At 58.2% G+C, this 57,671-nt stretch carries 47 protein-coding genes (1 of these 47 running past the window's edge); 23 read left to right on the top strand and 24 right to left on the bottom strand.

Going from position 1 to position 57,671, the window contains the following annotated elements; genetic code table 11:
* The 3 genes in view from ACP8MI_RS01505 to ACP8MI_RS01495 are tightly spaced (at most 35 nt apart) and all read left to right on the top strand, a layout consistent with a single transcriptional unit that may run on beyond the window.
* A protein-coding gene (locus tag ACP8MI_RS01505) for an N-acetylglutamate synthase, CG3035 family (RefSeq protein ID WP_049150381.1) crosses the window boundary here: on the top strand, nt 1-768 show its 3' portion. Its footprint begins 366 nt before the window's first position; 768 of the gene's 1,134 nt are visible here — the last part of the coding sequence; its start codon lies beyond the left edge, outside the window; it ends in the stop codon at nt 766-768.
* Nucleotides 769-803: 35 nt separating this feature from the next.
* Nucleotides 804-1,628 carry an exodeoxyribonuclease III gene (locus ACP8MI_RS01500; protein ID WP_018120762.1) on the top strand — a complete coding sequence of 275 codons (825 nt, stop codon included), beginning with the start codon at nt 804-806 and terminating at the stop codon, nt 1,626-1,628.
* 3 nt (nt 1,629-1,631) lie between these two features.
* Nucleotides 1,632-3,203 carry a phospholipase D-like domain-containing protein gene (locus ACP8MI_RS01495; protein WP_049150383.1) on the top strand — a complete coding sequence of 524 codons (1,572 nt, stop codon included), beginning with the start codon at nt 1,632-1,634 and terminating at the stop codon, nt 3,201-3,203.
* A 24-nt stretch (nt 3,204-3,227) separates the two neighbouring features.
* Here the strand turns inward: ACP8MI_RS01495 and ACP8MI_RS01490 are convergent, their stop codons facing one another.
* Nucleotides 3,228-3,809 carry an NUDIX domain-containing protein gene (locus ACP8MI_RS01490; RefSeq protein WP_144736563.1) on the bottom strand — a complete coding sequence of 194 codons (582 nt, stop codon included), beginning with the start codon at nt 3,807-3,809 and terminating at the stop codon, nt 3,228-3,230.
* Between the two features lie 50 nt (nt 3,810-3,859).
* Between ACP8MI_RS01490 and ACP8MI_RS01485 the strand changes: the two genes are divergently transcribed.
* The 3 genes from ACP8MI_RS01485 to ACP8MI_RS01475 are packed head-to-tail and all read left to right on the top strand — an operon-like array spanning nt 3,860 to nt 9,050.
* Nucleotides 3,860-5,482: a GlnX family signal transduction membrane protein gene (locus ACP8MI_RS01485; RefSeq protein WP_049150385.1), complete on the top strand. Its 1,623-nt coding sequence runs from the start codon at nt 3,860-3,862 to the stop codon at nt 5,480-5,482.
* Nucleotides 5,479-6,540 carry a glutamate ABC transporter substrate-binding protein gene (locus tag ACP8MI_RS01480; RefSeq protein ID WP_049150387.1) on the top strand — a complete coding sequence of 354 codons (1,062 nt, stop codon included), beginning with the start codon at nt 5,479-5,481 and terminating at the stop codon, nt 6,538-6,540. The genes ACP8MI_RS01485 and ACP8MI_RS01480 overlap by 4 nt, the downstream gene beginning before the upstream one ends.
* The gene (locus tag ACP8MI_RS01475; protein WP_053084971.1) at nt 6,537-9,050 is read left to right on the top strand and encodes a serine/threonine protein kinase; all 2,514 of its coding nucleotides are present in this window, start codon (nt 6,537-6,539) and stop codon (nt 9,048-9,050) included. The genes ACP8MI_RS01480 and ACP8MI_RS01475 overlap by 4 nt, the downstream gene beginning before the upstream one ends.
* Here the strand turns inward: ACP8MI_RS01475 and purT are convergent.
* Together purT and ACP8MI_RS01465 are read right to left on the bottom strand one after the other, a co-directional pair.
* On the bottom strand, nt 9,047-10,564 hold the full coding sequence (gene purT, locus ACP8MI_RS01470) for a formate-dependent phosphoribosylglycinamide formyltransferase (RefSeq protein WP_065420355.1): 1,518 nt from the start codon (nt 10,562-10,564) through the stop codon (nt 9,047-9,049). The genes ACP8MI_RS01475 and purT overlap by 4 nt on opposite strands.
* Nucleotides 10,565-10,570: 6 nt before the next feature.
* Entirely contained in the window at nt 10,571-11,863 is a 1,293-nt protein-coding gene (locus tag ACP8MI_RS01465; RefSeq protein WP_018120755.1) for an adenylosuccinate synthase, read from the bottom strand.
* A gap of 107 nt (nt 11,864-11,970) precedes the next feature.
* Between ACP8MI_RS01465 and ACP8MI_RS01460 the strand changes: the two genes are divergently transcribed.
* A complete protein-coding gene (locus ACP8MI_RS01460) occupies nt 11,971-12,900 on the top strand; it encodes a diacylglycerol kinase family protein (RefSeq protein ID WP_018120754.1) in 930 nt (309 codons plus the stop codon).
* Between the two features lie 30 nt (nt 12,901-12,930).
* Here ACP8MI_RS01460 and ACP8MI_RS01455 read toward each other — a convergent pair whose 3' ends face one another.
* From ACP8MI_RS01455 to ACP8MI_RS01425, 7 genes are all read right to left on the bottom strand, one after another.
* Complete coding sequence (locus ACP8MI_RS01455; protein WP_018120753.1) at nt 12,931-14,160, bottom strand: FUSC family protein; 1,230 nt, start codon at nt 14,158-14,160, stop codon at nt 12,931-12,933.
* Between the two features lie 38 nt (nt 14,161-14,198).
* Nucleotides 14,199-15,233, bottom strand: coding sequence for a class II fructose-bisphosphate aldolase (gene fbaA / locus ACP8MI_RS01450; protein WP_018120752.1), 1,035 nt, complete (start codon nt 15,231-15,233; stop codon nt 14,199-14,201).
* Nucleotides 15,234-15,291: 58 nt separating this feature from the next.
* On the bottom strand, nt 15,292-16,497 hold the full coding sequence (locus ACP8MI_RS01445) for a glycoside hydrolase family 76 protein (protein WP_049168134.1): 1,206 nt from the start codon (nt 16,495-16,497) through the stop codon (nt 15,292-15,294).
* Between the two features lie 138 nt (nt 16,498-16,635).
* The gene (locus ACP8MI_RS01440; protein WP_147578738.1) at nt 16,636-17,325 is read right to left on the bottom strand and encodes a TrmH family RNA methyltransferase; all 690 of its coding nucleotides are present in this window, start codon (nt 17,323-17,325) and stop codon (nt 16,636-16,638) included.
* A complete protein-coding gene (gene pyrE / locus ACP8MI_RS01435) occupies nt 17,325-17,867 on the bottom strand; it encodes an orotate phosphoribosyltransferase (RefSeq protein ID WP_049150391.1) in 543 nt (180 codons plus the stop codon). The genes ACP8MI_RS01440 and pyrE overlap by 1 nt, the downstream gene beginning before the upstream one ends.
* On the bottom strand, nt 17,860-19,422 hold the full coding sequence (locus ACP8MI_RS01430) for a type III secretion system chaperone family protein (RefSeq protein ID WP_239211228.1): 1,563 nt from the start codon (nt 19,420-19,422) through the stop codon (nt 17,860-17,862). The genes pyrE and ACP8MI_RS01430 overlap by 8 nt, the downstream gene beginning before the upstream one ends.
* A gap of 9 nt (nt 19,423-19,431) precedes the next feature.
* Nucleotides 19,432-20,262, bottom strand: a complete 831-nt coding sequence (locus ACP8MI_RS01425) for a sulfurtransferase (protein ID WP_049168133.1) — start codon at nt 20,260-20,262, stop codon at nt 19,432-19,434.
* Between ACP8MI_RS01425 and ACP8MI_RS01420 the strand changes: the two genes are divergently transcribed.
* A complete protein-coding gene (locus ACP8MI_RS01420; RefSeq protein WP_126844516.1) occupies nt 20,261-20,485 on the top strand; it encodes a hypothetical protein in 225 nt (74 codons plus the stop codon). The genes ACP8MI_RS01425 and ACP8MI_RS01420 overlap by 2 nt on opposite strands.
* On the opposite strand, the gene ACP8MI_RS01415 is transcribed toward ACP8MI_RS01420, so the two are convergent.
* The 3 genes from ACP8MI_RS01415 to ACP8MI_RS01405 all read right to left on the bottom strand — a co-directional run bounded on the left by ACP8MI_RS01415 (nt 20,470) and on the right by ACP8MI_RS01405 (nt 25,478).
* On the bottom strand, nt 20,470-21,258 hold the full coding sequence (locus tag ACP8MI_RS01415) for a putative hydro-lyase (RefSeq protein ID WP_049168132.1): 789 nt from the start codon (nt 21,256-21,258) through the stop codon (nt 20,470-20,472). The two genes, ACP8MI_RS01420 and ACP8MI_RS01415, sit on opposite strands and share 16 nt — an antisense overlap.
* 79 nt (nt 21,259-21,337) lie before the next feature.
* Nucleotides 21,338-23,896 (bottom strand): ATP-dependent chaperone ClpB, encoded by a 2,559-nt coding sequence (gene clpB / locus ACP8MI_RS01410; RefSeq protein WP_239211237.1) that lies wholly within the window; start codon nt 23,894-23,896, stop codon nt 21,338-21,340.
* Between the two features lie 184 nt (nt 23,897-24,080).
* Complete coding sequence (locus ACP8MI_RS01405) at nt 24,081-25,478, bottom strand: sodium/glutamate symporter (RefSeq protein ID WP_239211240.1); 1,398 nt, start codon at nt 25,476-25,478, stop codon at nt 24,081-24,083.
* Nucleotides 25,479-25,738: 260 nt separating this feature from the next.
* On the opposite strand from ACP8MI_RS01405, the gene ACP8MI_RS01400 reads away from it, so the two are divergent.
* The 3 genes from ACP8MI_RS01400 (at nt 25,739) to ACP8MI_RS01390 (ending at nt 29,781) form a co-directional block, all read left to right on the top strand.
* Complete coding sequence (locus tag ACP8MI_RS01400; RefSeq protein WP_239211256.1) at nt 25,739-26,965, top strand: hypothetical protein; 1,227 nt, start codon at nt 25,739-25,741, stop codon at nt 26,963-26,965.
* A gap of 186 nt (nt 26,966-27,151) precedes the next feature.
* On the top strand, nt 27,152-29,068 hold the full coding sequence (locus ACP8MI_RS01395; protein ID WP_284812766.1) for a hypothetical protein: 1,917 nt from the start codon (nt 27,152-27,154) through the stop codon (nt 29,066-29,068).
* A gap of 68 nt (nt 29,069-29,136) precedes the next feature.
* Nucleotides 29,137-29,781: an ABC transporter ATP-binding protein gene (locus ACP8MI_RS01390; protein WP_049150405.1), complete on the top strand. Its 645-nt coding sequence runs from the start codon at nt 29,137-29,139 to the stop codon at nt 29,779-29,781.
* Here ACP8MI_RS01390 and ACP8MI_RS01385 read toward each other — a convergent pair.
* The gene (locus tag ACP8MI_RS01385; RefSeq protein WP_239211261.1) at nt 29,776-30,603 is read right to left on the bottom strand and encodes a nitrilase-related carbon-nitrogen hydrolase; all 828 of its coding nucleotides are present in this window, start codon (nt 30,601-30,603) and stop codon (nt 29,776-29,778) included. The two genes, ACP8MI_RS01390 and ACP8MI_RS01385, sit on opposite strands and share 6 nt — an antisense overlap.
* A 112-nt stretch (nt 30,604-30,715) precedes the next feature.
* Between ACP8MI_RS01385 and ACP8MI_RS01380 the strand changes: the two genes are divergently transcribed.
* Both ACP8MI_RS01380 and ACP8MI_RS01375 read left to right on the top strand, forming a co-directional pair.
* On the top strand, nt 30,716-31,036 hold the full coding sequence (locus ACP8MI_RS01380) for a hypothetical protein (RefSeq protein ID WP_239211264.1): 321 nt from the start codon (nt 30,716-30,718) through the stop codon (nt 31,034-31,036).
* Between the two features lie 2 nt (nt 31,037-31,038).
* Nucleotides 31,039-32,289, top strand: a complete 1,251-nt coding sequence (locus ACP8MI_RS01375; RefSeq protein ID WP_284589426.1) for an alpha/beta hydrolase — start codon at nt 31,039-31,041, stop codon at nt 32,287-32,289.
* Nucleotides 32,290-32,295: 6 nt separating this feature from the next.
* Here the strand turns inward: ACP8MI_RS01375 and exaC are convergent, their stop codons facing one another.
* From exaC to dnaK, 5 genes are all read right to left on the bottom strand, one after another.
* Entirely contained in the window at nt 32,296-33,810 is a 1,515-nt protein-coding gene (exaC, locus tag ACP8MI_RS01370; protein ID WP_239211275.1) for an acetaldehyde dehydrogenase ExaC, read from the bottom strand.
* A gap of 254 nt (nt 33,811-34,064) precedes the next feature.
* The gene (locus ACP8MI_RS01365) at nt 34,065-34,520 is read right to left on the bottom strand and encodes a heat shock protein transcriptional repressor HspR (protein ID WP_239211278.1); all 456 of its coding nucleotides are present in this window, start codon (nt 34,518-34,520) and stop codon (nt 34,065-34,067) included.
* Between the two features lie 30 nt (nt 34,521-34,550).
* Nucleotides 34,551-35,744 (bottom strand): molecular chaperone DnaJ, encoded by a 1,194-nt coding sequence (dnaJ, locus tag ACP8MI_RS01360; RefSeq protein ID WP_239211280.1) that lies wholly within the window; start codon nt 35,742-35,744, stop codon nt 34,551-34,553.
* Nucleotides 35,745-35,769: 25 nt separating this feature from the next.
* Complete coding sequence (grpE, locus tag ACP8MI_RS01355; protein ID WP_239211283.1) at nt 35,770-36,558, bottom strand: nucleotide exchange factor GrpE; 789 nt, start codon at nt 36,556-36,558, stop codon at nt 35,770-35,772.
* Nucleotides 36,559-38,421 carry a molecular chaperone DnaK gene (dnaK, locus tag ACP8MI_RS01350; RefSeq protein WP_239211288.1) on the bottom strand — a complete coding sequence of 621 codons (1,863 nt, stop codon included), beginning with the start codon at nt 38,419-38,421 and terminating at the stop codon, nt 36,559-36,561.
* Between the two features lie 446 nt (nt 38,422-38,867).
* Between dnaK and ACP8MI_RS01345 the strand changes: the two genes are divergently transcribed.
* Complete coding sequence (locus ACP8MI_RS01345; RefSeq protein WP_239211292.1) at nt 38,868-42,323, top strand: proline dehydrogenase family protein; 3,456 nt, start codon at nt 38,868-38,870, stop codon at nt 42,321-42,323.
* Nucleotides 42,324-42,406: 83 nt separating this feature from the next.
* On the opposite strand, the gene ACP8MI_RS01340 is transcribed toward ACP8MI_RS01345, so the two are convergent.
* Nucleotides 42,407-43,749 (bottom strand): IS3 family transposase gene (locus ACP8MI_RS01340; protein ID WP_420361703.1). Its coding sequence is split into 2 segments (ribosomal slippage): nt 42,407-43,308 and nt 43,308-43,749, totalling 1,344 coding nucleotides; the frame shifts between segments, so codons are not numbered across the junction.
* A 106-nt stretch (nt 43,750-43,855) separates the two neighbouring features.
* Here ACP8MI_RS01340 and ACP8MI_RS01335 point away from each other — a divergent pair.
* The 8 genes from ACP8MI_RS01335 to ACP8MI_RS01300 all read left to right on the top strand — a co-directional run bounded on the left by ACP8MI_RS01335 (nt 43,856) and on the right by ACP8MI_RS01300 (nt 51,713).
* Nucleotides 43,856-45,232, top strand: coding sequence for an AI-2E family transporter (locus ACP8MI_RS01335; RefSeq protein ID WP_239211348.1), 1,377 nt, complete (start codon nt 43,856-43,858; stop codon nt 45,230-45,232).
* Between the two features lie 25 nt (nt 45,233-45,257).
* Entirely contained in the window at nt 45,258-46,355 is a 1,098-nt protein-coding gene (locus tag ACP8MI_RS01330; RefSeq protein WP_239211351.1) for a nucleoside hydrolase, read from the top strand.
* 24 nt (nt 46,356-46,379) lie between these two features.
* Nucleotides 46,380-46,871: an NINE protein gene (locus ACP8MI_RS01325; RefSeq protein ID WP_239211352.1), complete on the top strand. Its 492-nt coding sequence runs from the start codon at nt 46,380-46,382 to the stop codon at nt 46,869-46,871.
* 130 nt (nt 46,872-47,001) lie between these two features.
* Nucleotides 47,002-47,796, top strand: coding sequence for an ECF transporter S component (locus ACP8MI_RS01320; protein WP_239211355.1), 795 nt, complete (start codon nt 47,002-47,004; stop codon nt 47,794-47,796).
* On the top strand, nt 47,777-48,517 hold the full coding sequence (locus ACP8MI_RS01315; protein ID WP_239211359.1) for an energy-coupling factor transporter transmembrane component T family protein: 741 nt from the start codon (nt 47,777-47,779) through the stop codon (nt 48,515-48,517). The genes ACP8MI_RS01320 and ACP8MI_RS01315 overlap by 20 nt, the downstream gene beginning before the upstream one ends.
* Complete coding sequence (locus ACP8MI_RS01310) at nt 48,508-49,761, top strand: ATP-binding cassette domain-containing protein (protein ID WP_284589424.1); 1,254 nt, start codon at nt 48,508-48,510, stop codon at nt 49,759-49,761. Before ACP8MI_RS01315 ends, ACP8MI_RS01310 begins: the two co-directional genes overlap by 10 nt.
* 35 nt (nt 49,762-49,796) lie before the next feature.
* Nucleotides 49,797-50,456, top strand: coding sequence for a DUF1707 SHOCT-like domain-containing protein (locus ACP8MI_RS01305; RefSeq protein WP_239211366.1), 660 nt, complete (start codon nt 49,797-49,799; stop codon nt 50,454-50,456).
* A gap of 21 nt (nt 50,457-50,477) precedes the next feature.
* The gene (locus ACP8MI_RS01300) at nt 50,478-51,713 is read left to right on the top strand and encodes a pyridoxal phosphate-dependent aminotransferase (RefSeq protein WP_239211368.1); all 1,236 of its coding nucleotides are present in this window, start codon (nt 50,478-50,480) and stop codon (nt 51,711-51,713) included.
* Here ACP8MI_RS01300 and ACP8MI_RS01295 read toward each other — a convergent pair.
* From ACP8MI_RS01295 to ACP8MI_RS01285, 3 genes are all read right to left on the bottom strand, one after another.
* Entirely contained in the window at nt 51,697-52,248 is a 552-nt protein-coding gene (locus ACP8MI_RS01295) for a hypothetical protein (RefSeq protein WP_201809445.1), read from the bottom strand. The genes ACP8MI_RS01300 and ACP8MI_RS01295 overlap by 17 nt on opposite strands.
* Before the next feature lie 106 nt (nt 52,249-52,354).
* Entirely contained in the window at nt 52,355-52,975 is a 621-nt protein-coding gene (locus tag ACP8MI_RS01290; protein ID WP_239211369.1) for a hypothetical protein, read from the bottom strand.
* A 99-nt stretch (nt 52,976-53,074) separates the two neighbouring features.
* A complete protein-coding gene (locus tag ACP8MI_RS01285; protein ID WP_239211370.1) occupies nt 53,075-54,463 on the bottom strand; it encodes an MFS transporter in 1,389 nt (462 codons plus the stop codon).
* A 70-nt stretch (nt 54,464-54,533) separates the two neighbouring features.
* Here ACP8MI_RS01285 and ACP8MI_RS01280 point away from each other — a divergent pair, with 70 nt between their 5' ends.
* Nucleotides 54,534-56,153, top strand: a complete 1,620-nt coding sequence (locus tag ACP8MI_RS01280) for an ABC-ATPase domain-containing protein (protein ID WP_239211371.1) — start codon at nt 54,534-54,536, stop codon at nt 56,151-56,153.
* A 51-nt stretch (nt 56,154-56,204) separates the two neighbouring features.
* Here the strand turns inward: ACP8MI_RS01280 and ACP8MI_RS01275 are convergent, their stop codons facing one another.
* Nucleotides 56,205-57,377 carry an ATP-binding protein gene (locus tag ACP8MI_RS01275; protein ID WP_026167905.1) on the bottom strand — a complete coding sequence of 391 codons (1,173 nt, stop codon included), beginning with the start codon at nt 57,375-57,377 and terminating at the stop codon, nt 56,205-56,207.
* Between the last annotated feature and the right edge of the window lie 294 nt (nt 57,378-57,671).

Below are 57,671 nucleotides of genomic sequence, written 5' to 3'. Positions count from 1 at the left end.
GATGGCATCACGGAGCGTTCCAACTCCGCGGTGCCGTTGGGGCGTTCGGCGGGTTTTGTGCCGGTGCCGATTGCCGAGATTTTTGCTTTTTATCGCGAGCACAACCTGCCGCCGCGGCTGCTGATCCCCGAGCGTATTGGCGCTCCCGCCGAGCGCCTGTTGCGCAGTGCCCCGGAAGGCCAGTGGGATCTTGGCCCGGAGATTCTGGTCATGACCCGTTCGCTTGCCGACGCCGAGGTGGACGCATACCAAGCACCCGCCGCGCCTGCGCCGCGAGCACAACCTGCACCGAGCACGCCAGCACCTGCACCAGGCACACCAGGCGTCGACACGCTCATCTTCCGCGTCGACGACACCCCGGACCAGGAATGGTTTGACCTGTATACATTCCGCGGCACCGCGCTGCCGCAACACGCGCTGCAATTGCTCGCTGGGCGGATCGATGGCGAGATGGGCTTTGCCCGCCTGTTGGAACCAGAAACCGGCCGGACAGTCGCAATCACCCGCGCCACACTGACAGAATCCGAAAGCGGCGAAAAATGGCTCGGTTATTCCGCGGTCCAGGTCGCCGAAGATTGGCGCCGCCGCGGGCTGGCTACCCGCCTGGGCGCGGACATGCTGGCGTGGGGCGCAAGCCGCGGGGCGGATTCGGCGTATCTGCAGGTCATTTCCACCAATACCCCGGCGATTTCTCTGTACCACAAGCTGGGTTTCATCGAGCATCACCGCCACCGCTGCGCCACCTGGCTTGGGGCTAGCCCACAGTAAGCGTCGGCACGCCTGCGCGCGTAAAATAAAGCGCCATGCGGATCGCTAACTGGAATGTGAACTCAATTCGCACGCGCACCGAGCGTGTCCTGGATTTTTTGCAGCGCCACAACATTGACGTGTTGGCGGTGCAGGAAACCAAGTGTGCGGATGACAAGTTCCCGTACCAGGCTTTCGAAGATGCCGGTTACCACGTCGCCCACTGCGGTTTTCACCAGTGGAATGGCGTGGCTCTGATTTCCCGGCACGAACTCCACGATATCCGCCGCGAGTTCCCTGGCCAGCCGGGATTTCACAAAGATCCCGACGAACCGCAAAACATTGAGGCCCGCGCGATCGGCGCCCGTATCGGCGATACTGACACCGAGGTCTGGTCCCTGTACGTGCCCAATGGCCGCGAGATCACCGACCGCCACTACGAATACAAGCTGTTTTGGCTCTACGCGCTGCGCGATTATGTCCGCGACCAGCTTGCCATTGCTGCCGACAAGAAAATCCTGCTCACCGGTGATTTCAACATTGCCCCGCGTAACGAGGACGTGTGGGACCTGCGCGTTTTCGATGGCGCCACCCACGTGACCGAGCCGGAGCGCGCCGCTTTCCAGATGTTGGAGGAAGCCGGCACCCGGGAAATCACCCGCGAGCTCACCGAATCCCGCTATACCTACTGGGATTACACCTCCATGCGCTTTGCCAAGGGCGAAGGTATGCGCATCGACTTCCAGCTGGCGTCACCGCAACTGGCGAAACAGGCCCGTGCTGGGTTCGTGGACGTCGACGAGCGCCACGGCAAAGGTGCTTCTGATCACGCACCGGTGGTGGTGGATTTCCAGGCGAGTGATTTCGACGAGGTTCGCTAAATCGTGGAACCGGCGCTGTCTATCGATGTGACGTGGTGGCAGGCCGCGTTTTTTATCCTGGATTACACCATCAAGATCCTGGCGGTCGGCTTCGTGCCGGAGGGGCGTCGTCCGTCGTCGTCCACGGCCTGGCTGTTAGCGATTCTGCTGATCCCGTTTTTGGGCCTGCCGCTGTTTTTCCTGATGGGCTCGCCGTTTATCAACCGGCGTCGCCACGAGGTGTATAAAAACGCCAATGCGCAGCTCAACGACGCCCAGAAGCAGTTGCCGGATATGCCGCCGCATCTGGGCCAGTCCCGCGAAGTCGCGTCCGTGATCGCCTTGAATCGCCGCCTGACGGGGTTTCCGGCCGTCATTGGCGATCAACGTGGCCTGCTCGCCGATTATGACCAGGCCATCAAGCGCATGGCGGAAGTCATCGACACCGCCACCGACTACGTGCACGTGCAGGTTTATATCCAGTCCTGGGATGAGACCACCGACGTGTTTTATCAGGCGCTTGCCGACGCCGTCGCCCGCGGGGTGAAGGTGCGGCTGTTGTTTGATCAAATCGGTAGTGTGAAATACCCGGGCTACCACAAGCTGGGTAAACGCTTGGACGCGATTGGCGTCGACTGGCATTTGATGCTGCCGCTGCAGCCATGGAAATGGCGTTTTCGTCGCCCCGACCTGCGTAATCACCGCAAGATCATCGTCGTCGATGGCAAGGTCGGTTTTATGGGTTCGCTGAACCTGATTGATCGCAGCTACCGGATCCGAAAAAACGTGCGCGCTGGGCGCCAATGGATTGATTACATGGTGGAGCTGGCCGGGCCGATCGTCACCTCGATGGAATCGGTATTTGCGATTGACTGGTATTTGGAATCCGATGAGGTGCTCGACCTGGAAAAGCAGCCCAACGGCACACAGTCTGCACCATCCGCGCAGTCTTCTGCTCTCACACAGTCTGCACCATCCCAGTCGGCTGCCCTTCCCCAGCCGGAAAGCATCCATGATGCCAACGTCGTGCAGATGATCCCGTCGGGGCCGGGCTATAGTTCCGAGCCGAACCTGCGCATGTTCAACCAAGTGGTCCACCACGCAAAAAACCGGCTGGTGCTGTGCTCGCCGTATTTCATCCCTGACGAATCCCTGCTGGAGGCCGTGACCAGCGCGGCATTTCGTGGCGTACGCGTCGAACTCTATGTATCGGAACGCGCGGATCAGTTCATGGTGCACCACGCACAATCGTCGTACTACCAGACGCTGCTGGAAGCCGGGGTGCATATTTACCAATTCCCTGCGCCATACGTGCTGCACTCGAAATTCGCGTTGGCGGATCCGCAGGATAATCACTGCGAGGGCATCCACGCGGTAGGCATGCTCGGCTCGTCGAATATGGATATGCGTTCTTTTGGTTTGAACTACGAGTCGACGCTATTTGTGGTTTCAGGTTCGCTCATTGATGATCTCAACGAACTTGCCGCCACCTACCGTTCCGTGAGCCGCCCGCTCACGCTGGAAGAATGGGAAAAACGCGGGTTCTTCCGCCGCTACATCGATAACGTCATGCGGCTGACCTCTGCGCTGCAATAACGCCCCCAGTCCAGGGTCTAGAGTCTAGCCCAGTTTTGCCAGCGCGTTGCGCAACGTCGGTAAGGACTCCGCAAACGGGGCCAGCAAATCCAGTTGTTCCAGCTCGTCGATCGGTACCCAGCGCAGATCATCGGATTCCGCGTTCGGGAAAGTCTGCAGCTCGCTGCCGTCGGCGGTTGTCGCCAGCACCGTCGTATAGGTCCACTCCCCGGCCAGCTCCGGACGCTCGGGATCACCCGGCAATGGGCCCGCGGTCACGATTTCCTGCAGCACCGTGACATCGGCTTCTTCGATACCGCATTCTTCGAAGGTTTCCCGCACCGCGGCCTGGCTGGCACTTTCGTGGCCATCCCGTGCGCCACCGGGAATGCCCCAGGTGCCTCCTTGGGAGGTCCACGGGGCACGCAGCTGCATCAACACCGTGGAATCGCCAGACAACAAAAACAGCCCGGCAGCACCGAAGCGTCCCCACAACTTACTGCCGTTCGGCCCGGCTGCCCAGCCGTCACCACTGCCTCGGTGAGTACTCGGCCGGTGAGTAGGTGCTTGGGTGCGTGCCCGTTCTGTGCCTACCCGATCTGCGCTTGCCCGGTGTGTATCTGACATGCCGCCTATTTTAGTAGCCCAGCGCACATAGTGTGCGTTAGTCTAGGGTAATGAACGGTCACAGGCCTGCGACGAGCCTCGATCGCCCCGTCGATGTAGATGACTCAGAAGATGAGGTCTCGGCACATTTCGCCCGCCCCTCTGCTGGTCCGTCGCTGCGCGTCGAAGCCGTCCCGGCGCATGCCCAAGATCACTGGCTCGACGAAGCCGAAACCACTGACGCTCCCGGGATGTCATTCATACGGCGCTTTTTCCGCTCCTCATTTTCGGGTTCCACGCAGATCATCACCCGCGTTTTCGGTTTTTTTGGCACCACCCCGGGCAAGATGGTCGTCGGCATGATTGTGCTCACCGCCGCGCTGCTGGCCGCGGGGTTGTCGATGGCCAATTCCGTGTCTAACCGGCAATCCGAGCTCAACCATTTGTTGACCTCCACCGAACCCATGAGCAATTCGGCGCACAAGCTGTACATGTCGCTCTCGCTGGCAGATACCATCGCCACCACCGGCTTTGTGCAAGCTGGCGTGGAACCAGAAAACACCCGCGAACAGTATTTGCGCGCGATTGATTCCGCCGCGGCCGAAGCCACCTCGGCCGTGCTGGATTCTGACGACGACGAAGAATACCTTCGCCAACTGGCCGTGCAGATCCAACGCCAACTACCGGTCTACACCGGGTTGGTGGAAGCCGCGCGCACCAATAACCGTGCTGGCAATGCCGTCGGCGCTGCGTATATGTCGAATGCCTCGGCGATGATGCGCGATGAGATCCTCCCCGCAGCAGCTTCGTTGTTCCGACTGTCCAGCAACAATGTTTCTGAGCAGCAGGATCAGCTCACCCGTCCGCAGTGGGTGCCGTTATCCGGGCTGGTCGCCGCCTTGCTGTTTTTGGGGCTCGCACAGTATTGGCTGTGGCGTATCAGTCGGCGACGTTTTAACCGCGGTTTCGCCGCCGCGACTGTAATGATGGTGGTGGCGCTGCTGTGGGTGTCCGGCACGAATGTGTACACCTGGCATTTGGGCAACCGCGGTTTTACTGAAGCTTCCACCCCATGGGATTCCCTAACCCAGGCCCGCATTGATGCCCAGCGCACCCGCACCGAGGAAATTTTGGCATTGGTGCAGCGCCGCACGAATTACAACCCGTCGTTGGAGTTTTCTTCCACCAACAAGCATATTTCTGCCGCATTGGATGATTACAGCAATTCTTCTGCGTTGCGGACCGCCGCCGAAACATCCGCTGACGAGGAAGTCGTCGACGGCGTCTCCAGCGACGACGCCGCGGACTCATCCACCATCGACGAGGCCCGCACCGCTTTGCAAGAATGGGATGAGGCCAAAGCGCACCTGCTGCGCGCGCTCGATTCCGGTAATTATGAACAGGCCTTGGCCTTGGCGACGGATTCCACGATGGGTGCTCAGGGGTCTGGCGCTGACAGCACTGGCACAGCAGGCTCCGGCACCAACCAAACAATGAGTTCGGCTGCCGCCTTCGAAAAACTCGATGCCGCCTTGGCTACGTTGATCGCAAACGCGCGTGATTCCATGCGCTCGTATTTAAGCGAAAGTTTGGCCGCGCTGAACTTGGTCGCTGCCGCCGTCAGCCTGTTGTCCTTGCTGTCGGTACTGGCAATCTGGCTCGGTATTCGGCCAAGGATGGTGGAATACCTATGATCGCGCCCAAACGCCGCACGGCTCTTGTTGCCAGCATCACCACGCTCGCAGTGGGCCTTTCCGCCTGCACCACCCCGGATTTCAATACCCGAAAAAACTCGCTGGATCTCCCCCGCGATACCAGCAGCCTCGTCCCGCTGCCCGCCGGGGCCCGTCTCGAGGAAGCCGGCACCCGCCGCGGCGTCGAACTCAAAGAACAACCTCTACGCGGCTCATTGGAACCCGATCACCGCACCGCCGCCGAGCGCATCCCCAAAATCGTGGAACGCGGCTACCTCATCGTCGGCATTCAACAATCGCAAAACCTGTTGTCTTTCCGCGACCCCACCACCGGCCAGCTCTCCGGTTTCGAAGTCGACTTAGCCCACGAGATCGCCGAAGATATTTTTGGTGACCGCAACGCCGTCGATTTCCGCTTTGTCGAATCACAAAACCGCGTGTACACGCTACAGACCGGCAAGATTGATTTCTTATTGTCCACACTGACTATCACCCCGGAGCGCCAACAAGAGGTGGAATTTTCCACGCCGTACTTGTCGACGAATACCCGGCTGCTGGTCAACCGGAATTCGAATGTCGGCCGGTTAGAGGATTTGGCAGACCGCACCATCTGTGTGACGGATAATTCCACCGGCATCAACCTCGCACGGCTGCATGCCCCGGAGGCTGATATTTTAAAGGTCGTGACCTGGGCGGATTGCCTGTACGCGATGCAGCATAACCAGGCTGACGCGATACTTGTCGACGATGTGATTCTTTCCGGACTAGAAATCCAGGATCCATACACCGAGATCGTCGGCCCGGCCGCGGATTCCGATATTTACGGCGTCGGCATGCCTAAGCCACCGCGCAGCTCGGATGCGCAGGCCATCGCGGAGGCAGAAGGCCTGGTGCGCCAGGTTAATTCCACGCTGGAGCGCATCCGTGACGACGGCACGTGGTGGGAGCTATTCCGTCATTGGTTCGGCGGACGCTTGTCGACGCCTGGCCCGCCGCCAGTGAACTACCGGCCAGAAAATGCTGGCGACCACGCTGATGCAGGGACGGTGACACAGTGACTGAGCACATTGATCGATCGAACAAGACTTCAGACAAAACCAAGGCCGAGCAAACCCAGGACACTCAAGCTACCGAAGCCACCGCAGTTCCGGAAGCTGAACCAGCGACGTCCGCGGTGCCGTTCGACCCTTTCGCAGACGACGATGATGACTATGCCTTCGCTGACGGCGCCAGCACCGGCACCGGCGCTGCGCACTACCCCGGCCCGCGCGAGGACGGCGATACCTCATCGGTGGAGGTTAGTCTTGACCAAGACAATATCGCTTCCTTGTTGCAGGACCTGCAGAAAATCCGCGACGAAAAAGCCCAGCAGGCCCAACAATCCCAGCAGAAAAAACCGCTGGAAGATACTTCCACGCGCGCGCGTCGGCAAGCATTATCCACTTTCCGCAAACGCCGTCGCACCCAGCGCACCGCCCGCGCGGTAGCCGACCGGATGGTGCGTCTGCCTTTCGTCGTACCGACAGACCCGCAAGAAGCACTCATTGACCCGCACGAGGCCATCGAGAAGAAAAAGATCCCGGCGCCGCAATTGGAGCCCGGCGATATCGTCGCCCAGCAATACGAGATCCTGGGGGTCATCGCCCACGGCGGCATGGGCTGGATTTACCTAGCCAACGATCATTTTGTTTCCGGGCGCATCGTGGTGCTCAAGGGCATGCAATCGCAAAAATCCGCCGAGGAAACCGCCGCAGCAGAAGCCGAGCGCGAATTCTTGGCTGATATTACCCACCCGGGCATCGTGAAGATTTTCAATTTCATTGACGACGAGCGCGTACCCGGTGGGTTCATCGTCATGGAATACGTCGGTGGCCCCTCACTGCGGCATCGGCGGAATTCGCAGCCCAATCACGTCGTCGCCATCGATATCGCGATCGCCTATATCCTGGAAATCCTACCTGCGCTCGAATATCTCCACGCCCGCGGGGTGGTCTATAACGACTTGAAGCCGGATAACATCATCATCAGCGAAGACCAGGTGAAAATCATCGACCTGGGCGCGGTCTCCGGTATTGGTGCTTACGGCTATATCTACGGCACCAAGGGTTTCCAGGCCCCGGAGGTGGCCACGAAAGGCCCGTCCATCGCCAGCGATATCTATTCCATCGGCCGCACCTTGGCGGCACTCACCCTCAATCTTCCTTCGGAAGACGGCATTTATTTGCCCGGCCTGCCCGGCCCGTCGGAAGAACCTACCTTGCGGCGTTACCTGTCGTTTTATCGCCTGCTGCAGCGCGCTACACACGAAGACCCGGAGCAGCGGTTTTCTTCCATCGAAGAACTACGCACCCAGTTGTACGGGGTGTTGCGTGAAGTCATCGCCATTCGTGACCGCATCCAGCACCCGGCACAGCACTCGCTGTTTTCGCCGCAACGAACCACGTTTGGCACCAAGCACGTGGTCTTCCGCACAGATCAGTTAATCGACGGCATTGAGCGTTCCGTGCATATCACCGCCGCGGAGGTCGTTTCTGCCCTGCCGGTGCCGCTGATTGATCGCAGCGACCCAGGTGCTTCGATGCTGTCGGGCTCATCATATACCGAGCCGCAAGAAGCCCTGGAAACGCTACGTCAGGCGATGCACACTAACGAATACGTTGGTTCCCGGGAAATCCCTTTGGGCGTGGTACGCGCGATGCTGGATTTGGGCCTGACCACCCAAGCGCGCGAATGGTTGCGTTCGTTGGAAGAAAACATGGCCAAAGACTGGCGTTTTCGCTGGTATTCCGGGGTCACGGCGACGTTGTTGGATGATTACCGGGATGCACAGGATCATTTTTCGTCGGTGATGTTCTTGCTGCCCGGCGAGGCGGCACCGAAGCTGGCTTTGGCTGCGGTCGACGAATTGCTGCTGGAGGAACAAGGCCGCAACCATTTGAATTTGATTCCACCGGAATTGTCGCGGGCGACCACAGGCATCCCGGATTCATTGTCGAATATCCCGAATGAGTTTTTCTTGCAGCGCCCAGAAATTTGGGAGCACCGCACCGAAGATCCCGTTGCGCTGCGTTTTCATGCGCTCCGGCTGTATTCCATCGTCTGGGAGACCAACCCGGCGACGGTGTCCTCGGCGTTCGGTTTAGCACGTCAGCTTATGGCTGAGAATCAGGTGGAGCTGGCGGTGCGGGTGCTGGACCGGGTGTCGCCGGCGTCGCGGCATCACCGAATGGCAATCATGACGACGATCTTGCAGCTGCTAGCTAGCCCGTTGAATGAGCCGTATATTCGCCGTGCCGCACGGCGTTTGGAATCAATTCCGACGAATGAGCCGCGCTATTTGCAGATCAAAACTGCGGTGCTGACCTCCGCGTTGAATTTTTTGCGTGCCGAGGATCTGGAGCAATCGGCCTCGCCGCACGAGCTTTTCGATCACACGTTTAGCCAACACGGCTTGCGCTCTGGTTTGTACGACACGCTGCGGGCCCAGGCGCGGGTGGCGCCGTTCCCGCGGCACCGCTACGCACTGGTGGACCTAGCAAATATGATCCGCCCAGTGACGTGGTTTTAGGCTCGTGATTCGCTGGTGCCATCAGCATCGGCAGGATGATCGTTACCCCGCTGCTGGGCCTGCTCATCGCGGGCAGGGCTATTCGTATTCGACGCGTCTGCCCCATCTGCGACGGTATTGCCGGAGGTGTCAGCACTCTCAGCGCCCTCAGCGCCCTCAGTGCTTTCTGCATTCTCAACACCATCAGCACCCTTGGTGCCGTCTGCGTTCGCAGCGCCACCTGCACTCTGAGCGCCATCAGCACTCGCAGCATCATCAGCCCCAGCCGCTAAACCAGCCCCGGCATCATCAGGTTCGATGGTGATCTGCATGCCAGCTTCGCGCGCTGCCAGGTGCGCGGCATCGGTGTTATCCGCAGTGGACAACACCACGCCCATGCGTCGACCCGGATAGCTCCCGGCTTTGCCGAACAACACCACGGACGTCTCCGGGTGTGCAAAGGCCTCTTCTAGCCCGCCGTAGGATAAGTTCTCCGCATCCACTTCCGAACGCAACATGCGCGCAGCCCCCGGGGACGTCAGCGTCACATCAATGGGTAGGCCCAGAATCGCGCGTGCGTGCAGATCAAACTGCGAATAGCGCTGCGTGGCCATGGTAACCATGCCGGTATCAGTTGGCCGCGGCGACACCGAGGAGAAATAGACATCGTCGCCAGCAATGAACAATTCGACGCCGTACACGCCGCGCCCGCCCAGCTCATTCGAGATACGTGCGGCAACCGAGCGCGCATTCTCCAGCGCAACCTGGCTCAGCTGTAGCGGCTGCCAGGAATCAATCAGCCCGCCGTCGCGGTGATCATGCCCGATCGGCTCGGCGAACCACGTGGCCATCTGCCCGGTCGCCGGATCAATCGAGCGCACCGCCAGCAGGGTGACTTCAAAATCAAAATCGACGAAGCGTTCCACGATCACGCGGCCGTCGAAATGCGCCTCCGAGGAGGCGGTTTCCCAGGCCTCGTTGATGTCATCACCGTAGCGCACGACCATGTGCCCGCGTCCGTTGGACGTCACCGCCGGTTTCACGATGGACGGGTAGCCCATCTCATCCAAAATGGTTTTCAGTTCTTCCGGGCTGGAGGCGAAATCATAGGCGGTCGTCGGCAAGCCTAATTGTTCTGAGGCGGTACGACGGATGGCTTCGCGCTCCATGGTCAACTCGCAGGCGCGCGCCCCGGGCACCACGACAGCGGAGCTGGCTTCTTCGATCTCGCGCAGCGCTTCCACCGCGACGATCTCCACTTCCGGGATCACATAATGCGGGTCAATGCGCTTGGCCAGATCCAATACGGCCTCCGCATCCGTAACATCTGCCACGTAGGAGTACTGCGCGACCTGGTGGCCCGGCGCGCCATTGCGCTTGTCGACGGCGTGGATTTCCAAGCCCAGGCGCTGGAAGCTGATCGCTAACTCGCGGCCAATTTCGCCGGCCCCGAGCAGCAGCACGCGGGTGGCGTTTGGGGTCAGCGGTGTGCCAATCGTGGCACCAGCTGGCGCATCAGGCGTGTTTTCAGTCATGACAGCCTATTTTCCCGCCAGCACGTCGTGGCGCACGATGGTTTGCTCACGTGACGGGCCGACGCCGATATACGACATGCGCGTTCCAGAGAGTTCTTCCAGGCGCAGCACATAATCTTGCGCGCGTTGCGGTAGCTCTTCAAAGGTGGAGCAACCGGTGATGTCTTCGTCCCACGCCGGCATCTTTTCGTAGATCGGTGTGGCGTGGTGTACTTCGGACTGCGAGACCGGCATTTCATCGTGGCGGACGCCATCAACATCGTAGGCCACACAGATGGGGATCTCCCCGATACCGGTGAGTACGTCAAGTTTGGTGAGGAAGTAATCGGTGAAACCATTAACGCGGCTGGCATAGCGCGCGATGACGGAATCATACCAACCGCAGCGGCGGCGTCGGCCAGTGTTCACGCCAACCTCACCGCCGGTTTCCTGCAGGTAGTTGCCCCATTCGTCGAAAAGTTCCGTCGGGAATGGGCCCGCGCCGACGCGGGTGGTGTACGCCTTGATGATGCCCAGGGAAGTAGCAATGCGGGTCGGGCCAATACCGGAGCCGACGCACGCGCCACCTGCCGAAGGATTCGACGAGGTCACAAACGGATAGGTGCCGTGGTCGACGTCCAGCATGGTAGCCTGGCCGCCTTCCATCAGGATGTGCTTACCGGCTGTGAGCGCCTCATTGAGTTCGCGCTCGGCATCAATGACCATCGGGCGCAGGCGCTCCGCGTAAGACAGGAAGTAGTCGACAACCTCGTCGGCTTCGATAGCTTTGCGGTTGTACATCTTCACCAGCATCTGGTTTTTCACATCCAGTGCCGATTCCACTTTTTGCCGCAGGATGGACTCATCAAAAATATCCTGCACGCGGATGCCGACGCGGGCGACTTTGTCCTGGTACGTCGGGCCGATACCGCGGCCGGTGGTGCCGATCGCGCGCTTGCCCAAAAAGCGTTCTTGCACCCGGTCGAGTGTCTGGTGGTACGGAGCAACCAGGTGTGCGTTGGCGGAAATCTTCAGCCGCGAGGCATTCGCACCACGGGCTTCCAGGCCGTCAATCTCTGCAAACAGTGCTTCCAGGTTGATGACGACGCCATTGCCCAGCACCGGGGTGGCGTTTTCCGACAAGATACCCGCCGGGAGCAGTTTGAGCTCGTATTTCTCACCGCCAACGACGACGGTGTGGCCGGCGTTGTTGCCGCCGTTGGGCTTGACGACGTAATCCACCTGGCCGCCCAAAATGTCTGTGGCTTTACCTTTGCCTTCGTCGCCCCATTGGGCGCCGACGATGACGATCGCTGCCATACCTACCTCATCACTTCCCTGCGGTCAGTAGTTTGATCAGCCTCATAGCCTACTAGGTATTGCCCCACCTGCGATAATTTTTTGTGTCGTCAGATACGATTCTTGGCATGCGTGTGCTGATTCTGCGCTGCGGGCAGGCCGCAGCCGAGCTAGTTTTGCCCGCCACCTTGCATCGTTCTGCCGGTGTGGAAATTTTTTCACTGCCTGCTGTGCCCGCTCGGGGCGATCTGAAATTTTTATCCGATCACACCACGGAATTGCTGCCGGTTGATCCGACTCCTTCGCTGGAAGAAATCCAAGCGCAGCCGCGCGTCGAGCACCAGGCTGCCCCGCAACTGGCGCCGCAACAGCCGGTGATGCCGCTGCGGATCATCGTGCTTGGTTCGGATGCTGCCTTGTCGGCGGTACTCACCCGGTTGATGCGGGCGGATGCCTTGTGGCCACAGATCGGGTTCGTCCCGGTCACAGATGCTGCACGCGATGACGAAAGTACCGCCGCGCGAAATTGGTCCCTTCCCACTGATCCAGCCGCCGCACTCAAGCTGGCGCTGACCGGCGAGGTCAAACCCGTCCCGCTGATCCGCAACGACGCCGGGCAGGCCGTAGCTGGTTCAGCCACCATCACCCAATGGGATGGCGGGGCCATGACCGGCGAAATCATTGTCGACGACGCCACCTTAGTACAGCAGGATGCGCGGGGACTTGCCGACGGCAGTAGCGCTGGCAGCGGCGGTGCCACGGCTTTTGGTGCGCGCTTGGTTCCGATGCTGAGCGCACCGGGCATCGCTGCGGCAGCGCACACCGCGCAAGAAAAACCGCGCGGCCTTTTTGCTCGTTGGCGCAAGAACAAAGGCACCACCCAAGACGCCGACGCCAACGTCGGCAAGCTGGATCCCAGCACGCTGGTCACCGGACGCGCGGTGCAAGCCGGCGGCCCAGAAATGGCGGTGCACGTCGACGGGGTACGTAGCCCACGCCCGCAAAAGCGTGTGACTTTTTACCGGCACCTGCGGGATCTACAAATCATCCGGCCATGAGTTCCGGGCACGCTGCACGCGCTGCACACCCTACTCCTTGTGTGAGCCCTCGGATTCGTCGTAACGATCCGCCGCGTTGTGCGCATTGTCCTGGATATCCTCAATCTCCCAGACTTCCGGCGGATAAGCCGGCGTCGACGAGGTCGGTGCCAGCACCGCGGCGGCAGACTCCCGAGACATACCAGAGACCATCAGCAGGTCCACGGTCAAAAAACGCACCTGCGACAGGATGGCGTATTCCGAAAGCACGGGATCATCACTAATCACAGAAAGATCCGTCCGCGCACCAATAATGCGCAAACGGTTGACGATGCCCGGGATCTCGTGGGCTTGGCTCACGCGCGCGCTGGTTTCATAAATTTGCGACAGCTCCAGCGCGATCTCTGCCAACTCATCGATGATATTGATCAACCTCGGGGTGATTTTGTCCCCGTCGACGCTCAAGACCATGCAGCGCCGGGCCAACACACGCACGTTACGGGTGGCATTGTCGACGGGTGTGAGGATGCGCTCGATGGAACGTAAGTGTTTGCGTGAGCCCCACCGAAACGGTGACACCCCCGCGATTTCACGGCCAGAAGCCGTGGCTTCTAGCATGTGGTCAATATTTGATTGCGTGCCGCGGACCTGCTGGAGCGCGTCTTCGATACGTTCCGAATCCCCTGCTTCCGCGCCTTCTGCCACATCGTGCAGCACCGAAGAGGCAACAGAAAGCACCTTGGCGATTTCATGCCGGGCATCCCGCAGCGCTGAGTTGGGGATCAACGCGATGGAAATGATTCCGATCACCGAGCCGATAGCTGCGTCGATGATGCGTTCAGTGCCGCCGCCTTGCGGCATGATCGTGGCGATCAGGATCGCACCGATGGCCACCTGGTTGCTGACCAGCAGAGATTTCGATAAAAACGCCGCCACCGTCAATGAGATCGCCACCCCGGCGGCAATCTGCCAGTCACCGGTGCCCAGGGTATGCACCAATAACTGGCCCACGCCCACGCCCACGACACCAGCGACCGACATCTCCACGGCTTTGTTCAGGCGATTGCCACCGGAAATACCGAGTACCACCACCACGGAAATCGGCGCAAAAAATGGGACCGCGTGCCCGAAAAACGTCTGCGCAACCCAAAACGCCAAACCTGCGCCGAACGCCGCTTGCACAATGAAGATGAAACGTTTGCGCACGCGTTGCAGGCGCGAAGTCAGCGAATAGTCTAAATGCCGCAGCCGTTCGCGGGTGGAGATCCTGTTAGTTGCCATAGGCGCCGTGACTACCTGAGAAATGCGAAAAGCGCAGCTTAACGCGCGGTGGTCTGCCCCGCAGAGCGCAGCACCTGGCAAGATTCAATGACGCGATCAGCCATGGAGCGCTCTGCCTTCTTCAGGTAGGAGCGTGGATCGTATACCTTCTTGTTGCCCACTTCGCCATCAATCTTGAACACGCCGTCGTAATTGCTGAACATGTGGCGCGCGACCGGGTTGGTGAAGGCATATTGCGTATCGGTGTCAATATTCATCTTGATCACGCCATAACGCAGGGATTCTTCGATCTTGGAAGCCTCCGAGCCGGAACCGCCATGGAAGACATAATCGAAGGGCTGGGAGCCGTCGGCAAGCCCCAGCTTCTTCGTGGCGACCTTCTGGCCTTCGTCCAATACCTCTGGGCGCAGCTTCACGTTGCCGGGCTTGTAGACGCCGTGCACGTTGCCGAAGGTGGCGGCCAACAGGTAACGGCCGTTTTCACCAGTGCCTAGCGCGTCGACGGTCTTTTCAAAATCCTCCGGGGTGGTGTACAGGTTAGCGCCCGCCTTGGCTTCCACGCCGTCTTCTTCACCGCCGACGACGCCGATTTCCACCTCGAGAATGATATTCGCTGCGCGCGACTGTGCCAGCAGCTCCTGGGCGATCTCCAGGTTCTCATCAATCGGGATGGCGGATCCGTCCCACATGTGGGACTGGAACAGCGGCAGCTGACCAGCGTCGACGCGCTCGCGGGAAATCTGCAACAGCGGGCGCACGAATTCATCCAGCCGCTCTTTCTGGCAGTGGTCCGTGTGCAGCGCGATATTCACGCCGTAGTGCGAGGCGGCCTCATGAGCGAACGCAGCCAAGGCCTTCGCGCCAGCAACTTTGTTCTTCACTGCCTGGCCGGAACCGAATTCCGCACCACCGAGAGAAAACTGGATGATGCCGTCGGACTCGGCCTCTGCAAACCCCTGTAGTGCAGCGTTGATGGTCTCGGAAGAAGTGCAGTTGATCGCGGGAAAAGCGAATTGCTCCTTCTTCGCGCGGTCGAGCATCTCGTTATAAACCTCAGGGGTAGCGATAGGCATAAAACATCCTCCAACGTTGGATCTGCAGTCTCGAAGACCAATTATGCCTGAGTCAACGCTAACCTGCAGCCGTATCGCCTTCCGCCAGGGCAACCCGGGCCATCGCTTCTAACGCCATCCAGCCAGATAACTGCACCGATAAATCTCGTTCTGCGATGCGCACAACGCCGACTTTCTCGCGAATCGACATGGGCCCCAACCCAAAGTTGTGCGGCAACAGCGCATCACTGGTCCAGTCCGTGGCAAAAACCGGCAGCCCGTCGACTTCCAAACGGTGGGTCCACACCGATTCCGCCGAGGCCCGCACCAGCCGCGTCGCAAGCTTGCGGGTAGCCCGGTTCGCCGGGGAATCATCGGGTAAACGCACCGCGACGTCGGCAAGATAGCGCAGCAAAATACCTTTGAACAGACCGCCATCGCCATCACCGGTGTCCCAGTCGATCACGCCCGCCGGGGTAGCCATATGCTGGGAAATCGCGTGCACCAAACTACGGATCCGGCTGATATAGGGCATGGCTTCATCGGCACGCTCGGCCTCATGCACCGACTGAATATCTTCCAAGCTGTGGATGCCGTGTTCCGCGCGCAGCTTGAGGGCAATTTCCAGGCTGGCTCCGAGCATCACGCCCTGGCAATACGGGTGAATATCGCGCACGATTTCCGGGCCATGCATCCGCATGCGCATCCCATCCATGATCAGCCCGTCATCATTCTGCAGGTTGTCAAAGACCCAATCGACGATGTGGATGGCTTCTTTCCAATACCCTGTGCGCGCCAGCATGATCGCCACCGGGCCATTGGTGGGCACGTTATAAAACGTCGAACGGCTATCGCGCCAGGGTGCTACCCCAAGCGTTGTATCCAACCCGGCGCGCAGATTGGTACGTAGAGCATTCAACTGCGGCGGGGTGCCCAACTTGTCCGCTTTTTCCACGCGCCCGAAGGCCAGTGCCAACCAGGCCTTATCGTCGTAATATTTGTTGCGCTCCAGACCGCGCAACTGCCGCAGCTTGATCCCGCGCATGGTATTCGCGATGCGTTTGCTGCGGGTTTTCGTCGGCTGGCGCAGCGCGGCATCAACCTGACAGTCCAGGTAGTGCGCCTGCCACCAGTAATGCCAATGGATAAATAGGCGTTCTTTGAATAACGCGGGCCAGCTCACCCGGGCAAGGTTGGTGCCCGGCACAGACCAGACTGGGCCGGCATGCCGGTCGTTAATGGCGGTCTCTGCGAGATCCGCCCGGTGGGACCATTTTTCTTGCACTATTATCCCATCACTAACTGGGCTTATTCACGGGGCTATTACTAGGCGCTGCTACCGAAAATTCGATCATCTGTAGCATACATCACGAATATATAGTGATGCGCTAGTGATTTCACTGCCCCGCTGACACCGACACGCCTACCAGGCCTGATCCAGATCCGCGTGCTGCCGCACCCACGCGTGCATCGCAATCCCAGCAGCCACCCCGGCGTTGATGGAACGCGTCGAACCAAACTGCGCAATCGAACACGTCATCACCGACGCCTGGCTGGTTTCCGCACTCACCCCAGGGCCTTCCTGGCCGAAAACCAGCAAACAGCGCCGCGGCAACTCGGCAGTTTCCAACGGCACGCACCCAGGCGTGTTATCGATGGCCACGACGGTTAGACCATTTTCTGCTGCCCAGGCCATGAGCGTGGCGACGTCACTGTGGTGCTGCAGATGCTGGTAGCGGTCGGTGACCATCGCCCCACGGCGGTTCCAGCGCCGCCTGCCGACGATATGCACCGTGTCCACGGCAAAAGCATTCGCCGTGCGCACCACCGTGCCGATATTCGCATCGTTTTCGAAATTCTCGATCGCGATATGCAGCTCATGCCGGCGAGTATCGATATCTTCGATGATCGCCTCGCGCTTCCAATACCGGTAAGCATCGACGACGTTGCGCCGGTCACCTTCGGCAAGCAGCTCCGGATCTAAGCGGGGATCATCCGGCACCGGGCCTTCCCACGGCCCGACGCCATGCCGACCTTCTGCCCATTCCGTCGGGCCTTTGTGCTCCGGCGAACTAGCGCGCTCTGGGGTGCTCGTTGCTTCGTTCTCGGCCATTACAGACCCAGGTCATCCAAGCCCAACAGGCTGCGATATTCCAGGCCTTCGGCGCGGATGGCATCGGCGGCACCGGTAGCGCGGTCCACGACGGTGGCTACGCCAACGACTTCCGCGCCAGCTTCACGCAGTGCAGCAACAGCAGTCAACGGGGAATTACCCGTGGTGGTGGTATCTTCCACAACCAGCACTTTCTGTCCCTCGACATTGACGCCTTCGATGCGGCGCTGCATACCGTGTTTTTTCGCTTCTTTCCGCACCACGAATGAATCGATCGGGCGGCCGTCGGCATGCATGATCGAGGTGGCCACCGGGTCCGCGCCCAAGGTCAGGCCACCGGCGGCAACGTAGTCCCAGTCCGCGGTTTTTTCACGCAACAACGAGCCAATCAGGCCGGAGGCCTCATGGTGCAGCGTCGCGCGGCGCAGGTCCACGTAGTAATCGGCCTCTTTGCCGGATGACAAGGTTACGCGCCCGTGGACAACGGCAAGCTCACGAACGAGTTCGGCCAGGCGGGACAGGTCTTGGGTTTTCTCAGTCATGGCTACCACTGTAGTCATCACCAAAAATCGACGGCCCGGCAGACAGGTCGCGTTTCACGTGCGGGTGTTTCCGATGGCCACTCTCATCTGGCTTGTCGACGCCGTCGGCAATGGCATCTACTTCGTCGACACCCAACGCGTATGGTTCCAGGTAGCCGCGGGCATCGGCTTTGCTGCGAGTTGGCAGTTCCACAGGTTCGCTGGGGCGTTGCACCGGCGGATGATCCTGCGGGTCCGGGACGACACGCAGCGGCTGATTATTCTCGAAGACCGGGGGCTGTTTCGGACCCATCATCCGGGTGGGATCCGCCCCGTCGAATTTTAAAATTTGCTTTGCCATCGATCGTGGGGGTAACACGCGGGCGGCGTCGGCAAGCAGCCCTAGTGGCGCCAGCATCTCATCCCAGTCCGCGGCGTGGGAGCCTTTATCGGTTTGCGCCAGTACCCAATCGGATTCGATCCACACCGCGGTGACGATCTCCGGCAGGTTGTCGCAGGCGGTGACCACGCGGGCGTCGATCATGCGGCTAGCGACGGCGGCATCGGTGGCATAGGCCGTGAAATCTCCGATGTGTCCGACCTCCAGCAGGTCATCAAAACCCGCTTCGTCGGTGGTGCGGTCAGTGCGCTGGTCACGGTCCGCACGACGGAAATCCACGACAATTTCAGTCGCCGCCCCGGTGCGCATGGCCATGACGTTCACGCCGCCGAGATCCATCAACACCATCTCGTGGCCATAGGCCGAACCTTGCACGATATCTTTCGGCGCCGCCCCGCCAGCAGCGGCACCGCGGGTCCACTCATCAACGAGGTAATCGTCGTGCTTGGCAAAGCTGAACCCGTTCTTTTCTGCCCACTGCCGACGCTCTCGGCGCAGTGCGCCCGGGATGATGGAATCGCGGCGTGGGCCGGCTGGCTTGGCGACGGGGGTTGGGTGTTGTTCTAGTTCTGGCTCTAGCTCGGGCGCGGGCTCAGGCTGTTGTTCTGGTTCTGGTTCTTGCCGTGGCTCAGGTTGTTGTTCTACATCTGTTTCTTGCTCAGGGAGCGCGGAATCGTCGGTTAAAGCATCGGCAGCGTCGACAGCATCGTCGGCTTCCTCGGTATCCCCGACGCTTTCGTCGGTTTCGACGGTTTCGTCGTGGTAATCGTCGGCAAGCACGTCATCGGCGATCGGTTCGCCGTCCAGTGCATCATCGGCGGCCGATTCGCCGTCCAGCACATCATCATGTTGTGGATCATGTTGTGGCAGCTGTTCCGCGGTCGCGAGTTCTTCATCATCTAGGACTCGCCCCCGGATCGGCACGTCGCCATAGCTGGCTTGGGCGGACCATTCAGCGTGTTCTTCCGTAGTGCCTGGCTCGTCGGAAATGGGCTCGTCAGAAAAATTATCGTCGGCAAGCGCAGCACCAGTGGTGGTGCGGCCTTCCTGCTCCGCTGACTCCACGGCAGCAGGCGAATCCTGGTGCTGGGTACGGCGCTGCTTCGAATCCAGGTACCACAAAAATACGGCTGCGGCCCCGGCGATGACGGCCAGAGTTAGTAGAACATACGGCATGCAGTTAGTTTAACGTGAAGTTTCCACAGGATTGGCAGCATTCGCCGACCACTGCGACCATCCGCCCACGTAATGCGACGCACCGGTCAGCCCAACGTGTTCCGCCAGGGCCAGCGCCAGGCCGGAGTGGTTTCCAGAACCGGAATAAAACACGGTGCCCTCGCCTTTAGTCACGCCTGCTTTGGCAAAGACCTCACGGATTTCTTCTTTTGGCTTGGCCAGGCGATTCGGAGTCAGCAGATCCCGCATGGACGCATTCACCGCGCCTGGGATGTGACCGGCTTTCAAATCCAAATTTTCTTGTTTGCCGGAATAACGCCAAAAAGAACGGGTGTCGACGAGCGTGCCATCGAAATTGCGTACCTCGTCAATAGTGGCCGAAGGCATAGACCCCGGCTGGATCGTCAGCGCAGAGCCCATCGCGATATTGCCAGGCCCGCACATGGTGTCGAAGCCTTTGCGATACCACTGTGCCAATCCACCATCCAAAATGGACACATTTTTAATACCCGCCCAGCGCAGCACCCACCAGGCACGGCCCGCAAAAAAGCCCTGGCCATCGTCATAAACCACCACTGGCCGATCACCACGCAACCCCCAGCGATTAACGTTGGCTTGCAGACGCACCGGATCCGGCAACGGGTTGCGGCCAGCCTTCGACCCTGGCAAGCCGGCCAGAGTGGTAGCGGGGTTGACGTGCTGGGCAGTGGGAATATGCCCGGCGCGGAATTGTCGGAAGCTGTTTCCCTGCCCCGGAACCCAGGTGGTAGCTAGCAGGGTGAGTTTGTCTCCACGGTGGATTCTCTCGTGTAATTCTTCGGCACTGACCAGGACGCTCATGACTTCCAGTGTAGGGCAAACGCGTGCCGACGTTCGGCCCCTGAAAGATGATGCAGAGCAAGCCCAGCCAGGTGTTGAATTCAGCGTCGTTGAGGAAATTACGATTAATTTTCCAATAGCCCTGCTCGACGCTAATGTCCTCTACCCGAACATATTTTATTTAAAATATCCATCGGTATATTTGCATACAGCTAACCCGAATCATTCCTATGGCACCTGGTAGCGACGGTCTTCTTGATCAGTAATCAACATATGCCCAGGCGCATGAGTAATCGCCAGTTCGGGACGTGACTGCATTACCATCGCCTGTGGAGTCACTCCACACGCCCAGAACACCGGAATATCGCCGTTTTCAGAAACCGGCCGGTCGCCGAAATCCGGCGCATCTAAATCTGTAATCCCCAGCGCTTCCGGATCCCCAATATGAACCGGTGCGCCGTGCACCGCGGGGAAACGTGAACTAATACGCACTGCATCAGAGACTTTCGCCGCCGGAATCATCCGCAATGAAACCACCAGGTTGCCCGACAAACTCCCCGCTGGACGGCAGGCAATAGTGGTGTTGTACATCGGCACATTACGCCCCGCGGGAATGTGTCGAACCGGCACACCACTATCCAACAGTGGGTGTTCAAAACTAAAAGAACAGCCTAATAAAAATGCTACGAGATCATCCCGCCACGCCTCGCGCGCATCAGGGACCTCGTCAACAAGCTCGCCATTTTTGAACACGCGGTAGGCCGGGGCGTCGGTGCGCACATCGGCCTCGTCCGCAGCAAAGATGCCGCCGCGCACCTGCCCCGGCTCCAATACCTCCAATACCGGGCACGGTTTCGGGTTGCGCTGGGCAAACAGCAAGAAATCAAAGGCCAGCTCACGCGGCAACGCGAGCAAGTTGGCCTGCGTATACCCGGCAGACCAGCCGCTGGTCGGGGTCACCAACCCCTCACGAAACTTCCGGCGGGCCTGTGCTGGGCTGAAGCTGCGAGTATCCATGCACTCCAGGCTAGTGCGCTAGCCAGCCAGCGCGCAGCCCGGTACGCAGCCACCCAGTACGCACCGGGCAGTTCAGCTACTAGCTGGAAATCGCCAGCTCCTCGCCGCCGTCGGCAAGCGAGACGTGCACAGCATCGCCGTCCACGACCTCACCGGCCAGCACCAGCCGCGCCAGCTTGTCGCCGATGGCCTGCTGGATCAACCGGCGCAGCGGACGCGCACCGTAGGCGGGATCATACCCGCGCTCAGCCAACCAGGCCTTCGCCGCCGCATCCACACTCAGGCTTAGGCGTTTGCCAGCCAGGCGTTCGCGCAGCGTATCCAGCTGAATATCCACAATGCCTTCCAACAATTCGCTGGATAGCGGCTCGAAGGTCACCACATCATCCAGGCGGTTAATGAACTCCGGCTTGAAGGCGGCCTTCACCGCATCCATGATCTGCTCGCGGTTGCCACCGGCACCCAGGTTCGAGGTCAGGATGATCACCGTGTTGCGGAAGTCCACGGTCCTACCCTGCCCGTCGGTCAGCCGACCTTCGTCGAGTACCTGCAACAGCACGTCGAAAACATCCGAGTGGGCCTTTTCCACCTCGTCGAAAAGCACCAGCGTGTACGGGCGACGTCGTACGGCCTCAGTCAACTGGCCGCCCGCATCGTGGCCGACGTATCCCGGAGGGGCACCGACCAACCGCGAAACCGAGTGCTTCTCGCCGTATTCAGACATATCGATGCGCACCATCGCGGATTCGTCATCGAACATGAACTCCGCCAGCGCTTTCGCCAGCTCAGTCTTGCCGACGCCCGTGGGCCCCAGGAACAGGAAGGAACCAGTTGGCCGGTTCGGGTCGGCGATGCCCGCGCGGGAGCGACGCACCGCATCGGAGACCGCCACCACCGCGTCTTTCTGTCCGACGACTCTGCGAGCCAGGATATTCTCCATATCCAGCAGCTTTTCCGTCTCACCCTGCAGCATCTTGCCCGCCGGAATGCCGGTCCAGGCAGAGACTACCTCGGCGATAGTATCCGGGGTGACTTCCTCGCTGAGCATGGTGTTGCTGCGCGCCTGCTCAGCGGCTTTCTTCTCAGCCACGGCGATTTCGCGTTCCAGCTCGTTGATGCGGCCGTAGCGCAGCGTGGAGACTTTCTCGTAGTCGCCTTCACGCTCGGCGATTTCTGCTTGCCGACGCAGATCGTCGAGTTCTTCTTTCAGCGCCTGCACATCATCGATGGCCTTTTTCTCGTTCGCCCAGCGGGCTTTCAGCTCGCCCAGTGATTCGCGTTGGTCCGCCAGCTCTTGCTGCAGGCGCACCAGCCGTTCTTTGGACGCGGCGTCGGATTCTTTCTTCAGCGCCAACTCTTCGATTTCCATGCGGCGGACGATGCGCTCGAGCTCGTCGATTTCCTGCGGCGAGGAATCGATTTCCATGCGCAACCGGGAGCCAGCTTCGTCGACAAGATCGATGGCCTTATCCGGCAGGAAGCGGTTGGTGATGTACCGGTTGGATAGCTCGGCGGCCTGCACCAGCGCGGAATCCTGGATGCGCACACCGTGGTGTACTTCGTAGCGTTCCTTCAGGCCACGCAGGATGCCGATCGTGTCTTCCACCGAAGGCTCACCGACGTAGGTCTGCTGGAAACGACGCTCCAGCGCGGCGTCTTTTTCGATGTATTTGCGGTATTCATCCAGCGTGGTCGCACCAACCAGCCGCAGTTCGCCGCGCGCCAGCATCGGTTTGATCATATTGCCGGCATCCATCGAACCTTCGCCAGTAGCACCGGCACCAACCAGCGTGTGCAGCTCGTCAATGAACGTGATGATCTCGCCGTCCGAAGATTTAATCTCTTCCAGCACGGCCTTCAGCCGCTCCTCGAATTCGCCGCGGTATTTCGCACCCGCAACCATCGAACCGAGATCCAGCGAAACCAGGCGCTTGCCTTTCAGCGATTCTGGCACGTCACCACCGACGATGCGGCGTGCCAGGCCTTCCACGATGGAGGTCTTGCCGACGCCCGGCTCACCGATAAGCACCGGGTTGTTCTTCGTGCGGCGGGATAGCACCTGCACGACGCGGCGGATTTCCGAATCACGCCCAATGACGGGGTCAATCTTGCCTTCGCGGGCCTGCGCGGTGAGGTCGGTGGAGTATTTCTCCAGTGCTTGGAAGGAATCCTCCGGGTTTTCCGTGGTCACCTTCGCAGCCCCACGCACGGCCGGGAATGCGCCTTTGATGGCGTCGTAGGTAGCGCCACGGGAGGTCAGCAGCTGCGCGGCGTCGGTTTTCGAGGCTGCGATGGCAGCCAGCAGCACCTCGGTGGAAACGTATTCGTCGCCAAGCTCACCAGCCAACTCTTGGGCTTTGGTGAGAACGTTCAGCCCATCGCGGTTAAAGTTCGGCTTGGCCACACCTGCGCCTTCGGCTTTGGGGTAGCCCTCTACTAATTCGGTGGCTTCTTTGCGTACCGTATCGGGGTCTACTCCGGTGGCCTTCAATACCGGGGTGGCAATGCCTTCTTCTTGGCTGAGGATCGCCTGTAGCAGGTGTGCTGGGCGAATGTCCGGGTTGCCTGCCGCCGAGGCGGTTTGCAGCGCGGACTGAAGGGCTTCTTGGGTTTTTGTCGTGGGGTTAAAAGAACTCATGGTGTGTCATATCCTCCCTGTTCTTCCCTGCTTTCGTCACCGTTATTGTGACACCGTTTCAGGGGCTTCATTGGATACAACACACCATGAGTTGAGTCTATTCCACTCAAGTTAAGATTTTGTGGAATTCTTTACTAGATACTTGAGTCGCACCCACTCAAGTTTGGGGCAACGCCCATCTCGCCTACGCCTTGCCCTGCATCGCAGGATCCGGCCCGTTGCCATTGACGTCCACCACGCCCTTGGCCATGATCGCGCCGCGCACCGGCATCCAGCCACCAAACTTGGCGGTCAGGTACACCGCGATAGCAATCGCCAGCGCCAGCCAACCCAGCCCGGCAGTCATTCCATAGATCACTGCCAGCGGAGCCAGTACCGTCATACCGATCTCAAATGGGCCGAAGCCCACATAAGCCACGCCGTATTCGGACAAGGTTCCGGATTTCAGCTTCGGGTCGACGATCTTCAGGATGGCAATACCCGTGGCCACCGTTGCCGTTGCCCAGCCCCAACCGAAGATTCCGCGCTCCAGCCACGCAGCGCCGAAGAATTCTGCCGGGAACCACAGCAAGAAGAAGGTACAGAACACAGTGCCCAGAACAAACAACAGCAACAACGCCTGCCAGTAAGAAGCCACGGCAGCAGGCACAATCGCTGCGATACCGAAGGCGATCAGGTAATCCGTCGACGCACCGGATACCGAAGAAACGGTGTCTTTATCCAGGTAATCACCGGCACCAATGCCGTTCATGACGGCACGGAAAATCAGGCCCACCACCAGGGACATCGCAAATAGCGGGATGGAGACGTTTTCCCACAGGTGGGAAATTCCGGTGTTGATGCCGTAGGCGGTCAGCACCGTCAACATGATGAAGCCTAGGTGCAGTGCGAGTGGCTCGATGGCCGATGGGTTGGTGGAGGCACGGCCAATCGATGGGCGTTCGCTGAGGTTTTTGATGTAGCCGCGGCGCAGTTCTTCTGGCAGCTCGCCGGGAAGCTGCGAGACTTTATTCCGGCGGATACCCCAGTTACCCGCGATCACACCACCAATAATCGCGGCCAGAGTGCCGACGGTTGCAGAGGTAAAGCCCAGCGACGAAGCCTCAGCAGCACCAACGCCTTCCAGCGCGCCACCCACGGCCGCTGCGGTACCGAAACCACCGGTGAAACCAACCGGCAGCATCATGCCGAACCAATCCGGAGTATCAAATACCGGCGCGAACAGGTACACGCCCAACACGACGAACAGGCCCCACTGCGCGGTGAACATGAAGGTGGAATACGCCCACATGTTGCGCGCACCCTTGCGCACGGAGCCGCCCAGTTCCATGGAATAAGCCATGGACGCGAACACCACGGCGATCAGGATGGAGGTATAACTGCCCAGGTTTTCGGAAAAACCGACGATATTCAAAACGTTGGGCCCCAGCAGCAAGCCCAACAAACCAGCAGTCACTGGTGCGGGCAACAGCAGGTCCTGGAAGAAGAATTTGATGCGATGGCGCAATACGTTACCGATAATCATCAGCAACGAAATAAAGCCAACGTCGAGCATGAGGTCGTACGCGGAAAAGCCTTCCATGAAACACCTGCCTTTACAGAGTGAGCGTGAACTAGATCGTGCGATGCTTGCGCCTGGACGCGCTATCGTGTGATCTAGACGAAGCCGCGCTTGATACGGCGATCAAAACACAGCACGAGAACGAGATGATCATAGTACCCATGCCGTAATTGTGCTACCCATTGCTATCGAGTTCTCGCTCAACGCTGCCCAGCCAGCACAGCCAGCACCGCCCAACCAACCCAACCTGCCCCGCCCGGTCCGCGCGATATTGTGGAGGCATGACTATCCGGGATCTCGCCAGCCTCGCCACGCACCTGCGCGCCCACCCTGCGACGTTCCGGGATGCGGTGCACCGCCATTTTTTCGCGGCTCTTCCCGACGCCCGCCAGTCTTTCCCCATGGATGCTTCGCAGGCCCACCGCGGGCTCGCCGAGTCTTTCGCCGCAGCCTTCGATGCCCCGGACCTCGATGAGTATTTCGCTGACCTGGGCCGCTCGCACCGTCGGCACGGTTTCCCGCCGGATACCTACCCTATTTTCGCCACTGCCACCCGCCAGGCTTTAGCAGAGATCGATCTTGCCGACGACGTGCTGCAGCAGGCCGGTGCGCTTGTCGACGACATCGTCGAGTGTATGTCCGCTGCTGCGCACGAGGCGGATGTGGCGGGGATTCCGCCCGCACACATGGGGCAGGTGATCGATGTCGAGCGCGCTGATGCCCATACCCGCATCGTGCGCCTGGAATGTGGTCTGCCGGTTGATTATGAGCCCGGGCAGTATTTTTCTGTGGCTACCACCTTGATGCCGGGCGTATGGCGCACTTTGGCGGCTGCCCGCCCCGCAGATGGCTGCGGCACACTAGAGTTTCACGTTCGCGATGTCTCGCAGCTTCCTGGCGCGTCGGGATATTCGCGGCGGTTCATGATGACGCGCCCCGGAGATCAGTGGACACTGGGCAACCCGGCTGGCCAGCTGGAGCTGGATCCGCATCGTGAAAGCCTCATCATTGCTTTTGGGACCGCGGTGGCTACCCTGCGCTGTTTATTATTCGCGGCCTTTGATGCCCACGGCGAGCAGCATGCCCCGGTGCAAGCGCTGGTGATTAATGATTTTCCCGGCCAGCATTATGAGTTGGCCACGCTTAACAGCCTGGATAACCTCACCCCGTGGTTGGATGTGCACGCATTTGCCCGCCATGATTCTGATCCGCACTGGTTGAAACCACAACGTGCCCGGCGTCGCGACCTGCAGCGGGTGCTTGCCGACGACAACGACGGCGAGGACACCGGCTCATCTGCGAGCTTATCGGTGGAGGAAAAACCAGAAGAGACAATCGCTCACTACCGCGATTGGTCCGAGCACGACGTGTTTATCTTGGGTCCGGAAGCTGAAGTCACGGGGATGCTGGACGCTTTTACGGCAGCCGGATTAGACCCGGATACCGTGCAGACCCAGAGCTGGGTTCGCACGGGTGTGGATACCGCGCCGACGGCGAAAAACCAGTAAAGTTATTTATTCGAAAAAGACAAAATCGTAGACTTACCATAGTAGTTTTGCTTAAATGACTACATGAAACGACAATTCAATTTGTTGTCGCTAAGCTTAAGCTTCGCTTTTCTGCTTAGTCCGATCGCCGCATTTTCCGCGACGAGCTTCCTGGATGACAGGCTGCTGCCATTCAACGAAGCCGCTGTGGTCATCGACGATGCCTCCGGGCTTCCCATCGCCACTGACTTTCGCAATGACCTACAAAACTTCGTCGACGACCATGACGCAACAATCGCCTTTGATGTCGTCAATGGTGATCTCGCTGCAGAACACACTCATTTAGCTATTGCCACAGGTAGTGATGCATCCGATAACCAGGTTGCACGATGGTTAGCGGGAACGAGAAATCCGCAGCCCTTTGATCCACAAAAAACCAGAACCATTACCAGTTTTTCTCGCCTGAATAGCGATGACGTTCGCGGAATTTATTACCTCAATGGACCACCAGATATCAAAGAGAAATTTGCAGATCTAGCACACGAACACGGATACACTACCGTGCCAACGGATGATGGTTCATTGTTGGCAACAATTCCAACCCCGGTAAAACTGACGGCCGTAATCATTGGCTTATTGACTTTTATCCTTGCCGGGCTGCATGTCATTCTCGGCAGTCGCCGTTATGCAATCCACAATGTGCACGGGTTACCGCACAGCTTCAGCATTTTCGGTGATTGGCGCTCCAGCGTCCCCGCGATTGCTGGCACCGCCGTGGTAGTTAGTGCTGGCACCACCTTCTTCCTTCACGGCTACAATGGCTTCGCACAATGGCAGCTCTATTCCGCAAACGTGTTTATCTTCGCAGGCATGGGAGTTTTCTGTGCTGTAACAGGTTATGTTGCAGCATTTGTCGTCATCACACGCACCAACGTTCTTGGTGCGCTCAAGGGCAACCTTGTTTCCCGCCCACTGTCTTTTTCCGCCCATGGCATTCGCATCGTCGCACTGTTTTTTGGCTTAGCGTCAATCGCATCACTTGTCATGTTTATCCAGGAAGCCAACCGTCATGCGGAATATTCTGAGGAATGGGCCAAGCGTAGCGATGTATTCAGCGCTTTAGTATCCGGCGGAATTGGCGATGATATGAAGCAATTGGGGCCCGAATTACGCAGGCTCGATCACGAGCAAAAACTACTATTCATCAATAGCTTCTGGCAGTCTTCGTTAGAATTTTCCACAACTGGTCGGATACTGGTGAACCAGGAGTTCGCGCGACAAGAAACCCCGATTTCTGAGGAAGTACTTTCCGATGCTGCCAAGAAAAATGAAACTATTATTTATCTTCCCGCAGCAGCTGATGCAGCAGTAGTGACAGAAATTCGCGAAGGTCTCGCCGGGGAAGCAGAATTCGCAGAGAACACCGACTACGATCCTGCACAACGCACCAGGGTCGAATACTATAAACAACCATTTACGGTTTTTGATTATTTCAATCCTCATGGTTCGCTGACTAAGTCTCCATTGGTGCATTCTCCAGAACTCGTAATTTTGCCTCCAGGTTTGGAGCCGCTCAGCGACCACAACATCAGTGCAACTCTCACCCGAACCGAAATTCTATTCACTGACCACGGTGCCATAGAACAATTACGCAATGAATCTCCTGCCGGAAAGTACGTCTTAGCCAGCCGTCCCATGATTGATTATTGGGCTCAGTCCAACAAGTCGTTATATTCTGATCTGCGCAACACGACTTTTTCCACGCTGGTGGCGATATTGATCATTATCATCGCCGCAATTTCTAGCACCGTGTTGTTTTTCAACCGCCACCACCACAGACTCCGGGTTTACGAGATTCTGGGCTATCCCGCACGACGAAAATTCCGAGCGTTAATTATCACAGAACTTCTCTATGTGTTCGCCATCGCTATCTGGCTAGTTCACAGGTATTTCTCGTACCAAGATTATTTAGCCATCAATACCCCGATGAGCTGGATATTACGTTTGGAAGCACCGTCGATTTTTACTGCCCTATCCGTTTTCGCCATTCCCGTTTGCACCGCACTTACTGTATTTTTCACCATCATTGCACGTGAACGTGCCCAAATCCGCCACCGCACGTAATGTCTGGCTGATGCCACGCTGATGCCGAGCTACCACCTCAAAGCCTGCTACCAGAAAAGAAATCACTCATGCTTGAAATCAAAAATGCGAATAAAAGTTTCGGCCCGAAAGATCTATTCCGTGATTTCACTGCCACAGCTGCTACTGGACGTATCACCGCTCTCACAGGAATTTCCGGGTCTGGAAAATCCACTCTGCTTAATTGCATCGGTGGACTCGATACTTTGGACTCTGGCTCGATCGAATTTGCAGGCGCCCCCATCACCGCACTGTCGAAAAGCAAACTTCGAGCCTTGCGACGGAATACCATCGGTTATTTATTCCAGGATTACGCCCTCATCCCCGAGCAAACCGTACGCAGCAATCTTATTCTTGCACTTCCGCGCGACCAGCGAACTTTGCTAGGCAGTGCTAAAAAACCAGGGCTGCACGCTATCGACACAACCTTAACCGCGGTAGGCCTCGAAGGTTATGCGTCTCGGGAAGTATACGCATTATCCGGTGGTGAACAGCAGCGCGTCGCTGTTGCCAGGCTGCTGTTGCGCGCCCCCTCGCTCATTCTTGCCGACGAACCCACCGGCGCTTTAGATGCTGCCAACCGCGACGTCGTGCTCAAGCATCTTCGCACTCTTGCCGACGACGGCGCAACCGTACTCATCTCCACGCATGATCCCGCCGTCACCGAATTCAGTGACGCAGAAATACGGCTATAGCTCACGCGTGCCACGCAGCACCGGTAGTGCTTTCCGGGCTTTCGCTATTTCGCCAGCAATATCGTCGAGCTCCACATACAAGATCTCGTCGTCGTAACCAGCTTCGGCTAACAATTCTCCAGTAGGACTCAGCACCCGCGAATGCCCCAGCCCGGTCGGGCCGGATTTTTCCCCACCCTTATCTGCGCCACCGGGACGGGCTTGACCAGCCGCCAGTAGATACACCGTGGCATCGAGTGCCCGGGCGCTCGTCAATACCCGCCATTGCTCCAGCTTGCCCGGGCCATCCGCCCAGCTAGTAGGCAGCACAACAAGCTGTGCACCAGCATCGGCCATCTTTTTAAATTGCTCCGGGAATCGCACATCGTAGCAGGTCGCCACACCAACTTTGTGTCCGGCGACATCAACCACCACGGTGCTCTCCCCCGGGTGCACGGTATCGGATTCGCGGTAGGCGAATGCATCGAAGGTGTGGATCTTGTCATAAAACTCGCTGCTTCCGCCGCCTGTGATGAGGGCGGAGTTGTACACACGGTTGATGGTTTTCCCGTCGACCTCCACTGTATCGGCGGGGCGGAACATACCGACGACGACTATCACGCCGAGTTCGTCGGCAAGCGTGGTGATTTCTTCCGTGAAATACTCGGCATATTCCTGGGCATTGCCATCCAGGCGCCCGGAGTCGAAGGCTTGAAACGTCGCTTCCGGCAGCACAATCAGCTGCGCGTCACTGCCTGCGGCCTCAGTAATTTTATCTTTGGCCAGCGCCAAGTTGGCTTCCACGTCGGGTCCAGAGGTCAGCTGTACTAGTGCGATCTTCATGATGCCAGTCTAATCGCACACCACCGCGCTGTGTTGTGGATAACTTTATTTATCCACAGGCATAGCTCGCACCGGCTAGCCGCGCAGCGCAATCCCACGCAGACTCGCACCCATGAACTTTCTGCAATTCACCGATTCTGCTCTTGACCTACTCGCCACGCACGTCCGGCATCGATTCGCACCGCGTATCGCAGGTGCAGCTGATCTCGGTTCGGCCAGCACGGCACACCCCACCAGCGCTGCAGCTTCCACCCCAACCCTGGCTGCGCTGCGCAATGCGGAAGGCAGCTGGTATGACACCGCCGTCGACATTGATGACCAGCTCCAGGCCCACCTCACAGAGATGCGCGGAACCTTCTGCGCACTCGCCGAAGACGACGAGGCCATGGCGTATCACCTCAACCACACGCTGTCGGCAGCGAAAGGATACTGATCATGGCTCTCACCACCACACAGGCCAGCATGACCACCACCGCGCAAGAAATGTACTCCGCTGCCGCCGGAATCCGCTCCCGTGCCAGCGCCCTCGAGCACGACCACCAGCAATTTTCCGGTGACATCACCAGCATGGTGGGTTTAGAGTTCGACGGCGCAGCTGCCAGAGCTGGTATTGACCGTGCCCGTGAGATCATCGACGCCATCACCACGGCAACGCGCAACATGCGCACCATCGCCGGGATCGTAGAAAGCTTCGCCGGGCACATGGAATGGGCCGAGCGCCTAGAACGCATCGCGACTGCCACCTTGAATGCGGTTCCTGCCGGCCCGGCGATATCACAGGTGTTGCGGGCCATCCAGCTGATTGGCAAAAGCATCGACGCCGCCTGCGCTTTATCTATTGAGGCCGCGTGCTTCGGATCGCAGCACCTGCCGCACCGTCTGGGAGATTTTTTGCCCTCCGCACTTGGCGGTACCCGACCTGACGGTGCCGTCGACCTGGACGTTGATGATATTCACACCATCCAAGCCTGCCGGGCGCCCGATCCGCTCTTGGCACACACCGTGGATCATCCCGATCTCCGGTTGCTGGAAGTATCCGATAAACACTGGGCAGGCATGGTCGGCCCGCCACCGGAGGAAACCGATAACCTGGTGGTATTCGTTCCCGGCGTGGGTTCGGACGGCAATGACAGCATCGGTGGGCAAATCGACCGCGCCCGCACCCAAGCAGCGGCGATGGGCGGCACGGGTGTGGTCTACGGCTACGATGCCCCAGATCAATTGCTCAGCGGTACATCTACAGGCGCAGCAAAAACCGCGGGGCCGCAGTTGCGGGATTTTCTTGCCGACGTCGATGCGCGCTACCCCAACCACCACGTCACGGTCGTCGGCTATTCCTATGGATCGGTGGTGGTCGGCAACGCAGCCGGTGGCCAGGTACCGATGCGTGCCGACGACGTGCTATTCGTTGGTTCGCCGGGCACGGGTCTGGCTAACACAGACGAAATGAACCTGCGGGGCGATAATCCGCAGGTTCATGCTGCCCGACGCGCCTTGGATCCGGTCAGTGGGATGGCTTATTCCAATGGCGGGCTGTTTGGGGTGAACCCGGCCGCGCCCACGTTTGGTGCCCACCCCTGGCCGGGAGAAGGGATGCGCGATCACAGCGGGTTCTTTGCTGATGAGGCTTATCTCGACGGTTTCGCTGAACTCGCCCGCCGCAGAGGCTTGGCAGGGCCAGAGTGACCAGTTTTAGAACAGCCCGACGGGGTTTTCGGCATAGGAGACCAGCACGTTCTTAGTTTCTTGGTAGTGTCCGAGCATCATCAGGTGGTTTTCCCGGCCCAAACCAGACTGCTTATAGCCGCCGAATGCCGAGTGCGCTGGGTAGTTGTGATACTGGTTCACCCACACACGACCGGCTTGGATATCACGTCCGGCGCGGTAGGCGATATTTCCGTTGCGCGTCCACACACCACTGCCCAAGCCGAAGTCAGTGTCGTTGGAGATCCTGATGGCTTCGTCGTAGTCCTTGAATGTGGCCACGGACAGCACCGGCCCGAAGATTTCTTCACGGAAAATCTTCATATCGTTGGTGCCTTTGAACACGGTTGGTTCGATATAAAAGCCACCGCCGATGACCTCATTGATGTTGCCGCCGATCAGGGTTTCTGCGCCTTCTTCTGGTCCGGACTTCAGATAGGAGACAATCTTGTCCATCTGTTCCTGGGATGCCTGCGCGCCCATCATGGTCTCGGTATCCAACGGGTTGCCGATCTTGATCTGCTTCACCCGCTCAAGTGCACGTTCCAGGAATGCATCAGCAATATCTTCGTGGATCAACGCGCGCGATGGGCAAGTACACACCTCGCCTTGGTTCAGCGCGAACATGGTAAACCCTTCGAGACATTTGTCCAGGAATTCGTCGTCTTTGTCCATGATGTCCGGGAAGAACACCGACGGCGATTTTCCGCCGAGCTCCAGGGTGACCGGGATGATCCTGTCTGCCGAAGCCTTATTAATCAGCTTGCCGACGGGCGTGGATCCGGTAAACGCGATCTTCGCGATGCGATCCGACGATGTCAACGCGACACCGGCTTCGTCGCCCAGCCCGTTGACAATGTTGAGTACGCCGGGTGGCAGCAGATCCGCGATCTTTTCCACCAGGTACAGGATGGAGACCGGGGTTTGTTCTGCTGGTTTCAATACGATCGCGTTACCGCTGGCCAGGGCCGGGGCCAATTTCCAGGCTGCCATGAGGATCGGGAAGTTCCACGGAATGATCTGGCCGACGACGCCAAGTGGCTCATGGAAGTGGTAGGCGACGGTGTCATCGTCGATTTGTGAGAGTCGTCCTTCTTGGGTGCGGATAGCAGAGGCAAAGTAGCGGAAGTGGTCTACGGCCAGCGGGATATCCGCAGCCAGGGTTTCGCGTACAGCCTTACCATTTTCCCAGGTTTCTGCTACTGCGATCTCTTCCAGGTTATCTTCAATACGCTGGGCAATCTGCAGCAGGATATGGGAGCGTTCTGCTGCCGAGGTTTTGCCCCAGGCTGGTGCTGCCTTGTGTGCGGCATCCAGTGCGGCTTCGATGTCTGCTTTGGTGCCGCGGCCGAATTCACAGAATACTTTGCCGTTTACCGGTGAGATATTTTCCAAATACTGGCCTTCTGCGGGCGCTACCCATTCGCCACCGATGAAGTGGTCATAGCGCTTTTTGAATTCGACGATGGAGCCTTCTTCGCCTGGGTTTGCGTACACGGTCATGAGGGTGACACCTTTCTTCGCGATGGTGCAGCCGTTGCAGCCAATGTGCGTTTTGTTACACATAAAACCCCGCATATTATGAACGCGGTCACAACGGCCTGCCGATGTACTACAACAGCATAGCGTGATCTGGGGCACAAAGAAAGGTTTTGCAGAATAAAATATCCCCGCAGAAACCAGACGGTGGAAATTCACCAGGTTTCTGCGGGGATATCGGGGACTATGCTTGAACTAGCCCCCAAAAGTTGGCCGGGCTAATTTCGTCGCCCACGCCCGCGGCGCGACGAGCGCGGCTCCCACATCACCACGGCAGAAGACCGCGGGACGTGCACCAGCTCGCCTTTGCTGGCGTTCGCGGGCGCGCGGTTGGAAGCAGTGCGCAACTGGCCACGCAGTTCCTCTACCTCTGCCGCCAACGCATCACGCTCTTCGGCGAGTGCATCGCGTTGTTCGGTCAACTCGATGATGGCTTTAATTCCGGCCAGGTTAACGCCATCGTCTTGCGACAACTGCTGGATCTTGCGCAGCATCGCAATATCGCGCTGCGAATACCTGCGCCCACCACCGCGAGTACGCGCGGGCGAGACCAACCCCATCCGGTCATAGGTGCGCAAGGTTTGCGCGTGCATGCCGGATAGTTCAGCAGCCACAGAGATAACGAAGACCTCGCGATATTCTTCACGGAATTCCTCGTGCGAATCGTTCGCCATGGTGTTGTCACCTCCTGTGGTTGTTTGTCGTTATTTATTCGGGTTTCCGGCCCAACCAGCGCGGGCATCAAAACCGGAGTCTTTTTCTGCTTGCGCGTACGTGCGCAAGCTGGATTTTGCGGCGTCATCCAAACTCGTCGGCACCGTGACCTGTACTTTCACGTGCAAATCACCGTGTTTGCCCGAGGATTTCGGGATGCCGCGCCCACGAACCCGCAGGGTGCGGCCGTCGGCAGTACCCGCCGGGATTTTCACGCGGACCGGGGCATCCAGGGTCGGCACCGTGATCGTGTCGCCGAGCGCCAGCTCCGCAAAGGACACCGGCACCGTGATCAGCAGGTCATCGCCGTCACGGGAGAAGACTTCGTCGTCACGAACCTTAACCGAAACGAACAAATCTCCGGATGGCTTGCCCTGCGGGCCAGCCTCACCTTGGCCTGCCAGGCGGACTTTTTGCCCATCGACGACACCGGCCGGGATCCGCACGGTAATCGAACGGGTCCGATTCACGGTTCCGCTTCCCGAGCAGGTCTCACAGGGGTCGGTGATCTTGGAACCAGTGCCGTCGCAGTTCGAACACGGCTGGGAAAATCCAAAGGCTCCCCGGTTTTCGCTGGTGTAGCCGGTTCCGTTGCACTGCCCGCAGGTGGCTTGTTTTCCGGATTTCGATCCGGAGCCGTGGCAGGTAGTGCACGGTGCGTTGCCGCGCAGCTCTAGCGGGATCGTCGTGCCTTTCGCAGCTTCTCGAAAGTCGAGCGTAATGGAGGTTTCGACGTCGGCGCCTCGCGTCGGCCGAGCTTGGTGCCCACCAGCACCGCCGCGGTTAAAGAGGCCGCCGAAGATGTCACCCAGACCGCCGTCTTCAAATGCTCCTCCAAATCCGCCAGCCCCGGCCGGGCCGCCTTGCGAGAAGAAGCTGTCTTGGCTTTGCGACGAGCGGCGAAACCCGCCGGGAAAGCCGGCGCCTCCAAACCTGCCGCCCCCAGCACGCAGCATCGCTTTGAATTCGTCGTATTCCTTGCGCTTCTTCTCGTCGCCAAGCACGTCGTAGGCAGACGCTGCCGCCTTGAACTTGGCGAGTTTCTGCTCGTCGTCCGGGTTGGTATCTGGGTGGTTTTCCCGGGCGATTTTGCGGTAAGCGCGGCGAATCTCAGCTTTTGAGGCATCGGAGGAAACGCCTAGGTCCCCGTAGTAATCCTTATCGGCCCATTCACTCTGGGACATGGTCCGTCCCCTCCTTCCTCATTGTTTACTGATTGTCGTTCGCCTGTGCGGATGCGTCAGAGCCAGATCCAGTTTCCGAACCTTCTGGATCAGCGATGATCACCATGGCGTTGCGCACCAGGCGGTCTCCTACCTTGTAGCCCTTACGCAAAACCGTGCCGACGACTTGCTCGCCACCGCTGGACAGATCCTGCACGGCCTCGTGGATCTCCGGGTCAAATGCTTCGCCCGGTTCACCGAAGGTCACCAGGTTCTGGCCCTTCAAGGTTTCGCGGAACTTGGAGCCGAACTTCTCCAGAGGGGATCCTTCTTCCAGATCACCGTGCTGTTTGGCCAGTTCCAGATCGTCCAGGATTGGCAGCAGTGCGGACAGTACCGAAGCCTTCGCGGACTCAGAAACGCTCTGGCGTTCCCGATCGCTACGGCGGCGGTAGTTGGTGTATTCCGCGTTCAGCCGCTTGAGATCGTCGGTGCGTTCATCCAGCTGACGTTGCAGGGCCTGCTCTGGGGTTTCGGCCTCATCGGCTGCAACTTCTTCAGCACCAGCCTCTGTGGCCTCGTCGGCAACCGCATCACGGGCAGCCGCTTCGTCCGCGGCCGTGCTAATTGGCTCTTCTACTTCGTCAACCTCAGGTTCCACAGCGACGTCGTCGGCAAGACCGTCTGCTCCGGCGCCACCGGAAGGCTGCCCAGTTTCCTGCTGGGTCGCCTCGGCAGCATCCGCGGCGGCTTCTGCCTGTGCGGCAGAGGTAGCCTCCGGGTCGGTCGCGTCCGGGGAACCGGGGTTATCCGGCATCTCGTCCCGGTTGCTCATTTACTTGTCACCCTTTGCGTTCTCGTCGGAGTTGTCGGCATCGTCCTCGTCGACAACTTCAGCATCGACGACGTCGTCATTGCCGCCAGCCTGGCCGGCTTCACCATCAGCCTGTGCCTGCGCGGCTTCAGCCTCGTACATAGCCTGGCCCATAGCCTGCGATTCGGTGGACAGCTTCTCGACGGCGGACTTGATGGCCTCGATATCGTCGCCCTTCAGTGCCTCGTCGACGGCATCAGCGGCTTCGGTGACCTTGTTCTTGGTCTCTTCGTCGACCTTCTCACCGTTCTCGTCCAGGAACTTGCGGGTCTGGTAAGCAGTGTTTTCCGCGTTGTTGCGGGTCTCCTGCTCTTCACGACGCTTCTTGTCTTCCTCAGCGTGTGCCTCAGCGTCTTTCACCATCCGATCGATCTCTTCATCGGACAAGCCAGAGCCTTCCTGGATCTTGATGGTGTTTTCCTTGCCGGTGCCCTTGTCCTTCGCGGAAACGGACACGATGCCGTTGGCGTCGATGTCGAAGGTGACTTCAACCTGTGGGACACCGCGTGGAGCTGGAGCGATGCCACCGAGTTCGAAGGATCCCAACAGCTTGTTGTGCTGCGCCATCTCGCGCTCACCCTGGAAGACCTGGATCTGCACGGAAGGCTGGTTGTCTTCCGCGGTGGTGAAGGTCTCGGATTTCTTGGTTGGGATGGTGGTGTTGCGCTCAATGAGCTTGGTCATCACACCGCCCTTGGTTTCGATACCCAGCGACAGTGGGGTGACATCCAGCAGCAGAACGTCCTTGACGTCACCACGCAGAACACCTGCCTGCAGGGCAGCGCCGGAAGCAACGACCTCATCTGGGTTTACGCCCTTGTTTGGCTCCTTACCGGTCATTTCCTTAACCAGTTCAGCTACCGCTGGCATACGGGTGGAGCCACCGACCAAAACGACGTGGTTGATGTCGCCGATGCCCAGGTCGGCATCCTTGATGACCTGGTTGAATGGCTTCTTGGTGCGGTCCAGCAGATCCTGGGTGATCTTCTGGAACTCGGTGCGGGTCAGGGTCTCGTCCAAGAACAGTGGGTTCTTGTCGCCATCGACGGTGATGTATGGCAGGTTGATCGATGCCTGTTGTGCCGAGGACAACTCGATCTTGGCCTTCTCAGCAGCCTCGCGCAGACGCTGCAGGGCCATCTTGTCCTTGGTCAGGTCGATGCCGTTGGACTGCTGGAACTTCTCTGCCAACCAGTCGACGATGCGCTGGTCCCAGTCGTCGCCACCCAGGCTGTTGTCACCAGCGGTAGCAACCACCTCAACGACGCCGTCGCCGATTTCCAACAAGGAGACGTCGAAGGTGCCGCCACCCAAGTCGAATACCAGGATGGTCTGTTCCTGCTCGCCCTTTTCCAGGCCATAAGCCAGTGCGGCTGCGGTTGGCTCGTTGACAATACGCAGGACGTTCAGGCCTGCGATCTGGCCAGCTTCCTTGGTGGCCTGACGCTGCGCGTCCTCGAAGTATGCAGGAACGGTAATAACAGCGTCGGTGACATCTTCACCCAAGTAGGATTCCGCATCCCGCTTCAGCTTCATCAGGGTGCGAGCCGAAATCTCTTGTGGAGTGTACTTCTTGTCGTCGATTTCGGTGGTCCAGTCAGTACCAATGTGGCGCTTGACCGAACGGATGGTGCGATCAACGTTGGTGACCGCCTGGTTCTTTGCAGACTGACCAACCAGGATCTCGCCGTTCTTAGCGAAGGCCACGATCGACGGGGTGGTGCGAGCACCCTCCGAGTTAGCAATAACCTTTGCTTCGCCGCCCTCCAAGACGGAAACAACGGAGTTCGTGGTTCCGAGGTCAATACCTACTGCGCGTCCCATTACTGAATTCTCCTTAGTTCGATTTGCGAGTTCGAATTGTGAGTTCGAATTGCGTGAACGTGTTTTCTGAGTTTTCTTGGCTTGAGCCTGAACTTGATTGTCACTGACTCAACTACAAGCGAGACTGTAGCAGACGATTTTTCGTCGTGCCAACTTTCTTGAGCATGACTCACTCAACTTTCATAACCATCCCCGCTCAGCTTTTATTCCCAGCACGGAAAAATCGCGAAAAACCCCACGAAAAGGGTGAAAAATCACACGTTTCTAAAATTCCCATCACAGTCAAAAGTGTGAGTAGAGTAGCCGATAGGTGGCATAGGTAACTGCCATATTCTCCGTACACATTGCTTCTCAAATACGCACGAGCGCCCGAAGTCAGCCAGATTTCCCGGCGCTTCCAGGGCCGATTGAGACCTCAATAACTGAGAACAACTGAGAAGGACAAAATGACTGCTAACGAAACTGCTTATACTCCCCCACAAAACAGCCACGACGTGGAGGCTTGCGTCGACGCTGCAGTAGAGCGCGCGCATGAGTGGCTGAAGGTCACCAAGGGCGAATCCTCGCGTTCCACTGAGCAGCTCGCAGACATGGTGCGTGACCCGGATGGTGTCAGCTTCACCATGGACTTCGTTGACCGCGTGATGCGCCCGGAGGACAACAAGGTTGCGGCAGAGGCACTGTCTGAGCTTGCGGAATCCCCAGAATTCTTGAGCAAGATCGACGCCCTGATGGTCGGCGCCGGCGGATTCTTCGGCCCAATCCTTCCCAACTTGGTCATGCCGGTCGCTCGTCGCCGTATGCGCCAGATGGTGGGCCACTTGGTGCTGGATGCGGAGTCCGATGCCCTCAACAAGATGCTGGACAAGGCTGCTGAGCAGGGCCAGGACCTGAACCTGAACCTGTTGGGTGAGGCCGTCCTGGGTGAAGAAGAAGCCAAGTCCCGTTTTGACCGCACCATGGAACTAGTGCGCAACCCTCGGGTGACTTATGTATCCGTGAAGGCTTCCTCGCTGTGTGCGCAGCTGAACCACTGGGATCACGACGGTTCCGTGGAGCGTTTGAAGGACCGTCTGCGTCCGATGTACCGCGAGGCCATTAGCCGCAAGCCGCAGGTCTTCATCAACCTGGACATGGAGGAATACCACGACCTCCACCTCACCATCCGCTTGTTCAAGGAACTCCTTTCCGAAGACGAGTTCAAAAACCTGGAGGCTGGCATCGTCGTCCAGGCATATTTGCCGGATGCTTTCGAAGCTTTGCAGGAACTTGCAGAATTCGCAGTTGAGCGCGTGAAAAACGGTGGTGCTCCGATCAAGGTGCGCATCGTCAAGGGTGCCAACCTGTCGCTGGAGCGCGTTGAGTCCGAGGTACACGGCTGGCCACTGGCTCCTTATCTGTCCAAGGCAGAAGTCGACGCCAACTACATCCGTCTGCTGGACTACATCCTGCGTGAGGAATATGCCGACGCCATCCGCATTGGTGTTGCTTCCCACAACCTATTCACCATGGGCTTGGCCGTAGAACTGGCCGAGAAGCGTGGCGTATCCCGCCAGATCGATGCCGAGATGCTGGCTGGTATGTCCCCAGCACAGGCCAAGGCTGTCCACGACGTCGTTGGTCGTCAGATCCTGTACACCCCAGTTGTGCACATGAAGGACTTCGACGTTGCCGTGTCTTACCTGGTGCGTCGTCTGGAAGAAAACGCCGAATCGCAGAACTTCCTCTACGCTCTGTTCGCGCCGGACGAAGCCAGCGACAAGGGCAAAACCCCAATGCAAGATCAGCAGGAACGCTTCCATGCCTCCGTGCGTGATCGTTGGAAGACCTTCGCTGGCCAGCGTCGTCAGCAGGACCGCAACAATGAAACCGGCCGCCAAACCCCGAACACTGGCCGTTTCATCAACGAGCCAGACACCGACCCATCTCTGCGCGCGAACCGCGAATGGGCTTTGGAAGCTTTGGCGTCCAACCCAGGCGAGCACGGCGTCAAGTCCGTCACCGAAACCTCCGAGGTTGATGAGGCCATCAACACCGCAGTGGGTCTTGCCGACGACTGGGCAGCCCTATCCGGCGCTGAACGCTGCGAGGTCCTGAACTCCGTCGGCGATGAGCTGGCAAAAGCCCGCGGCAAGCTGATCTCCGTCGCTGCGTGGGAAGCTGGCAAGGCCGTCGACCAGACGGACCCAGAAATCTCTGAGGCCATCGACTTCGCTACGTACTACGGCCAGCAGGCTATCGCGCTGGATCGCACCCAGTCGGTATTCACCCCGAACAAGCTGACCGTCATCGTTCCGCCATGGAACTTCCCAATCGCGATCCCAGTCGGCGGTATTACCGCTGCTCTGGCTGCTGGTTCCGCGGTCATCATCAAGCCTGCTCCGCAGGTAGTGCACTGTGCCAAGGTCGCCGTCGACGCCGTGCGCGCCGGCCTGGAAGCCGCTGGCCAGAACCCTGACCTGGTACAGCTGGTCAACGCCGACGAAGGCGAAGCTGGTAAACACCTGATCTCGAACGACAAGACGGATGCTGTCGTTTTGACCGGCGCCTCCGATACCGGTGCGCTGTTCCGTTCCTGGAAGCCGGACATGAACATCTACGCCGAGACTTCCGGTAAGAACGCCATGATCATCACCCCAGCCTGCGACCCTGACTTGGCTGTGCAGGACCTCTACAAGTCCGCCTTCGGCCACTCCGGCCAGAAGTGCTCGGCATCCTCGCTGGCGATCCTGGTCGGTTCGTTGAAGGATTCCGACCGCGTCAAGAACCAGCTGGTCGACGCCGTCAAGACCCTAAAGCCAGGCTTCGGTACTGACATCTCCGTCACCATGAACGGTCTGGTCGAAGAGCCAACCGAGAAGCTCTACCGCGGCCTGACCTACTTGGAGCCTGGTGAGAAGTGGCTGCTGAAACCAGAGAAGCTGAACGAAGAAGGCACCCTGTGGTCGCCTGGTATCCGGGACAACGTGCAGCCAGGTTCCTGGTACCACCAGAACGAGTGCTTCGGTCCAGTCCTGGGCATCATGTACGCCGAGACCCTGGAAGAAGCCATCGAATGGCAGAACTCCACTGGCTATGGCCTGACCGGCGGCATCCACTCGCTGAACGACGACGAAGTCGAGTACTGGATGGAAAACGTCGAGGTTGGTAACGCTTATGTCAACCGCGGCATCACCGGCGCTATCGTGCAGCGTCAGTCCTTCGGTGGTTGGAAGAACTCCGTGCTGGGACCTGGCGCGAAGGCTGGTGGACCAAACTACGTCCGTCAGTTCGGTACCTGGTCCGAAGGCAAGCTGGAACACCACAAGGTGGAAATCTCCCCACGAATCACCCGTCTGCTCAAGGATCTGTCCGAGCGCTTGGACTCCCAGCTGTCTGACGACGACATCAACTGGCTGTGGCGCGCTGCCGAGCTGGATGCGAAGAACTGGCACAACGAGTTCGGCCGCTCCAACGACTACACCGGTCTGGTATCGGAGGCCAATATCTTCCGCTACCGCCCATTCTGGGAGCGCCTGCGCGTGCGCGTCGGCAAGGGTTACAAGCCACGCGAGGTAGCACGCCAGATCCTGGCTTCCGAGATCACCGGCGTGAAGCTGAACATGTCTGCACCCCGCGAGATCGCCGAAGAGCTGCAAGACATGGGCTTCGAATGCCAGGTCGCTAACACCAATGAGTTCGCTGCTGAGCTCGGCGGTGTGCCATCGACCCGCGTGCGTGCTATCGGTGAGGTAGAGCCAGAGGCTTACCGTGCGGCCGTGAAGTCCGAGTCCGTCATCATTGACTGGGAAGTTCTTGCCGACGGCCGTCGCGAGCTGCTTCCTTACCTGCTGGAGCAGGCTGTGTCTGTGACGATGCACCGCTTCGGCATCGTCCGCCCAACCGGCCACATCCAGCGTTAAGTTCACGCGCTAAGTTAGCTGCGTAGACTTCGCAACGCCCCGGTACCCTTGAACTTGCCCCCGAAAGTTGGACTGGTTTAATTCTAGGCGGTTAGAGGCTTTAGGGTCTGGTTCCGGTATTGCACCGGAGTCAGGCCCTTGAGTCGTTTCTGGATGCGTTCATGGTTGTACCAACGAATGTATTCATCAATTGCGTGGTAGAACTCCTCTACACTGGTAAATGATTCACCGTGGTACATCTCCGTTTTCAGATGCCCGAAGAAGTTTTCCATCACCGCATTGTCGTAACAGTTTCCCCTCCTTGACATCGACTGTGTCCCACCAATACCCGCGATAAGTGTGCGCCAGCTGGAATGCTGGTACTGGAATCCCCGATCGGTATGCACAACCAATCCTTGATCTGGTGATTCTTGTGCGATGGCATCGCGCAAAGACTGCGAGGTAAACGCCGTATTTGGTGAAGTTGAAACGCTGTACGACACGATCGAGCGATCGCATAAGTCCATGATCGGCGACAGGTAGACTTTGGTGCCAGCAACGCGAAACTCCGTGACATCACTTGCCCACACCGTATTTGGTTCATCAGGGGTGAAACATCGATTCACTACATTGCTTGCGATATAACTGACAGTGCCTTTGTACGAGTTGTACTTCTTTTTCGCCCTGACCTTGGACTTAAGCCCCAGTTGGCCCATGAGCTTGTAAACCAGCTTATGGTTAATGACCCATCCTTCCCGGCGTAGCTGAGCATGCACTCGCCGGTAACCATAACGACGGTTCATACGCTCAAAGACATCGACGATTGCCTGCTTGAGCTGGGCATGCTTATCAGCCATGGTGAGGCGTTGTTGGTGATAGAAAAATGTTGACCGGGCAAGACATGCCGCAACCAGCAAGTCTTCCAGGCGGTGGGCTGACTTGAGGGTGACGATAGCTTCTACTTTCAGCCTCGTCGCTGGTTCCTCAAGTCCCGCAATTTTTTTAAGTACGCATTTTCTGCCCGTAGTTTCTCCACCTCGCGGCGTAGCCGATCTTCCTCGGTCAACGGTTTCGAGCTGGCGCTGCCTTTCGGTCGTCCCTTCGGTTTCGGCTGCAACGCTTGATCACCACCGGCATGCCAAGCCCTCACCCAATAAGAGACAAGTTGGTCCGATGACAAACCAAACTGCCTAGCCAGTTCCATCTTGGACTCGCCGTTAATGAACCGATCGACAACTTCCTTCTTTATTTCGAAGGAAAAATGCTGCTTAGTTGGTTTCTCCACAAGACATAGTCTGCCATGCAGCTGGAAACGACGCTCAAATCTTTTTACCGGATACAGGCCAACTCCTAACCGGTGAGCCGCCGCCCTATAGCTCAGCCCTTGTTCAAACAAGTCAACGAGCTGCTCGCGTTGAGATTCGCTCAAAGAACTTCGTGCTCTCATAAAAAGTGCTCCTCACTAGTCGGAAACTGATTTCTCAGTCCAACTAATGGGGAGCACTTCACCTCCGGGGCGTTTTTATTTGCCCTGGTAAGTTATAGTCAACGTTGTGACCAACCACGATGACGCTTCTGCCAGTGCCAGCAACGAAGGCCAATCAGCCGAGATGGCATCACGCCCTGCCAGCCCCGCCAACCAAATCACCGCGAATGATGGCGCGGCACCGGAACCCGGGCTGAGCAATATTACGCCAGACCGGAAAACCCCTGTGGTAGTCGAGGATGTAGACCGCTCGGTCATCTGGGCGCGCGATGGCAAGACGATGGCGGCATGGGCATGGCGGTTGATCATCTCTGTGGCGGCATTGGCCCTGGCGTTAGTCCTCGTGTATTTCGCCTGGCGCGCGATTTTGCCAGCGATCCTCGCCATCCTGGTGACGTCCTTGCTGGCACCAGTGGCGAAGCTGCTGAAGGCCGCGAAGTTCCCGCCTGCACTGGCCGCTTTAACCACGTTGTTGGGTTCTATTGGCGTCGTCGTCGGTATTTTTGCCGCCATGGGCCCGACGATCCGCTCGCAGGGCACTGAGCTGGTCAATGAAGCGGAAAATGGCGCGCGCGAACTGCTGTCGATGACAGACCGGTTGCCGTTTGACTTGGACGTCAGCAAGATTTCGGAATTTTCCGATAGCATTATGAAATTCTTGCGCAACCAGTCCGGCACTATCGCTTCGAGCCTGGTCTCGGGTGTTTCGGTGGCCAGCACCTTGGTCATCACCATCGTGATCATGTTCGTGCTGACGTTCTTTTTCCTCAAAGACGGTTCGAAGTTCCTACCGTGGCTGCGGCAATACACTGGCCACGACATGGGCTGGCACGCCACCGAGCTGCTGACCCGCATTTGGAACACCCTGGCCGGATTCCTGCGCACCCAGGCCGTGGTCTCGCTTGTCGACGCCATCTTCATCGGTGTGGGTCTGTGGATCTTGAATGTACCGCTGGCGTTTGTCCTGGCGACGATCACGTTCTTCGCTGGTTTCATCCCGATTGTCGGTGCAATCACCGCGGGCACCCTGGCGGTAGTCATTGCGCTGGTTTCCAACGGTTTGACCAATGCTCTGTTGGTTTTCGCACTGATCATTCTGGTCCAACAGCTGGAAAGCAACGTGTTGCAGCCTGTGCTGCAATCGCGGTCGATGGGACTGCACGCTGCGATCGTGTTGCTATCTATCACTTTGGGTTCGGCACTGGCTGGCATCATCGGCACGTTTTTGGCAGTCCCGGTTGCTGCCACCGTCGCCGTCGTCATGCGCTACCACTCGGAGATGGTGGGCCTGCGCGCCGGAGATCTCACCATCGACGACATTGAAATTGCCTCGAGCGAGGACGACGAGGATGCGAAATCGTCGCAATCTGCTTTCGTCAAGGTAAAACAAGCGCTCACGGATATGGTTGCTCGTGCGCGCAAGACTCGCCAAGCAACTCAGTAGCCGCTCAGTAGTTAAGCTCGGCACTATGACTACTCATGCATCGACAACCCGTGCATCGACCACTCGTGCATCTCGTTCGGGCCTGCCGACGATTCTCCTCGACTGCGATCCTGGTATCGATGATGCCTATGCGCTGTTTTATCTATCTGCGCTGCACCATGCACGCGAAATCAATCTGGTTGGCGTAACCACCACCGCCGGAAACACAACGGTAGAAAACACTGCCCGTAATGCCGCGTGGGTGCTTGGCCACTGCACGCCCACTGCTCCTCGGGGTGCACCAGCAGGTGCAACATCGATGCATGCCGCCGCAATCTCCCCAGTCCCAGTTGCTATGGGCCATCCCGCCCCGCTGAAGGTCGAGCTAGAGACCACTCCGGAAACCCACGGGCTGACCGGTTTGGGTTATGCCACCAGCACCTGGCCTGGGACCGCGGACAGTGATACTCCTGGCCACGGGGTGCGCTTGGGCTTACAGTGGCAGGAAGTCTGGGAGCATGCGCTACGTACGCACGACGACGTCCACCTGGTCGTTACCGGCCCCGCCACCAACGCCGCGGTGTTTGCGCAGGAACACCCAGAGCTGTTCGCGAGGTTTTCTGCCATCACGGTGATGGGTGGTGCTCTCAATTATCCGGGCAATACGACCCCGACTGCCGAGTGGAATTTTTGGGTCGACCCACACGCCGCACAACAATTATTCGAGGTGGCTCCCGTCCCGGTCACCCTGTGCTCTTTGGGCGTGACCGAGCAGATGCTGCTCACCCCGGCACGGCTGCGGGAAGTACAGCAACAGATTCCAGGCACCACCTGGTCTGGGCTGCTAGAAGAGATCACGCGGTTTTATTGTGAATTTCACGATAGCGTCGGCGAGGGCTACCAGGCACAAATCCATGATTTGCTCACGGTCATGATCGCTTTAGGCACCGTCGATACCATCGACACAAAAACGCACGTGGCCGTCGAGGCGGAATCCGAGCTGTTCCGGGGCACCAGCGTCGCGGATTTTAAAAACCATTGGAGCCGGGGGCCCAACGCGCGGGTGGTCCGCGCAGCAGATATTTCGGCTGCCTTCGCCGAGCTCAACCGTGCTGCACGATTGGCTTCTGATTACCTGCGCTGAAAGAATTTACTAAGCTTGGGCGTCATGAACTCGCAGGATCACGGCTATAACAAATACAGTCGGTACGACCGGTATGACAACGACGGGCTGCCAACCGAAAATTATTCGGGCTATTCGAACAACTCCGGCTATTCCTTCGATGCTGGTAATGATGCTAGCCAATACAGCCCTGCACAGCGCAACAACTATGGCTACCAAGGCCAAGGTATGCAACAGAATATCCAGTACGGTGATCCGCAGCTGCCGTACCCGGGTTATAAACAGAAGTCGATGCTGGCGGCTGCGCTCCTAGCGTTTTTCTTGGGATCGCTCGGCGTCCACAATTTTTACCTGGGTAATACGAAAAAGGCAGTTACCCAGTTGGTGATGTGCCTGCTGGGCTATATCACGGCAATCATTTTGATCGGCTTCCTCGTCCTGGGTGCACTGTATATCTGGGTGATCGTGGAATTCGTTCTCATTGTGGCCCGTAGCGGCGACTACGCTACCGACAGCAACGGCGTGCCGTTAGACTAAAACCTGTACTTTCTTGTCGACGCCCAGCCACAGCCGTCGACACGAGCTTCCGCTAACCACCCCGAGGTGACATAGGGGCAGGTGGCGGAGTGTTTTCTGCGACCCAGTACTATTGAAGAAACGAGTATTCATGTCACCTGCGAAATCTTCGTCATCTCCTGTCCTTCCCACCCGTAACGCCCTGATCCTGCGCTGGTTGGGTGTCGCCGCCATTGCCGCAACCTGGCTGATCCTGGTCTTTGCGCGCCCGACGGAATGGGAATCCGTCGGCTCCACCGCCGCGTTGTTCACAATGGGTGGATACTTGCTCGGCACTGTTTTGCTGCTGATTTCCACCGTGCCGTATATCCCGGCGCGCACACTCGCGATTATTCCGGTGGCGTTGGTGCTTAATATTCTCGTCGGCCAGATCATCGGCGCCTCTGGTATTCCGCTGTACCTCGATGCCGTCGGCACGGTGCTCATCGCGGCTCTCGCCGGGCCATATGCGGGCTTGGCGACGGGCGCTCTCAGCAACCTCATCTGGGCTTTAATTGCCCCTGCTGCCCTGCCATTCGCAGCGGGTTCGGCTGCCGTCGGCTGGATGTCCGGTGTGGCCATCCATAAATTCGGGGCATTCCGCCAGCTGTGGCGCTTGATTGTCTCTGGTGCGATCATCGGCATTATCGCTGGTGCGATCGCCGCGCCCGTCGCCGCCTTCGTCTACGGCGGTACCGCGGGTGTGGGTACCGGCGCGGTGGTGTCCTTGTTCCGCGAGATGGGCCAGTCGCTGTTGGCTTCGGTGACGTTGCAGTCGTTCATCTCGGACCCGCTGGATAAGATTCTGGTGCTGCTCATCGTCTGGGCTGCCTGGAAGGCATTGCCGAAGCGCACCCTGCGCCAGCTGCTTCCGCCGCAACACCGCGATGAAGCAGAGCACAGCTAGTACGGCTCAGGTGCCCGTCGGCAAGCCAGTGCATTTTTTGCACCCGCTCACGGTCATCATTATTGGCGTATCCGCGTGGGTGGCCGCATTGTCTATTTCCTGGCCGCTGCTGCATGCCGCGATCATTGCCTTGGGTTGGCTCGCGGGTATTACGGGCTCGCGCAGCTTAGCGGTCCCGGCGACGTCCATCGCGTTATCCATTCCCGCGGGGTTGTCGATGCTGCTGGTGCACGCCCCGCACGGCGAACACCAGATCGCACCGTTGCTCACTTCCGACGGGCTGGTTACCGCGGGTGAACTCGCGCTGCGCTTCTGCGCGCTCATGACTGCCCCGCTGGCGGCCATGGCGAATGTACACATCCCGGATCTGCTCAAAGCTCTCCAGCACCTCGGCCTGCACCATTCCGTCGTCTATGTTTTGGGCGCTTCGTTGCAGCTACTTCCGCAGGCCAGCGCTTTAATCAGCGAAGTCGCTACCGCGAACCGCCTGGCCGGGCGCAAAGTCACCCTCACCACCGTGATTCCCCACATGATCATTCCCGTGATCACCCGTCTTTTAACCCGGGGTGCCGACCGTGGAATCGCTCTTCAGGGCATGGGGTACGACGCACCTGGCCGGCGGACTGTGCTTTACCCGGTCCGCGCACACCGCTGGGAGATCTTATTGCGACTCATCTTCCCCGCCGCAGCCATCGGGTTGGTGGTGCTCGCATGGATATAAACGCGCTACACCGGCAAGTCTGCACCGAAAAATTCAGCCACATTATGCTTGCCGACGACTACAGTGCCGACAACCATGGCTCCGAAAAGCACGGCGGCGAAACCACTGACACCGCAAACAACGACGCCTGGCAGATCGCCCACACTTATTACGAATTTCTGCGCGGCGAACCTGCACCGGCTCCCCGTGTTGTGATGCTGGGTTATGAGATTGGCTCGGTGGTCTCACACCAGCGCGACACGGTCATCGAAGAAATCGCGCAGCCCATGGAGCAGCAAGGGATTGCAGCTGCAGACATGGAACCACGCTGTCAAGAAATTTTGCGCCAGCTCGGGCTCGAAAAGTTCGCGCATGCTCACCCCGCGCAGCTCTCGGGTGGGCAGACTCGGCGGATGCTGGTGGCCAGTTTTTTAGCTGCCTGCCCGGATGTCATCATCGCCTGCGAACCCGCAGCGGGGCTAGATCCAGATTCCGCCCAGTCGGTTTTAGCTGCGTTGCGCAACTTCGCCGTAAGCGGTGCAGGGATGGTGTTGTGCCTGGACTATCAGCGTTCCGCCGATCGTGAGCAATTCCGTCTGCCTCGTCTCCAGCCCGGCGCCATCGTCGCGGAGTGGTCCGGAATCCGCGCCCGTCGTCACACACCAAAGCGACGCTGGTGGCAGTTTGCGAAAAACACTAATCCCGCACGCGAGTTTTCTAGTGCGCCGGTGGATCTGCAGGCTCGTGCCGGTGCGGTGTGCTGGTTGCGCGGGGATAATGGGGCTGGCAAAACCACCTTACTGCGGCAACTCGCTGGCCTCAGCGAGGATACTGGCTCAGGCACCAACCCACACAATTCCACACCGACGGTCTCGCTGGCTTTGCAGGATCCAGCAGCACAAGTACTGGATGCGTCGGCAAGCGCCATGCTGGACGACGACAAACTCAGGGACATCATCACCGACACCACCGCGCACGCTTCACCGGAGCTCACCGGCGATACCCATCCGTTGGATCTCAGCCCGTCACAACTGCGCTTGCTGCAGGTGGCCGCAGTGATCGCGCAACGTCGGCAAATGGTGTTGCTCGATGAACCAGATGTGGGGCTCACCCCGGCTGATCGCAGGCGGCTGCATGCCCTGTTGCACGAGTGTTTGTCCGGTGGAGCGGCGGTGATCATGACCTGCCACGATCCCTCGTTGTTACAGGATGTGGCAACCTACGCGGAGGTTACTGAAGCAAAAATCGGGCGATCATCCGGCTAGAGCATAGGGTTAGGGTATCCGGCTAAGATGGCGGTATGAGCACCCCGTTCAATCAGAGTGATGCGTCGATGCGCCTGTCGGATGCAGACCGCGACCAGGCGATGAACGCCCTGGGACACGCCTTAGCGGAAGGCCGTTTGCAGATCGACGAATTCGACGACCGGTGCGCGGCCGTCGCCCAGGCGCAATACCAGCGCGACCTGGATCAGGTATTCGTGGATATCCCGTTTACGCAGCAAGCCACCGGTGGCGCCGTCGAGAAGTACTATTCCGAATCCCAGGTGCAGCGCGCACGGGAGGCCGCGAAGAAGCCACGGCTAGGCACGTCGATTCTGACGTCGCTGGCGGGCATGATCGCGTTTCCGGGCTTCGTCGCGTTGGCCTTCGAGGCAGCAAGCACCGGCACTGCCGTGTTGTTCGGCGGCTTAGCGATGCTGAGCGCATTCGTGGTTCCGGCAATCTGGATCGCACTGTATGTCATGCAGATCGGCCCGGATTCCTGGCACCGCCCGTCACCGGCGCAGTTGGAGCGGCAGCGTCGCAAAGAAATCCGCGCTGCAGAAGCTGGGCGTCGCGCAGAACAAAAGGAATTGACGCGCCAGCAGTGGGCGGAGCGTCGGCAGCAGGCTGCGGAGTTGAGCGGGGATGCGATGAACATGGCGCGCGAACAGTTGAACAAATGGAAAAAGCATTAGCGTTTTTGGCAAGATGGAGGAATGAGTCATCCACGTCACCCTGCGCGCATTTTTGATCAATCCGACAAGATCAAGAATATGGCCTACGCGATCCGTGGCCCCGTCGCGGATTTGGCCGAGCGCATGGAGGCGGACGGCCACCGCATCCTGAAGCTCAACACCGGCAACCCGGCGACGTTCGGTTTTGATGCCCCGGATGTGATCATGCGGGATATGATTTCGGCGTTGCCGACCGCGCAGGGTTATTCCACTTCCAAGGGCATTATTCCGGCGCGGCGGGCGATCGTCACCCGCTATGAGCTGGAGGATTTCCCCAAGTTCGATATCGACGATGTCTTTTTGGGCAACGGCGTTTCCGAACTGATCACCATGACCACCCAGGCGCTGCTGAACGACGGCGACGAGGTGTTAATCCCAGCCCCGGATTATCCTTTGTGGTCTGCGGCCACGTCCCTGGCTGGTGGCGTTCCCGTGCACTACCTGGGCAATGAGGACGACGGCTGGAACCCGGATATTGAGGATCTGAAGTCCAAGATCACCCCGAAGACCAAGGCGCTGGTGATCATCAACCCGAATAACCCCACGGGCGCGGTGTATTCGCGTGAGGTGCTGCAGCAGCTAGTAGATATTGCCCGCGAGCACCAGCTGTTGTTGCTGTCCGACGAGATTTATGACCGGATTCTTTACGACGACGCGAAGCACATTTCCACCGCCTCCTTGGCACCGGATCTGGTGTGCATTACTTTTAATGGTTTGTCGAAGGCCTACCGTGTGGCCGGTTACCGTGCAGGTTGGATGGTGATCACGGGGCCGAAGCGGAATGCTTCTGGTTTGATCGAAGGCCTGGAGATGCTGGCGGGCACGCGTTTGTGCCCGAATGTGCCAGCGCAGCACGCGATTCAGGTGGCACTCGGCGGGCAGCAGTCGATTTACCAATTGACCGGTGAAAATGGGCGTTTGTTGAAGCAGCGCGATATCGCTTATGAAAAGCTGAGTGAGATCCCGGGCGTGTCCGTCGTCAAGCCGAAGGGCGCGCTGTATTGCTTCCCGAGGTTGGACCCTAATGTGCATGAGATTCATGACGACGCGAAGCTGATGCTGGATATTTTGAAACAAGAAAAGATTCTGATGGTGCAGGGCACAGGGTTTAACTGGCCGCACCCAGACCACTTCCGTGTGGTCACGCTGCCGTGGGCTTCACAGCTCGAGAATGCGATTGAGCGTTTGGGCAATTTCTTGGCTAATTATCGGCAGTAGCATGGTTCTTTCGCTTGTCCCGCCAGATCGCTACCGGGAAATTGAGGACCAGCAAACCGATAAATGAGCCAGCAAAAGCCATCACGGTGCCGATACCTTGTTGGCTTGCCACTCCGAATGATTCCAAATACGCTTCGCCGAAAGCAATTCCCGATGACATCGCAAGCGGTGCGAGAAAGCCACCCAATAGGGGGATCGCGCACCACATATTAATCATGATGGAAACTCCCCCTACGCTCAGAATGCACAGCGCAATCTGCCAGTACGGATAGGTTCCCGGAAAAAATCCCGCTCCTTCTAAACCTGGGCTAGCCGACCAGCTTAACCAGGCTGCAGCAAGCACGGGCCCCAAAATAAAACCAGCGAACCAACGGCTCAGTAAAAATACGGAAAACGGCCATTTCAGTTGGTCTAGGGCATTTCGGTTCTCCACAGAGAAACGGAAAGCAAGATATAACGCCAACAAGGCAGCTGCAGTAGGCAAAACAACCGCAAATCCTGCGATATTAATAAATCGTTCTACGTGAAAGTCCATCGTGTCCTCAATTTTTGTTCAAGGTTATCACGCTGAGCAAGATTAACCACCGCGAAATATGACTCACGTGCGTAAATTGGCGTTGCCCGCAAATAGCATAGTAGTTTCACTGGGCGTTACCCTCTATTCTTGGCTTGTTTTTGCGAAACTTCCATATCGAAAGAGGGAGATTGACCAATATTAAAATTAGAGTGCCAACAACAGAAGTGTAAGCCGTTGCTAAACCGCTAATATTGTCGGGCACAGTAGATTCAATAACAACGAACACTGTAGCCATTCCCATCGTAATTCCCATTGGCACAGTTATCCCAGGTACGAGCAAAAGACGGTTCTTAAGATTAAGTATTACCGAGATAATTATTGCAGTCCCAACTAGCCCGAATGCTTGCCAATACGAATATTCACCCGGGGGGCCGATACGGGGCATATTATTTTCTACATACCCAGACCAACTTAACCAAGCAAAAGGTAAAATAAGTCCCACACAATAACCTGGCACCCCAGATTTTAAGACTTTTGCAAAGCCTTCCCAATATGAATAGTTTTTCAATTCATCTGAAGGCAACTCTTGAAAGAGTGCATATCCTACAGCGACTCCTACGGACATAGGTAGCAAAAGAAATATACCCGACCAAATCAAGAAAAACTGTAAATTAAAGTTCTCAATATGATCTAGTATTAATCGATACCCATCCCAACTTACATGAACATAGGCATTGAGAGTCATTAATTGATATTCCTTTCCCGGCCTGACTACCCCCATTATTCACAAGTAGTCTCGCAATTAGGGATGGTTAACAGTGAAAATCCATCTCCCGCGTACCTCTTATACAACCCGTGCGTGTTCACGCGGGTTATCCACCTTATACAGAAGCGCCAGGCCGACGGCCAGGATCGTCGCAATCGCTAAAATAATTGCGATATTGTTGCCGAGCAGTGCCAAGAAAATGCTGATCATCACCGGTGCGAGAAACGACACGCTGCGCCCGGCTGTGGCATACAGGCCAAATAATTCCCCTGCTTTTTCTGGTGGGGCAATTCGCCCAATAAAACCACGCGACGACGCCTGGGCAGGCCCGACGAACAAACAGAGTCCAAGACCAAAAATCCAGAATGCGAGCGTCGGAGTGATCGGTCCACGCTCTTCACTAAAAATGAGCAGCCCCACGGCCGTCGCCAAGAGCGCCCAAAGACTCGCACTGATCACGAATTTAGGCCCCAGCCGGTCGTCCAACCAGCCACCCAAAAACGCCCCGAGCGCAGAGGTCACGTTTCCCGCAATGCCGAAAATGATGACGTTGGCCGGGGAGATGCCGTACAGCGTGGTGCCCAGGATCGCACCGTAGGCAAAAACTGCAGAAAGGCCGTCGCGGTAGATCGCCGAGGACACCAGGAACCAGAAGGTGTTGCGGTCGTCGCGCCACAGTCGAACGATGACGGCGAGCAGGCGGCGGTAGGATTGCGCGATACTGACGTGCTCGATGGTGTTTTTATCTGCGGTTTTTTCTTTATGGAGCAGCAGCGGCAGCGCGAAAATTAAAAACCAGGCGGCAGATACCACGGCGACGGCGCGAATATTCAACGCTTCGTCTTCCCCAATACCGAAAATGTGCGGCGGTTCGCCCGCAATCAGGCTCAGGTACACCAACATCAACAGCCCTATACCGCCGAGATAACCGAAGCCCCAGCCGATACCAGAGATCCGCCCCATATTCCCCTCACGGGCGATGTCGACGATCATGGCGTTGTAGTTCAGGTTGGCGAATTCGTCGAAAAGCGTCAGGGCAGCCAACAGGCTCACCCCGAGCAGGAGAAATCCTGGTTCTGGCTGCACAAAGAAGCACGCCGCCATCAGCCCCACCACCAGCAAGGTGTGCACGATCAGCCACAGCTTGCGCCTGCCGGTTTTATCCGCGCGCTGCCCAATCACCGGTGCGGTCACCGCAATAATGATACCGGCGATGGCGTTCGCGCTGGTCAGCCACTGGGTTCCGCGTTCGTCGGGGCCGAAGACGTCTGAGGCGAGGTAGGTGCCGAAAACGAAGGTGACCATCACTGCCGAGACCGAGGCGTTGCCCCAACTCCAGAGGAACCAGCTGGCAATCATGGATTTGCTGGAGCTGGTAGTCTTCGTCGCGCAGCCGGCAGGGCTGGCTGGGCTGGCTGAGCTGGCAGTGCCCGAGCAACCGGCAGAGTCCGCGGTAGTGGCAGTCATATTCTTATGTATACCGAAAGTTTTTCGGTGCCTTTCCACGACACCCCGCCCAATACGTAGGCTGGGGCGCATGAGCCTTGCACGTTTATTAACTTCCCTCGACGGCGCTGGTTACGGTGCCTACAAGAAATTGCACGGCAGCTATGAGCTGGGCGAATACCGGCTGCGCGTGGATAAAGTGCAGTCTGATCCTTTTGCTCCGCCGTCATTGATGCAGGTCGACGTGCCCAACCCGGTTCCTGCAGAGTTGGCTGGGGTGGCCGCGCGTGATTTCCTGACGCGCCGCATTGCCCAGGCCTTTTCCGGCGACCGCGACTTGCACATTGACCAGCCGGGCCAGCAGGTATTGGACCGGGCCAGCGTCGTGCTTGCCGACGACGCCGGGGCGGGCTCCGGCACCCGTTCTAACACCGCTACCTTGCGCATTGAGGTGCAACTGCCAGCCCGCGGCCGCAAGATCCTGGGGCGTAAGGCGCGGGCTTTGCTGTGCGACGTGCTTCCGGCAGCCCTGGACCAAGCACTTGATTTTCCTGCCGACGACCTGCACGAAGCAGTGCTGCTCGAGCGCGACCAGAACTACCTGCGCGAACAGCTGCCGAGCCGAGGCTTGATCGCGTTTATCGGCGATGGCTCGTGTTTGCCGCGCGCTGCTGGCCACCGCGACACCCCGGCAGAAAAGGCGGTGCCGTTTCGCGCACCAGATTCGCTGCGCACCACGTTCCAGTTGCCGTCGGGACGCGAAGTCGCTGGCATGGGTGTTCCTGCTGGTGTCACGGTGATTGTTGGTGGCGGTTATCACGGAAAGTCCACGTTGCTGAAAGCACTGGAACGTGGCGTGTACAACCACGTTGCTGGTGATGGCCGCGAGTTTGCGATCACCGTCGATTCCGCTGCTTCTCTGCGCGCCGAGGATGGCCGCGCGATCACGGACGTGGATATTTCGCAGTTCATCTCTAACTTGCCAGCGCAGACGGATACCACGAGCTTTTCCACGGATAACGCCTCCGGTTCTACTTCCCAAGCCGCGGGGCTGATGGAGGCGCTGGAGGCCGGTGCATCTGCGTTGTTGATCGACGAGGACACGTCCGCGACGAATTTCATGATTCGCGATGAGCGCATGCGTGAGCTGATCCCCACGGAGAAGGAACCGATCACTCCCCTGGTTGATCGCGTGCGTGGGTTGGCTGCGGTTGGCGTGTCGACGGTGCTGGTCGCGGGTGGTTCCGCGGCATTTATTGATGTCGCGGACACGGTGATCCACATGGATTCCTACCATCCGTATGACATCACGGAGCGCGCTGCTGGTTTGGCGCGCGCCGTCGACAAGCAGGAACCGTTTCCGAAGCCTGCACACCGGCCGCTGCCGGCGAAGCGCTTTCGTGCGAAAAAGCCGCCGCAGGCCAAGGGCGCGGGCATTCGCGTCGGCAAGGGTTTTATTGATTTATCCGCGTTATCGCAGCTGGTGGATGGTTCGCAGACCCGCGCGATTGCTTCGATTTTGGGTGATTTGAGCACTCGGCAGGGTGAGTCTGCCGCGCTTGTCGACGAGGTGTTGGATCAGGTCAAGCAGGGTGGCATCGATGCGGTTTCCCGTTTTTCGGGTGGTGGCACACCTGGCAAGCACCCGGGACGTTTAGCGTTGCCACGCAAACTGGAGATCATGGCGGCGATTAACCGCACGCGGGGTTAGTGAATTAAGGTTGGTGATGTGGGTATCGCGAGCGATACAAACGCGACCACCTTATTCATTAAACAAATCCGTTACTGCCAATGAATCAACGACTACATGTTTACGCAGATAATCACGCATGTAGGGTAATTGGAAATCAACATATCCGTGGGCGGTACGGACAATCACCCCGGCTTCGAGCAGTCGGCCACGATATTTTCCTACGTATTGTGCATCGGCTTTTAATCGTTGTGCAATATCTGCCATGCGCGATGGACCATTGTCAACTGCCATCGCAGCGAGAAATGTTCGGTCCACTGGTGAAAGATCGCTCAAGGCAGTGTCGTGCACCAATTGCCCTAATTTCCGGCGCGCAGTTTCACCACCTGTCCGAACAGCAGCGATAGAAATCGTCCTCCCCTCCTTCTTGCGAAAAGCTTGCTGCCCGATTAACTGAATCATGAATGGATACCCGCCGCAGATCGAAACCGCTTCGGCTAATGCATCGTCGTCCCATGAAATTTCTGTATTCTTCAACGGTTCTGCGAGTGCGATTGCAACGTCATCGTCAGATATAAGCCCTAAGTCAATACGATTTGCGCGGCGCAAAAATGTCACCGGATTTCTCCCCCGGTCATTTGCCAACAGTGGCTTAATGGATTGTGGAATCCCTGCCATTGCAAGCGCTATTTCTCGGTTTTCGCGCACCAAATGCTGTATCGTAGCACCGAATTCAATGATTTCACTCTGATGGTAGTAGTGCAGTTCATCGAGCGTTATCAGCACCCCGACAGGTGGTTGGTTTAGCTTTTCATCTCGCTCTGCCTGTAATTCCAAAAAATCTGTAAGAACATCCCGAAGCGTAACCGTTGGCGTGAATTTTTCTGCCTCACTCAACTGAATCCCTCCGAGCGAAGCAATATTAAGGCCCGTCAGTTTTCGCGAAACTAGGTCAAATTGGTCTTTCGCGAGAGAATAAATTTTGTCACGGATTCTTTCCATAAAACCTGGAGTCGCGGTTTCCGAGATGACCCACCAGGACTCTGCATGGGCGATATCTTCAAATTCATTGAGCAATACAGTTTTGCCAACTCCCCGCATTCCAGATACCAGACTTAGGCGCTCATGCGAACCGGGCCCGTCCAGAAGCGCGTAACGAAAATCAGTAAGTTCATCTACCCGACCAGCAAGATACGGTGGAGTCGTGCCAGTTCCTGGACTAAATGGGTTTTTCGTACGTGCCATACCATCATTATAGACAACCGCTTTACTACTGTTTACAACTCTTACAACTTTTACAATCTTTACAATTCTTACTACTTGGTTGACCATGAGAAACTGCTCGCTCACCGACCCGACTATCATGCAATACGAAAATTAAATCGAAGGTTTCTACTTGCACACTACACTGTGCAATGTTCGATTGCTGCACGCTGGAAAACATGCTAGAAACCTACTTTAACTGGCGAGATACCAAGCAAGCTCCACATGTTCGACAGACTCCCCGAGTTGCTGCCCCAAATTTTTAGGGCACATTCT

The organism is Corynebacterium sp. LaCa_70 (genome assembly GCF_058182015.1).
The sequence above is the reverse complement of the archived record's forward strand: the minus strand, read 5'-3'. Positions and strand labels throughout refer to the sequence as shown.

What these genes read in the sequence shown, in the direction of transcription:
- ACP8MI_RS01500 (WP_018120762.1), top strand. Translation starts at nt 804, where the DNA reads ATGCGGATCGCTAACTGGAATGTGAACTCAATTCGCACGCGCACCGAG.
- ACP8MI_RS01490 (WP_144736563.1), bottom strand. Translation starts at nt 3,809, where the DNA reads ATGTCAGATACACACCGGGCAAGCGCAGATCGGGTAGGCACAGAACGG.
- ACP8MI_RS01485 (WP_049150385.1), top strand. Translation starts at nt 3,860, where the DNA reads ATGAACGGTCACAGGCCTGCGACGAGCCTCGATCGCCCCGTCGATGTA.
- ACP8MI_RS01480 (WP_049150387.1), top strand. Translation starts at nt 5,479, where the DNA reads ATGATCGCGCCCAAACGCCGCACGGCTCTTGTTGCCAGCATCACCACG.
- purT (WP_065420355.1), bottom strand. Translation starts at nt 10,564, where the DNA reads ATGACTGAAAACACGCCTGATGCGCCAGCTGGTGCCACGATTGGCACA.
- ACP8MI_RS01465 (WP_018120755.1), bottom strand. Translation starts at nt 11,863, where the DNA reads ATGGCAGCGATCGTCATCGTCGGCGCCCAATGGGGCGACGAAGGCAAA.
- ACP8MI_RS01460 (WP_018120754.1), top strand. Translation starts at nt 11,971, where the DNA reads ATGCGTGTGCTGATTCTGCGCTGCGGGCAGGCCGCAGCCGAGCTAGTT.
- ACP8MI_RS01455 (WP_018120753.1), bottom strand. Translation starts at nt 14,160, where the DNA reads ATGGCAACTAACAGGATCTCCACCCGCGAACGGCTGCGGCATTTAGAC.
- fbaA (WP_018120752.1), bottom strand. Translation starts at nt 15,233, where the DNA reads ATGCCTATCGCTACCCCTGAGGTTTATAACGAGATGCTCGACCGCGCG.
- ACP8MI_RS01440 (WP_147578738.1), bottom strand. Translation starts at nt 17,325, where the DNA reads ATGGCCGAGAACGAAGCAACGAGCACCCCAGAGCGCGCTAGTTCGCCG.
- pyrE (WP_049150391.1), bottom strand. Translation starts at nt 17,867, where the DNA reads ATGACTGAGAAAACCCAAGACCTGTCCCGCCTGGCCGAACTCGTTCGT.
- ACP8MI_RS01430 (WP_239211228.1), bottom strand. Translation starts at nt 19,422, where the DNA reads ATGCCGTATGTTCTACTAACTCTGGCCGTCATCGCCGGGGCCGCAGCC.
- ACP8MI_RS01420 (WP_126844516.1), top strand. Translation starts at nt 20,261, where the DNA reads ATGACTTCCAGTGTAGGGCAAACGCGTGCCGACGTTCGGCCCCTGAAA.
- ACP8MI_RS01425 (WP_049168133.1), bottom strand. Translation starts at nt 20,262, where the DNA reads ATGAGCGTCCTGGTCAGTGCCGAAGAATTACACGAGAGAATCCACCGT.
- ACP8MI_RS01415 (WP_049168132.1), bottom strand. Translation starts at nt 21,258, where the DNA reads ATGGATACTCGCAGCTTCAGCCCAGCACAGGCCCGCCGGAAGTTTCGT.
- clpB (WP_239211237.1), bottom strand. Translation starts at nt 23,896, where the DNA reads ATGAGTTCTTTTAACCCCACGACAAAAACCCAAGAAGCCCTTCAGTCC.
- ACP8MI_RS01405 (WP_239211240.1), bottom strand. Translation starts at nt 25,478, where the DNA reads ATGGAAGGCTTTTCCGCGTACGACCTCATGCTCGACGTTGGCTTTATT.
- ACP8MI_RS01400 (WP_239211256.1), top strand. Translation starts at nt 25,739, where the DNA reads ATGACTATCCGGGATCTCGCCAGCCTCGCCACGCACCTGCGCGCCCAC.
- ACP8MI_RS01390 (WP_049150405.1), top strand. Translation starts at nt 29,137, where the DNA reads ATGCTTGAAATCAAAAATGCGAATAAAAGTTTCGGCCCGAAAGATCTA.
- ACP8MI_RS01385 (WP_239211261.1), bottom strand. Translation starts at nt 30,603, where the DNA reads ATGAAGATCGCACTAGTACAGCTGACCTCTGGACCCGACGTGGAAGCC.
- ACP8MI_RS01380 (WP_239211264.1), top strand. Translation starts at nt 30,716, where the DNA reads ATGAACTTTCTGCAATTCACCGATTCTGCTCTTGACCTACTCGCCACG.
- ACP8MI_RS01375 (WP_284589426.1), top strand. Translation starts at nt 31,039, where the DNA reads ATGGCTCTCACCACCACACAGGCCAGCATGACCACCACCGCGCAAGAA.
- exaC (WP_239211275.1), bottom strand. Translation starts at nt 33,810, where the DNA reads ATGACCGTGTACGCAAACCCAGGCGAAGAAGGCTCCATCGTCGAATTC.
- ACP8MI_RS01365 (WP_239211278.1), bottom strand. Translation starts at nt 34,520, where the DNA reads ATGGCGAACGATTCGCACGAGGAATTCCGTGAAGAATATCGCGAGGTC.
- dnaJ (WP_239211280.1), bottom strand. Translation starts at nt 35,744, where the DNA reads ATGTCCCAGAGTGAATGGGCCGATAAGGATTACTACGGGGACCTAGGC.
- grpE (WP_239211283.1), bottom strand. Translation starts at nt 36,558, where the DNA reads ATGAGCAACCGGGACGAGATGCCGGATAACCCCGGTTCCCCGGACGCG.
- dnaK (WP_239211288.1), bottom strand. Translation starts at nt 38,421, where the DNA reads ATGGGACGCGCAGTAGGTATTGACCTCGGAACCACGAACTCCGTTGTT.
- ACP8MI_RS01345 (WP_239211292.1), top strand. Translation starts at nt 38,868, where the DNA reads ATGACTGCTAACGAAACTGCTTATACTCCCCCACAAAACAGCCACGAC.
- ACP8MI_RS01330 (WP_239211351.1), top strand. Translation starts at nt 45,258, where the DNA reads ATGACTACTCATGCATCGACAACCCGTGCATCGACCACTCGTGCATCT.
- ACP8MI_RS01325 (WP_239211352.1), top strand. Translation starts at nt 46,380, where the DNA reads ATGAACTCGCAGGATCACGGCTATAACAAATACAGTCGGTACGACCGG.
- ACP8MI_RS01320 (WP_239211355.1), top strand. Translation starts at nt 47,002, where the DNA reads ATGTCACCTGCGAAATCTTCGTCATCTCCTGTCCTTCCCACCCGTAAC.
- ACP8MI_RS01315 (WP_239211359.1), top strand. Translation starts at nt 47,777, where the DNA reads ATGAAGCAGAGCACAGCTAGTACGGCTCAGGTGCCCGTCGGCAAGCCA.
- ACP8MI_RS01310 (WP_284589424.1), top strand. Translation starts at nt 48,508, where the DNA reads ATGGATATAAACGCGCTACACCGGCAAGTCTGCACCGAAAAATTCAGC.
- ACP8MI_RS01305 (WP_239211366.1), top strand. Translation starts at nt 49,797, where the DNA reads ATGAGCACCCCGTTCAATCAGAGTGATGCGTCGATGCGCCTGTCGGAT.
- ACP8MI_RS01300 (WP_239211368.1), top strand. Translation starts at nt 50,478, where the DNA reads ATGAGTCATCCACGTCACCCTGCGCGCATTTTTGATCAATCCGACAAG.
- ACP8MI_RS01295 (WP_201809445.1), bottom strand. Translation starts at nt 52,248, where the DNA reads ATGGACTTTCACGTAGAACGATTTATTAATATCGCAGGATTTGCGGTT.
- ACP8MI_RS01290 (WP_239211369.1), bottom strand. Translation starts at nt 52,975, where the DNA reads ATGACTCTCAATGCCTATGTTCATGTAAGTTGGGATGGGTATCGATTA.
- ACP8MI_RS01285 (WP_239211370.1), bottom strand. Translation starts at nt 54,463, where the DNA reads ATGACTGCCACTACCGCGGACTCTGCCGGTTGCTCGGGCACTGCCAGC.
- ACP8MI_RS01280 (WP_239211371.1), top strand. Translation starts at nt 54,534, where the DNA reads ATGAGCCTTGCACGTTTATTAACTTCCCTCGACGGCGCTGGTTACGGT.
- ACP8MI_RS01275 (WP_026167905.1), bottom strand. Translation starts at nt 57,377, where the DNA reads ATGGCACGTACGAAAAACCCATTTAGTCCAGGAACTGGCACGACTCCA.